56 protein-coding genes and 1 tRNA gene (2 of these 57 cut by a window edge) are annotated in these 55,624 nt (G+C 69.2%); 15 read left to right on the top strand and 42 right to left on the bottom strand.

What is annotated here, in order from left to right:
• Window positions 1–74: the 3' portion of a benzoate/H(+) symporter BenE family transporter gene (locus ABD893_RS10570; protein WP_345079464.1), read on the top strand. 1,093 nt of this gene lie to the left of the window's left edge; 74 of the gene's 1,167 nt are visible here — the last part of the coding sequence; its start codon lies beyond the left edge, outside the window; the stop codon is at window positions 72–74.
• A 12-nt stretch (window positions 75–86) separates the two neighbouring features.
• On the opposite strand, the gene ABD893_RS10565 is transcribed toward ABD893_RS10570, so the two are convergent.
• The 4 genes from ABD893_RS10565 to ABD893_RS10550 form a co-directional block, all read right to left on the bottom strand.
• Complete coding sequence (locus ABD893_RS10565; RefSeq protein WP_345079460.1) at window positions 87–461, bottom strand: DoxX family protein; 375 nt, start codon at window positions 459–461, stop codon at window positions 87–89.
• 80 nt (window positions 462–541) lie between these two features.
• A complete protein-coding gene (locus tag ABD893_RS10560; RefSeq protein WP_345079457.1) occupies window positions 542–1,579 on the bottom strand; it encodes an NYN domain-containing protein in 1,038 nt (345 codons plus the stop codon).
• 38 nt (window positions 1,580–1,617) lie between these two features.
• Window positions 1,618–1,968 carry a cupin domain-containing protein gene (locus tag ABD893_RS10555; RefSeq protein ID WP_345079454.1) on the bottom strand — a complete coding sequence of 117 codons (351 nt, stop codon included), beginning with the start codon at window positions 1,966–1,968 and terminating at the stop codon, window positions 1,618–1,620.
• A 9-nt stretch (window positions 1,969–1,977) separates the two neighbouring features.
• Window positions 1,978–2,886, bottom strand: coding sequence for a LysR substrate-binding domain-containing protein (locus tag ABD893_RS10550; RefSeq protein ID WP_345079451.1), 909 nt, complete (start codon window positions 2,884–2,886; stop codon window positions 1,978–1,980).
• Window positions 2,887–2,957: 71 nt separating this feature from the next.
• Here ABD893_RS10550 and ABD893_RS10545 point away from each other — a divergent pair, with 71 nt between their 5' ends.
• The 6 genes from ABD893_RS10545 to ABD893_RS10520 are packed head-to-tail and all read left to right on the top strand — an operon-like array spanning window position 2,958 to window position 7,592.
• Entirely contained in the window at window positions 2,958–3,971 is a 1,014-nt protein-coding gene (locus ABD893_RS10545) for a YeiH family protein (RefSeq protein ID WP_345079448.1), read from the top strand.
• A 40-nt stretch (window positions 3,972–4,011) separates the two neighbouring features.
• Window positions 4,012–4,404: a TOBE domain-containing protein gene (locus tag ABD893_RS10540; protein ID WP_345079445.1), complete on the top strand. Its 393-nt coding sequence runs from the start codon at window positions 4,012–4,014 to the stop codon at window positions 4,402–4,404.
• Window positions 4,401–5,174 (top strand): molybdate ABC transporter substrate-binding protein, encoded by a 774-nt coding sequence (modA, locus tag ABD893_RS10535; protein ID WP_345079442.1) that lies wholly within the window; start codon window positions 4,401–4,403, stop codon window positions 5,172–5,174. Before ABD893_RS10540 ends, modA begins: the two co-directional genes overlap by 4 nt.
• Window positions 5,171–5,941 carry an ABC transporter permease gene (locus ABD893_RS10530; RefSeq protein WP_345079440.1) on the top strand — a complete coding sequence of 257 codons (771 nt, stop codon included), beginning with the start codon at window positions 5,171–5,173 and terminating at the stop codon, window positions 5,939–5,941. Before modA ends, ABD893_RS10530 begins: the two co-directional genes overlap by 4 nt.
• Window positions 5,938–6,948, top strand: coding sequence for a sulfate/molybdate ABC transporter ATP-binding protein (locus ABD893_RS10525; RefSeq protein ID WP_345079438.1), 1,011 nt, complete (start codon window positions 5,938–5,940; stop codon window positions 6,946–6,948). Before ABD893_RS10530 ends, ABD893_RS10525 begins: the two co-directional genes overlap by 4 nt.
• Entirely contained in the window at window positions 6,945–7,592 is a 648-nt protein-coding gene (locus ABD893_RS10520; RefSeq protein ID WP_345079435.1) for an endonuclease III domain-containing protein, read from the top strand. The genes ABD893_RS10525 and ABD893_RS10520 overlap by 4 nt, the downstream gene beginning before the upstream one ends.
• Here the strand turns inward: ABD893_RS10520 and ABD893_RS10515 are convergent.
• The 16 genes from ABD893_RS10515 to ABD893_RS10440 all read right to left on the bottom strand — a co-directional run bounded on the left by ABD893_RS10515 (window position 7,544) and on the right by ABD893_RS10440 (window position 22,578).
• A complete protein-coding gene (locus tag ABD893_RS10515; protein WP_345079433.1) occupies window positions 7,544–8,554 on the bottom strand; it encodes a LacI family DNA-binding transcriptional regulator in 1,011 nt (336 codons plus the stop codon). The genes ABD893_RS10520 and ABD893_RS10515 overlap by 49 nt on opposite strands.
• 14 nt (window positions 8,555–8,568) lie before the next feature.
• A complete protein-coding gene (locus ABD893_RS10510) occupies window positions 8,569–9,477 on the bottom strand; it encodes a carbohydrate ABC transporter permease (RefSeq protein ID WP_345079431.1) in 909 nt (302 codons plus the stop codon).
• A gap of 12 nt (window positions 9,478–9,489) precedes the next feature.
• Window positions 9,490–10,512, bottom strand: coding sequence for a carbohydrate ABC transporter permease (locus tag ABD893_RS10505; protein WP_345079428.1), 1,023 nt, complete (start codon window positions 10,510–10,512; stop codon window positions 9,490–9,492).
• 91 nt (window positions 10,513–10,603) lie between these two features.
• Window positions 10,604–11,878, bottom strand: a complete 1,275-nt coding sequence (locus ABD893_RS10500; RefSeq protein WP_345079425.1) for an ABC transporter substrate-binding protein — start codon at window positions 11,876–11,878, stop codon at window positions 10,604–10,606.
• A gap of 243 nt (window positions 11,879–12,121) precedes the next feature.
• Window positions 12,122–12,194 (bottom strand) — tRNA-Ala (locus ABD893_RS10495).
• Window positions 12,195–12,245: 51 nt separating this feature from the next.
• A complete protein-coding gene (locus tag ABD893_RS10490) occupies window positions 12,246–12,878 on the bottom strand; it encodes a histidine phosphatase family protein (protein WP_345079422.1) in 633 nt (210 codons plus the stop codon).
• Window positions 12,875–13,252: a ribosome silencing factor gene (gene rsfS, locus ABD893_RS10485; protein WP_345079419.1), complete on the bottom strand. Its 378-nt coding sequence runs from the start codon at window positions 13,250–13,252 to the stop codon at window positions 12,875–12,877. Before rsfS ends, ABD893_RS10490 begins: the two co-directional genes overlap by 4 nt.
• Window positions 13,249–13,821, bottom strand: coding sequence for a hypothetical protein (locus ABD893_RS10480; RefSeq protein WP_345079416.1), 573 nt, complete (start codon window positions 13,819–13,821; stop codon window positions 13,249–13,251). The genes rsfS and ABD893_RS10480 overlap by 4 nt, the downstream gene beginning before the upstream one ends.
• Window positions 13,818–14,423: a nicotinate-nucleotide adenylyltransferase gene (gene nadD, locus ABD893_RS10475; RefSeq protein ID WP_345079413.1), complete on the bottom strand. Its 606-nt coding sequence runs from the start codon at window positions 14,421–14,423 to the stop codon at window positions 13,818–13,820. Before nadD ends, ABD893_RS10480 begins: the two co-directional genes overlap by 4 nt.
• Before the next feature lie 4 nt (window positions 14,424–14,427).
• A complete protein-coding gene (locus ABD893_RS10470; RefSeq protein WP_345079410.1) occupies window positions 14,428–14,610 on the bottom strand; it encodes a hypothetical protein in 183 nt (60 codons plus the stop codon).
• Window positions 14,611–14,698: 88 nt separating this feature from the next.
• On the bottom strand, window positions 14,699–15,979 hold the full coding sequence (locus ABD893_RS10465) for a glutamate-5-semialdehyde dehydrogenase (RefSeq protein ID WP_345079407.1): 1,281 nt from the start codon (window positions 15,977–15,979) through the stop codon (window positions 14,699–14,701).
• A gap of 89 nt (window positions 15,980–16,068) precedes the next feature.
• Complete coding sequence (gene proB / locus ABD893_RS10460) at window positions 16,069–17,214, bottom strand: glutamate 5-kinase (protein ID WP_345079405.1); 1,146 nt, start codon at window positions 17,212–17,214, stop codon at window positions 16,069–16,071.
• The gene (gene obgE, locus ABD893_RS10455) at window positions 17,211–18,743 is read right to left on the bottom strand and encodes a GTPase ObgE (RefSeq protein ID WP_345079403.1); all 1,533 of its coding nucleotides are present in this window, start codon (window positions 18,741–18,743) and stop codon (window positions 17,211–17,213) included. Before obgE ends, proB begins: the two co-directional genes overlap by 4 nt.
• A 100-nt stretch (window positions 18,744–18,843) precedes the next feature.
• The gene (gene rpmA / locus ABD893_RS10450; protein WP_299303813.1) at window positions 18,844–19,098 is read right to left on the bottom strand and encodes a 50S ribosomal protein L27; all 255 of its coding nucleotides are present in this window, start codon (window positions 19,096–19,098) and stop codon (window positions 18,844–18,846) included.
• 33 nt (window positions 19,099–19,131) lie between these two features.
• A complete protein-coding gene (rplU, locus tag ABD893_RS10445; protein WP_089063991.1) occupies window positions 19,132–19,440 on the bottom strand; it encodes a 50S ribosomal protein L21 in 309 nt (102 codons plus the stop codon).
• A 252-nt stretch (window positions 19,441–19,692) separates the two neighbouring features.
• Window positions 19,693–22,578, bottom strand: coding sequence for an Rne/Rng family ribonuclease (locus ABD893_RS10440; RefSeq protein WP_345079393.1), 2,886 nt, complete (start codon window positions 22,576–22,578; stop codon window positions 19,693–19,695).
• A gap of 372 nt (window positions 22,579–22,950) precedes the next feature.
• On the opposite strand from ABD893_RS10440, the gene ABD893_RS10435 reads away from it, so the two are divergent.
• The 5 genes from ABD893_RS10435 to ABD893_RS10415 are packed head-to-tail and all read left to right on the top strand — an operon-like array spanning window position 22,951 to window position 30,251.
• Window positions 22,951–24,507: a cytochrome ubiquinol oxidase subunit I gene (locus ABD893_RS10435; RefSeq protein WP_345079390.1), complete on the top strand. Its 1,557-nt coding sequence runs from the start codon at window positions 22,951–22,953 to the stop codon at window positions 24,505–24,507.
• Window positions 24,508–24,526: 19 nt separating this feature from the next.
• Window positions 24,527–25,609, top strand: a complete 1,083-nt coding sequence (gene cydB, locus ABD893_RS10430) for a cytochrome d ubiquinol oxidase subunit II (protein ID WP_425548370.1) — start codon at window positions 24,527–24,529, stop codon at window positions 25,607–25,609.
• A gap of 12 nt (window positions 25,610–25,621) precedes the next feature.
• Window positions 25,622–27,334, top strand: coding sequence for a thiol reductant ABC exporter subunit CydD (gene cydD, locus ABD893_RS10425; RefSeq protein ID WP_345079384.1), 1,713 nt, complete (start codon window positions 25,622–25,624; stop codon window positions 27,332–27,334).
• Window positions 27,331–29,073 (top strand): thiol reductant ABC exporter subunit CydC, encoded by a 1,743-nt coding sequence (cydC, locus tag ABD893_RS10420; RefSeq protein WP_345079381.1) that lies wholly within the window; start codon window positions 27,331–27,333, stop codon window positions 29,071–29,073. The genes cydD and cydC overlap by 4 nt, the downstream gene beginning before the upstream one ends.
• Entirely contained in the window at window positions 29,070–30,251 is a 1,182-nt protein-coding gene (locus ABD893_RS10415; RefSeq protein WP_345079378.1) for a sensor histidine kinase, read from the top strand. Before cydC ends, ABD893_RS10415 begins: the two co-directional genes overlap by 4 nt.
• Here ABD893_RS10415 and ABD893_RS10410 read toward each other — a convergent pair.
• The 12 genes from ABD893_RS10410 to ABD893_RS10355 form a co-directional block, all read right to left on the bottom strand.
• Window positions 30,190–33,903, bottom strand: a complete 3,714-nt coding sequence (locus tag ABD893_RS10410; RefSeq protein ID WP_345079376.1) for an NACHT domain-containing protein — start codon at window positions 33,901–33,903, stop codon at window positions 30,190–30,192. The genes ABD893_RS10415 and ABD893_RS10410 overlap by 62 nt on opposite strands.
• 63 nt (window positions 33,904–33,966) lie before the next feature.
• Window positions 33,967–34,614, bottom strand: a complete 648-nt coding sequence (locus ABD893_RS10405; protein ID WP_425548369.1) for a response regulator transcription factor — start codon at window positions 34,612–34,614, stop codon at window positions 33,967–33,969.
• A gap of 143 nt (window positions 34,615–34,757) precedes the next feature.
• Window positions 34,758–35,636: an alpha/beta hydrolase gene (locus tag ABD893_RS10400; protein ID WP_345079370.1), complete on the bottom strand. Its 879-nt coding sequence runs from the start codon at window positions 35,634–35,636 to the stop codon at window positions 34,758–34,760.
• A gap of 86 nt (window positions 35,637–35,722) precedes the next feature.
• Complete coding sequence (gene mutM, locus ABD893_RS10395) at window positions 35,723–36,676, bottom strand: bifunctional DNA-formamidopyrimidine glycosylase/DNA-(apurinic or apyrimidinic site) lyase (RefSeq protein WP_345079367.1); 954 nt, start codon at window positions 36,674–36,676, stop codon at window positions 35,723–35,725.
• Between the two features lie 4 nt (window positions 36,677–36,680).
• Window positions 36,681–37,433: a ribonuclease III gene (gene rnc, locus ABD893_RS10390; RefSeq protein ID WP_345079364.1), complete on the bottom strand. Its 753-nt coding sequence runs from the start codon at window positions 37,431–37,433 to the stop codon at window positions 36,681–36,683.
• On the bottom strand, window positions 37,433–38,005 hold the full coding sequence (locus ABD893_RS10385; protein ID WP_345079361.1) for a YceD family protein: 573 nt from the start codon (window positions 38,003–38,005) through the stop codon (window positions 37,433–37,435). The genes rnc and ABD893_RS10385 overlap by 1 nt, the downstream gene beginning before the upstream one ends.
• 33 nt (window positions 38,006–38,038) lie before the next feature.
• A complete protein-coding gene (coaD, locus tag ABD893_RS10380; RefSeq protein ID WP_345079358.1) occupies window positions 38,039–38,530 on the bottom strand; it encodes a pantetheine-phosphate adenylyltransferase in 492 nt (163 codons plus the stop codon).
• A 34-nt stretch (window positions 38,531–38,564) separates the two neighbouring features.
• Complete coding sequence (locus ABD893_RS10375; RefSeq protein WP_345079355.1) at window positions 38,565–38,945, bottom strand: DUF3224 domain-containing protein; 381 nt, start codon at window positions 38,943–38,945, stop codon at window positions 38,565–38,567.
• Between the two features lie 56 nt (window positions 38,946–39,001).
• Window positions 39,002–39,595, bottom strand: coding sequence for a GNAT family N-acetyltransferase (locus ABD893_RS10370; RefSeq protein ID WP_345079351.1), 594 nt, complete (start codon window positions 39,593–39,595; stop codon window positions 39,002–39,004).
• Between the two features lie 36 nt (window positions 39,596–39,631).
• Entirely contained in the window at window positions 39,632–41,197 is a 1,566-nt protein-coding gene (locus tag ABD893_RS10365) for an HNH endonuclease signature motif containing protein (RefSeq protein WP_345079348.1), read from the bottom strand.
• Window positions 41,198–41,765: 568 nt separating this feature from the next.
• Entirely contained in the window at window positions 41,766–42,332 is a 567-nt protein-coding gene (gene rsmD / locus ABD893_RS10360; RefSeq protein WP_345079345.1) for a 16S rRNA (guanine(966)-N(2))-methyltransferase RsmD, read from the bottom strand.
• A 1-nt stretch (window position 42,333) separates the two neighbouring features.
• Window positions 42,334–44,547 (bottom strand): ATP-dependent DNA helicase RecG, encoded by a 2,214-nt coding sequence (locus ABD893_RS10355; RefSeq protein WP_345079342.1) that lies wholly within the window; start codon window positions 44,545–44,547, stop codon window positions 42,334–42,336.
• Between the two features lie 273 nt (window positions 44,548–44,820).
• On the opposite strand from ABD893_RS10355, the gene rpmB reads away from it, so the two are divergent.
• Window positions 44,821–45,018: a 50S ribosomal protein L28 gene (gene rpmB, locus ABD893_RS10350; protein ID WP_345079339.1), complete on the top strand. Its 198-nt coding sequence runs from the start codon at window positions 44,821–44,823 to the stop codon at window positions 45,016–45,018.
• A 106-nt stretch (window positions 45,019–45,124) separates the two neighbouring features.
• Window positions 45,125–45,868 carry a Type 1 glutamine amidotransferase-like domain-containing protein gene (locus tag ABD893_RS10345; RefSeq protein WP_345079336.1) on the top strand — a complete coding sequence of 248 codons (744 nt, stop codon included), beginning with the start codon at window positions 45,125–45,127 and terminating at the stop codon, window positions 45,866–45,868.
• Between the two features lie 21 nt (window positions 45,869–45,889).
• On the opposite strand, the gene ABD893_RS10340 is transcribed toward ABD893_RS10345, so the two are convergent.
• From ABD893_RS10340 to thiL, 3 genes are all read right to left on the bottom strand, one after another.
• Window positions 45,890–46,873 carry a GNAT family N-acetyltransferase gene (locus tag ABD893_RS10340; RefSeq protein ID WP_345079333.1) on the bottom strand — a complete coding sequence of 328 codons (984 nt, stop codon included), beginning with the start codon at window positions 46,871–46,873 and terminating at the stop codon, window positions 45,890–45,892.
• Window positions 46,874–46,895: 22 nt separating this feature from the next.
• The gene (locus tag ABD893_RS10335; protein ID WP_345079330.1) at window positions 46,896–47,972 is read right to left on the bottom strand and encodes an NAD(P)-dependent alcohol dehydrogenase; all 1,077 of its coding nucleotides are present in this window, start codon (window positions 47,970–47,972) and stop codon (window positions 46,896–46,898) included.
• A gap of 63 nt (window positions 47,973–48,035) precedes the next feature.
• Window positions 48,036–49,094: a thiamine-phosphate kinase gene (gene thiL / locus ABD893_RS10330; RefSeq protein ID WP_345079327.1), complete on the bottom strand. Its 1,059-nt coding sequence runs from the start codon at window positions 49,092–49,094 to the stop codon at window positions 48,036–48,038.
• A gap of 39 nt (window positions 49,095–49,133) precedes the next feature.
• Between thiL and ABD893_RS10325 the strand changes: the two genes are divergently transcribed.
• The gene (locus tag ABD893_RS10325; protein ID WP_345079324.1) at window positions 49,134–49,631 is read left to right on the top strand and encodes a DUF3515 domain-containing protein; all 498 of its coding nucleotides are present in this window, start codon (window positions 49,134–49,136) and stop codon (window positions 49,629–49,631) included.
• Window positions 49,632–49,693: 62 nt separating this feature from the next.
• On the opposite strand, the gene ABD893_RS10320 is transcribed toward ABD893_RS10325, so the two are convergent.
• The 7 genes from ABD893_RS10320 to leuC all read right to left on the bottom strand — a co-directional run.
• On the bottom strand, window positions 49,694–50,809 hold the full coding sequence (locus ABD893_RS10320) for a D-alanine--D-alanine ligase family protein (protein ID WP_345079321.1): 1,116 nt from the start codon (window positions 50,807–50,809) through the stop codon (window positions 49,694–49,696).
• Between the two features lie 23 nt (window positions 50,810–50,832).
• Complete coding sequence (locus ABD893_RS10315) at window positions 50,833–51,831, bottom strand: NAD(P)H-dependent glycerol-3-phosphate dehydrogenase (RefSeq protein ID WP_345079319.1); 999 nt, start codon at window positions 51,829–51,831, stop codon at window positions 50,833–50,835.
• Complete coding sequence (locus tag ABD893_RS10310) at window positions 51,828–52,634, bottom strand: lysophospholipid acyltransferase family protein (protein WP_345079316.1); 807 nt, start codon at window positions 52,632–52,634, stop codon at window positions 51,828–51,830. Before ABD893_RS10310 ends, ABD893_RS10315 begins: the two co-directional genes overlap by 4 nt.
• The gene (locus ABD893_RS10305; protein ID WP_345079313.1) at window positions 52,631–53,236 is read right to left on the bottom strand and encodes a DUF2867 domain-containing protein; all 606 of its coding nucleotides are present in this window, start codon (window positions 53,234–53,236) and stop codon (window positions 52,631–52,633) included. The genes ABD893_RS10310 and ABD893_RS10305 overlap by 4 nt, the downstream gene beginning before the upstream one ends.
• Entirely contained in the window at window positions 53,236–54,555 is a 1,320-nt protein-coding gene (gene murA, locus ABD893_RS10300; RefSeq protein WP_345079310.1) for a UDP-N-acetylglucosamine 1-carboxyvinyltransferase, read from the bottom strand. Before murA ends, ABD893_RS10305 begins: the two co-directional genes overlap by 1 nt.
• Before the next feature lie 160 nt (window positions 54,556–54,715).
• The gene (gene leuD, locus ABD893_RS10295; RefSeq protein ID WP_345079307.1) at window positions 54,716–55,330 is read right to left on the bottom strand and encodes a 3-isopropylmalate dehydratase small subunit; all 615 of its coding nucleotides are present in this window, start codon (window positions 55,328–55,330) and stop codon (window positions 54,716–54,718) included.
• A gap of 14 nt (window positions 55,331–55,344) precedes the next feature.
• On the bottom strand, window positions 55,345–55,624 hold the 3' portion of the coding sequence (gene leuC / locus ABD893_RS10290) for a 3-isopropylmalate dehydratase large subunit (protein WP_345079304.1). The gene runs 1,160 nt beyond the window's last position; 280 of the gene's 1,440 nt are visible here — the last part of the coding sequence; its start codon lies off the right edge, out of view — the gene reads right to left on this strand; it ends in the stop codon at window positions 55,345–55,347.

Here is a 55,624-nt window from a genome sequence, read left to right as displayed (position 1 = left end):
CGTTCTGGGCACTGCTGGTCGGTCTCGCGCTGCGGGCCCTGCTGCGTCCGCGCAGTCGTCGACAGCACGGCTGAACGGTGCAGAGGTCATAGCGGGTAGGGGCCGAACCTCGACCAGGCCACGAACACCGAGCAGAGGGCGAGCACGATCGAGGGCAGTGCGGCGCGAGGACCGTCCCCACGCCGGATGTGCACGAGCGCGGCGAAGACCATCGTGATCGCCAGGCCCGCTGCCGCCAGCGGGACCAGAACCGTGGCGAACCCGGTCAGCGCCGGAATGATCAGACCCAGGGCTCCGAGGATCTCGAGCACGCCGATCCCACGGATCACGATCTGCGGGAAGTCCTCGACATAGGGCGTGCGGTTGATCTGCTGGTCACGCGTACCGATCAGCTTCGCGATGCCCGCCCCGAGGAACACCACGGCGAGCACGAAGGCGAGGATCCAGAGCAGCAGGTTCATGGGAGGTGCCTCCTTCGACGGGGACCTTCAGTATCCCCCTGCGACGTGGCGCGTGTCACGGTTTCGCTGCAGCAGACGGATCAGTCCTTCGCCCGGACCAGCCGCTCATGTCCGCTCTCCTCGAGCTCAGCGATGTCCGCATTGGCCTTGAGGAAGTCGTTGAAGGACTTGAAACCGATCGCCTTCTCGCTGAAGGAGGAGTCCATCCGGCGCATGTGGGACTTCACCGCGGAGGCGTGCAGCCAGTCGCTGTCCCCGCGGTCACCGAGCTGCAGAGCACGCTGCAGCAGCTGGGTCGCCGCCTCGCGAGGATCCTCGCCGGGATCCTCATCCTCCGCCTCCTCCGCGGCGTCGGCGGCCTCCTCCGCGGCGGCCTCGGCGGCGCGGGCCTTGGCATCGGCGTCGGCCGAGCGCCGGGAGCGGGTGCGCTGGCTGCCGCCCTCACCGCCGGCGGTGCCGGTGCCAGCGGCGGTGCTGGTGGTGTCACCAGAGCTCTGCGAGGCGGCGAGACTGCCTCCGCGTCGCGAGCGCGACCGCTGCGAGGCGACGGGTCGTTCCACACCCGGCAGGTTCTCGTAGGACTCGAACTCGTCGCAGGCCGCAGCCAGGGACTTCGCGGTGGAGCCCGCCACGCCCATCGCGATCACATAGCGGCCCAGGCGGCGGCAGCGCTGCGCGAGCGGGACGTAGTCGGAATCGCCGGCGACGATCACCACATGGGTGAGGTCGGGCATCAGGTAGAGGTCCTCGACCGTGTCCACGGCCAGGCGGATATCTGCGCCGTTCTTGGCATAGGCCGCGGCGGGGAAGAGCTGCACGAGGTCCACGGCGCGGGCCACCAGCTGGCTGCGGTAGATCGCATTGACCGGAGAGGACCAGTCCGCGTAGGCGCGGGTGAGCATGAGGGAGCCGAACGAAGCCGCATAGTCGATCACGGCGCCGACATCGACCGTCGCCTTCGCGAGCCGCTCGGCGATCTCGGGCTCGGTGGGGTCCTCGGCGATGCGCTGGCGGTCACGGCTGTACGCCTGCCTCCCATGCACTCGGTCGTACCAGGACATGACGATGTTGTCGAAGTCCAGATAGACGGCAACGCGGGAATCCTGTGAATCTGCCATGGGACCAGTCTGCCTGCTCTTTCAGGGTGCCTGCGACCTCAGGCGCCGCTCGGTCCACTCTGAATGCGCAGCGACTGCCGCCGACGATGGACGGTCAGGTACTCCAGACCGTCCTCACCGGCCTGGAAGCCGCGCAGGGTGCGGCGGGGCAGCAGCGCGACATCACCCGTGCGCAGCGGCTCCTCACCCGCCTCGGTGAGGAGGATGCCGTCACCTCGCACCACGTGGATGAGCGTGTCCACCTCCGCGCCGACATGGGCGGCGATGCTGTCGCCGGCGGGCAGACGGATCAGATTCGAGTCCAGCTCCCGCTCGGATTCGGCGATGGACCAGACGGCGCCGCGGCGGGGCTGGTCGGACTGCTCTGCGGTGTTGGTGAGGATCGGCATGGTCCGAACCTACCCGCTGCGCCGCGAGGCGACCTCGACCAGCTCCGCGGCCGGTCCGCTGAGACGGCGCGGGCCGCTCCACACCGCAGTCAGGAGCCGGTTCAGCCGCGTGCCCGCGACCGGCACCCGGTGCAGCAGGCCGGCCTCGAGGGAGGACCGGACCGCGAGCATGCTCAGCACTGCCGGCCCCGCCCCCGAGGCCACCGCGACCCGCACCGCCGCATTGCTGCCGAGCTCCAGGACCGGAGGGGTCAGCGCCGCGTTCGGCAGCAGCTCCTCGAAGGCGTCCCGGGTACCGGAGCCGCCCTCTCGCACCACCAGAGGGGTCCGGGCGAGTTCGGCCGGGTCCAGCGGCTCCATGCCCCGCGACCGCTCGGCCCAGGGGTGCTCGGGGGCGACGACCACCACCAGTTCGTCCTCCCGCAGCGTCTTCGCGTTCACCCCGCGCGGCAGATGAGGGGTCTCCACGAAGCCCAGCTGCAGGTGCCCGTCGTGGACGCCTGCAAGCACCTGGGTGGAGTTCAGCACCTCCAGATCCACGCGCACGCGCGGGCTCAGGCGACGCAGTTCGGTGAGCCAGGCCGGCATCAGGTGCTCGGCGATCGTCATGCTCACGCCCACCCGGAGCTCTCGGGCGTCCCCATCTCGGCTGTGGCGCAGCCAGGCGGAGAATTCCTCCGCTGCCTCGAGCAGCTCCCGGGCATGGGCCGCATAGAGCAGCCCGGCCGAGGTCGGCCGGGAGCCGCGAGCGCCGCGCTCCAGCAGCGCCGTCCCGGCCTGCGCCTCGAGCTGGGCGATCATGCGGCTGGCATTGGGCTGGTGCATCTTCAGACGACGCGCACCCGCTCCGAGCCCGCCCTCGTCGACGACGGCGAGGAACAGCGCGAGGGCCTGCAGGTTCGGAAGGGCATCAGGCATATCAGAATCATATGCCGGGATCGCGAACTGCTGTCTACCGGGCGTTCACCGGAGGTGGGACGGTGCATCTCATGTCCCTCAGCACCACATCCGCTCCCCCGCTCCAGCGTCACTCCCTCTGGCCCGGGATCGTGGTCTCCCTCGCGGTGGCGGCGGTGTCGATCCTGACGTCACAGGCGCTGCCGGGTGTGAGTGCGCTGATCATCGCGATCGTCGTCGGGATCCTGGTCGCAAATTTCACCACCCTGCCAGCCGCTCTCGCCCCGGGGATGTCCTTCGCCGCGAAGAGGCTGCTGCGGGTGGGGATCGTGCTGCTGGGTCTGCAGGTGGCGCTCGGCGATCTGCTCGCCCTCGGCGCCCCGATGCTGGCCGTGGTGGTGGTCGTGGTCACCGGCGGGACCCTCGGAACCGTGCTGATCGGCCGGGCGCTCGGGGTCGAGAAAGGGCTGACGATCCTGGTGGCCTGCGGCTTCTCGATCTGTGGGGCCGCAGCGGTGGCGGCCGCCGCGGGCGTCACGGACCCCGAGGAGAAGCACGAGCAGCGCACGATCACGGCGATCGCCCTGGTGGTGCTGTGCGGCACGCTGATGATCGCCGCGGTCCCCGCCGCCGCGGCGCTGCTGCAGCTGGAGCCCGAAACCGCCGGGCTCTGGGCGGGCGCGTCGATCCACGAGGTCGCACAGGTGGTCGCCGCCGGCGGCGCGCTCGGCGGCGCGGCGCTCACGGTCGCGGTGATCGTCAAGCTCGCCCGGGTGCTGATGCTCGCCCCCGTGATGGCCGTGCTCAGCCTGCAGCAGCGGCGCGAAGGGGCGGCCGACGGGAAGCGCCCGCCGCTGGTGCCCCTGTTCTTGCTCGGATTCCTGGCGATGGTGCTCCTGCGCTCCTTCGCCCCTCTGCCCGGCGGGTTCCTCGAGGTGGGCGCCCTGCTGCAGACCGCCCTGCTCGCCGCGGCGATGTTCGCTCTCGGCACCGGGGTGAAAGTGCGGAATCTGCTCCAGGTGGGGCCCCGCCCGCTCGCTCTCGCCGCACTGTCCACCCTGCTGGTCGCGACGCTCGCACTCGGAGGGGTGCTGCTGGCCGCTTAAGGCTCGAAAGTCCCGCATCTGCGCCTGTATCATCGACTTCATGACGCAGATGCGAGTTCGTGACGCCGCGACCTTCCTCGGGGTCAGCGAGGACACGGTCCGGCGCTGGATCGAGAAGGGGACACTCGCGGCAGGCTCCGATGACGCGGGCCGGAAGGTTCTCGAGGGCACCGAGGTGGCGCGCCTGGCACGGGAGCTGGCGGTGTCCCCGGAGCTGCATGGCGCGACGGCCTCCTCCGCCCGCAACCGCTTCGTGGGCCTGGTGACGAGCGTCGTGATGGACACCGTGATGGCGCAGGTGGAGCTGCAATGCGGTCCCTTCCGCGTGGTCTCCCTGATGAGCAGCGAAGCCGCCCGGGAGCTGGGCCTCGAACCCGGCACGGTGGCCACGGCCGTCGTGAAAGCGACCCAGGTCGTGGTCGAGACGCCATGAGGATCCGCGCCCGGCTGATCGCCACAGCGGCAGGGATCGCCCTCCTCGTCGCAGGCTGCGGGAGTGCCCTCGTCTCGACCGGCGGGGCCGATCAGCCCACCACCCTGCAGGTCTTCGCCGCCGCCTCCCTCCAGGGGCCCTTCGAAGAGCTCGGCGACCAGTTCGAGTCCGTGCACGAGGAGGTCGCGGTGGAGTTCAACTTCGCCGGCTCCTCCACCCTGGTCCAGCAGATCCAGGAGGGCGCCCCGGCGGACGTCTTCGCCTCCGCGAACTCCTCGAACATGGACAAGCTCGTGGCCTCCGGACTCTCGGGCACCAACCCGGCGGACTTCACGACCAACACGCTGGTGATCGCGGTCCCGGCGGGCAACCCGGCCGGCGTGGCCGGCCTGGATTCCCTCACCGGGGACGCGCTGAACCTCGTCGTCTGTGCGCCCGAAGTCCCCTGCGGTGCGGCGACCGAAGCCATCGAGGAGGCAGCCGGGCTGGAATTCGCGCCGGTCAGCGAGGAGCAGTCCGTCACCGATGTCCTGAACAAGGTCACCAGCGGTGAGGCGGATGCGGGCCTGGTCTACGTCACCGACGCGAAGAAGGCCGGAGCAGCTGTGGCGAGCATCGAGTTCCCCGAGGCTGCGAGCGCTGTGAACATCTACCCGATCACCACGGTCAAGGACGCCGGCAGCGCGGAGCTCGGCCGGGAGTTCGTGGACCTCGTCCGGAGTGAGACCGGCCAGGAGATCCTGGCCGGATACGGGTTCGCCGCGCCATGAGATCCCTCCCCCGCTGGATGCTGATCCCGGCCCTGCTCGGCGGGCTGTTCGTGCTGCTGCCGCTGGTGTCGATGGCGCTGCGTGTGCAGTGGGGCAGCTTCGGAGAGCTGATCAGCAGCGAGTCCTCGCTCGCAGCGCTGCGGCTGAGCCTGCAGACCTCGACGATCAGCGCCGCGCTCTGCGTGCTGCTGGGCGTGCCGATGTCACTGCTGCTGGCTCGCGCTGACTTTCGAGGGCTCTCGCTGCTGCGCTCGGTGGTGCTGATCCCGTTGGTGCTGCCGCCGGTGGTGGGCGGTATCGCGCTGCTCTACACCTTCGGCAGACAGGGCCTGCTGGGCCAGCAGCTCGAGGTGCTGGGGCTCCAGATCGCCTTCTCCACCACAGCGGTGGTGCTCGCACAGACCTTCGTGGCGCTGCCCTTCCTGGTGATCAGCCTCGAAGGTGCACTGCGCACCGCCGGCACCCGCTATGAGGTCGCGGCAGCCTCCCTCGGTGCCAGGCCCTCTCGGGTCCTGCTGCGGGTGACGCTGCCGCTCGTGGCACCGGCCCTGCTCTCCGGCACTGTGCTCTCCTTCGCGCGCGCGCTCGGCGAGTTCGGCGCCACGATCACCTTCGCAGGCTCCCTGCAGGGCACCACCCGCACGCTGCCGCTGGAGATCTATCTGCAGCGCGAGAGCGACCCCGAGGCCGCAGTGGCATTGTCCTTCGTGCTGATGATCATCGCGGTGCTGGTGATCGCGGCAGCCCGTCGGAGGGTGCCCGCATGAGCCTGTCCCTCCACGCCGTCGTCCCCGAGCGCGGGCTCGACCTCGAACTCACGGTCGCCGACGGCGAAACTCTCGCGGTGATCGGCCCGAACGGCGCCGGGAAGTCCACGGTGCTGTCCCTGATCTCCGGTGGCCTCCACCCCGCGAAGGGGCAGATCGTGCTGGACGGACGGGTGCTGACCGGCGAGGGCAGCTGGGTCCCACCCCACGCCCGCAAGGTCACCACCCTCTCCCAGGATCCGGTGCTGTTCCCCCACCTCACCGCGCTGGGGAACATCATCTTCGCGCTGCGCTCGCAGGGGGTGCCCCGGACCCGCGCCCGCCAGGGGGCCGAGCGCTGGCTCGCAGAGCTCGGTATCCCGGAGCTCGCGGACCATCGGCCCTCACAGCTCTCCGGCGGACAGGCGCAGCGGGTCGCGATCGCTCGCGCTCTGGCCGCAGATCCCCGGCTGCTGCTGCTGGACGAGCCGATGGCCGCACTCGACATCGACGTGGCCCCGGCGCTGCGGGAGCAGCTGCGTCGCTTCCTGGCCGGGCGCACGGCGATCATCGTCACCCATGATGTGCTCGATGCGCTGACCCTCGCGGATCGGATCGCGGTGCTCGAGGATGGTCGCCTGGTCGAGCAGGGACCGACGCAGGAGCTGCTGAGCCGTCCCCGCTCCGCCTTCACCGCCCGTTTCGCGGGACTGAACCTCGTCAGCGGACGCTGGGACGGCCGCGCCGTGGTCCTCGCGGACGGCGCCCGACTGCCGGCAGCTGCTGCGCACCACCCAGGCGACCAGGTCCATGCCGCCTTCCGTCCCGCCCAGGTGACGCTGGTGGAGACGGGCGGCCTCCCGCGCACTGTGCGCTCCCTCGCCCCCAGCGGAGACTTGGTGCGGGTGCGCACCGATGACCTCTCCGCAGATCTGCCCCCGCAGGAGATCGCCGCACAGCGGCTCGAGCCCGGGGTGTCCGTGCGCCTCGCGGTGCCGTCTGCGGCTGTGACAACCTATCGGGCATGATCGATCTGCGAGCCCTGCACCGCGAGCTCCGCGACCGGCACGGCCCACAGGGCTGGTGGTGGCCCGGCGAGGAGCCCTTCGAGATCGCCCTCGGCGCGGTGCTGGTCCAGCGCAGCCGCTGGGAGCAGGCCGCCTCCGCGATCGCGGCGCTGCGCGGGGCGGGGCTGCAGGACGCCCCGACGCTTGCAGCGGCCGATGAGGAGACGGTGCGGGAGCTGGTCCGGCCCGCTGGCTTCCCGCGCACGAAGCCACGTCGCGTCCAGTCGCTCGCCCGCTGGTGGGCGGGGCACGCCGCGACGGCCCGGACGCTGAGCGACGAGCAGTTGCGCAGCGAGTTGCTCGGCATCGAGGGTGTCGGGGAGGAGACCGCCGACGCGCTCTCGCTGTACTGCTTCGGGCGGCCCGCATTCCTCTGCGATGAATACGCCAGGCGCGTGCTGGGCGACCGCGGCGCGGAGGTGCCCGGCAGCTATCCTGCGTTCCGACGGGCCCTCGCCCCGGCGCTCTCCACCGCAGGCTTCGAGGTCTCCGAGCTCGCCGAGCTGCACGGACTGATCGTCGAGGAGGGCAAGGCCAGAGGACGGAAGGCCTCCGCTCAGGTGGTCGAGCGGACCGCGAGTTCGGGACGGAGCACCACGGACTGATCGGTCTCCCGCCCGGCGATGAGGTCCAGCAGCAGCGTGGCCCCGAGCTCGGCGAGGCGCCGGCCCGGGTTCACGACGGTGGTCAGCGAGATGGTGTCGTCCGCTGCGGAGGCGATGTCGTCGAAGCCGATCACGGCAACGTCCTCCGGGACCCGCACGCCCTGCCCCTCGAGCTTCTTCAAGGCACCGAGAGCCATCAGGTCGCTGCTGGCGAAGAGCGCGTCGAAAGGCGTCTCCGATGCCAGCAGCGCGGCTGTCTCCCGTTCCCCCGAGGCGAGGGTGAAGTCTCCGAAGGAGAGCCATGCAGGCTCGATGCCGGCGTCGGCCAGCTCCTTCTCGAAGCCCTCGCGTCGATCCACCGCCGCGGGCATGTCCTGCGGACCGCAGATCATCGCGATCCGGCGGCGTCCCCGCTCGATCAGGTGCCGCGCGGCCAGGCGGCCGCCCTCGACGTTGTCGAGGTCGACGAAGGGGGCGCGGAGCTGCTCGGGCGGGCGGCCGATGAACACCACCGGCACCGCCGCCTCCGTCAGCACCTCGACGGAGAGGTCTCCCTCGTGGTGGGAGACCACCAGCAGGCCGTCGGCATGCCCGCCGCGCAGGAATCGCCGGGTACGGGCGTGATCCTCCGGGCTGGAGAGCACCAGCAGCAGCTGCTTGTCGCTCGCCTCCAGCCCGGCCGTCACTCCGGAGATCGCGCTGACGAAGAACGGATCGGTGAACACGCGGGATTCGTGCTCGGGAACGATCAGGGCGACCGCTCCGGTCTGCCGGCTGGCGAGGCTGCGAGCGGCGTTGTTGGGTACATAGCCCAGCTCCCGCACTGCGTCCTCGACCTTGGCGACCTTGTCCCGGCGCACCTGGACGTCACCGCGCACCACCCGCGAGACGGTGGCGCGGGAGACCCCCGCGAGCAGGGCCACGTCCTCCAGGGTCGGGCCCCGATCTTCCAGGCTTCCCATGGCCCCTCCGCTTCTCATCCTTTGACTGCGCCAGCCATGATGCCACCGACCAGCTGCTTGCCGACGATCATGAACAGCAGCAGCAGCGGGACCACGGAGATCACCACACCGGACATGATCAGCGAGTAATCCTTGAAGTAGGAGGCCTGCAGCTGCTGCAGCGCCACCGGAAGGGTGAGGCTGTCGCCGCGCAGGATGATGAAGGGCCAGAAGAAGTTGGTCCACGAGCCCACGAAGGTGAACAGGAACAGCATCGCTCCGGCTCCGCGGGAGGCGGGCAGCGCGACGTGCCAGTAGGTGCGCATCAGGTTGCAGCCGTCCATGCGGGCCGCCTCGATGAGCTCGAACGGCAGGGCGTCCTCGAGGTACTGGGTCATCCAGAACACGCCGAACGCGGTGACCAGGCCGGGGATGATCACGGCTTTGAGGTCGCCCACCCAGCCGATCTTGGCCATGATGATGAACAGCGGGATCACGCCGAGCTGCACCGGCACGGCCATCGTGGCGATGACGAAGACCAGCAGGCCCCGCCGCCCCCGGAAGCGCAGCTTGGAGAACGCGAAGCCGGCCAGAGTCGCGAAGAACACGACCGACAGCGAGGTCACCGTCGCGACGAAGATCGAGTTGAGCATCGCCGACCAGAAGTTGATGTCGGAGGTGATCACCTTGCCCAGGTTCGACAGCAGGTTCCCCTGGGGCAGCAGGGAGGGCAGCGGATTACGGGCGATGGCGCCGGCGTCCGAGGAGGCCAGCAGCAGCGCGTAGTAGAGGGGGAAGAAGGAGATCACCAGGACGATGCCCAGCAGGACGTAGTTCCACCAGTGCGGGCGGGCGTCGGCCCCTCCTCCGCCCTTGAGGCGACGGCGTGCGGCCCGGGCCGCGCCCTTTCCGGCGAACTGTTCGATGGCAGCGGTCGATTGCATGGTCATTGCTCCTTACCGCGAGCTCTTGGCGGGGCCGCCGGCATTGGCGATCCGGCGGGTGATGAGGAAGTTGAGGACACCGAAGACGAGGATGATGAGGAAGAGCAGCCAGGCGACCGCCGAGGCACGTCCGAAGGCGAGCTGTGGACCCCAGCCGAGCTCGTAGAGATACATCGTCAGAGTCATCCATTGGCGGGAGGCGCCGCCCTGGCCGCCGGTGTCGAACATGCGGGGTTCGTCGAAGATCTGCAGACCGCCGATCGTGGCGGTGATCACGACGAAGACGATGGTGGGACGGAGCATCGGCACAGTCACGTACCAGAAGCGCTTCATCCGTCCGGTGCCGTCGATGATCGCGGCCTCGTAGATCTCGCGCGGGACCGCCTGCATCGCGGCCAGGAAGATCAGGGCGTTGTATCCGGTCCAGCGGAAGTTGACCATGGTCGCGATCGCGACGTGCGAGGCGAGAGCGTCCGAGTGCCAGCCGACGGCGGGCAGGTTGATCGCGGTCAGCGCACCGTTCACGATCCCTGAGCCGTCGGCGAAGATCTTCGCGAAGATCAGCGAGACGGCGACGGGGGCGACCACGAACGGCACCAGCACACCCATGCGCCAGAAGGTCTTCGCACGCAGGTTCGCATCGAGCACATAGGCGATGAAGATCGCGGCGACGACCTGCGGCACCGAGGACAGGATGAAGATCGAGAAGGTGTTGCGCAGTGCCTTGTAGAAGCTGTCGGTGCCCAGCACGAACTCGAAGTTCGCCAGGCCCACGAAGTCGCCCTGGCCGCGGATGAGGTCCCAGTCGTGCAGGGACACCCAGGCGGTGTAGAGGATGGGGAACAGCCCCGTGATGATGAACAGCACGAAGAACGGGCTGATGAACAGGAACGGCGTGAACCGCACGTCCAGTCGCGTCAGGGCGGAGCGCCAGGCGGGTCGCTGGCGGTGCGGGGCAGGGCTCCCGCCCGAGGCGGGCGCGGCCGGGCCGGAGCGCTGCTCGGGCCGAGGGGTCGGGCGGGTCGAAGTGGTCACCGGGTTCCTTTCGGCAGGACTGCAGGCGATGGCGGCGGCTCCCTCGGGAGCGAGCCGCCGTCATCGCCTGCGGTCAGCGGGGTGGTCTGAGTCAGAGACCCAGCTCGTCGTAGGCCGCCAGTGCCAGATCCCAGGACTCCGCGGGGTCCATGCCGTCCACGTCCCAACGGGTGATCGCATCGGCGAGGACCGTGTTGATGACGAAGAAGTTCGGGCCCATGAAGGGCTGCACGTCGATCGCGGTCGCGCGCTCGGAGTAGATCTCACCGACGGGCGCGCTGTTGAAGAAGTCGTTGACCGCGCCGGTCACGCCCTCGTCCGCGAGGGCGTCGACCTGGCTGGGGAAGGCGCCGACGGCCTGGAACGCGAGCACCTGCTGCTCGGGAGCGGTCAGCCAGATCGCGAGCTTCTTGGCTTCCTCGACGTTCTTGCCCTGCGACGGGACCGCGAGATAGGAGCCGCCCCAGTTGCCGCCACCGCCGGGGAAGACATCAGTGATGTCCCAGCCCTCGACACCGTCGGCGTTGCCGGCCAGCGGACCCATCATCCACGGCGGGCAGAGCATGGTGGCGAAGCCGTCGGACTGGAACGCAGCGGTCCAGTCCTCCTCCCACTGCTTGAATCCGGCGGAGATGTCCTTGTACTCGACGAGGAGGTCGTAGATCGCCTTGACGTCGGTGTTCTCCGCGAGCGGGACGGGCGTGCCGTCGGCCGTCTCGTAGGGGTGGGTGAGCTGCTGGACCATGCCGTTGAAGGTGCCGCCGGCGCCGTCGAACCACGGGATGCCGGTCTCCTCGACGAACTGCCGACCGGCGTCGAAGTAGGTGCGCCAATCGCCGGTGAGCGTCTCTGCGAGCTCGGTGCGGTCAGCGGGCAGCTCGCTCTTGCCGATGAGGTCGCCGCGATAGGCGATCGCCTCGGGGCCGATGTCGGTGCCGTAGCCGATCAGCTTGCCGTCGATGGTCGCGGCTTCGGTCTTCCATTCCAGCCAGCGGCCCTCGACCGCCGGATCAGCGAGGTCCTCGAAGATGTCTGCGTACTCAGCGAGCTCGGTCCACCAACCGACCTCGACGCCTTCGACGTCCGCCAGGCCGGAGCCGGCAGCGAGCCCGGTCATCAGGTTCGCGCGAGCATCTTCGCTGGTGGCGGCTTTCTTGTGGGTGATCTTGACGCCGGGGTTGGCCTCTTCGTACTTCGCGAAGAGGTCCTCGTATCCGAATTCGTTGAAGGTCGCGACGGACAGCGAGATCTCGCCGCCTTCGCCGCCGCCCCCACCTCCGCCTGAGTTGTTGCTGCAGCCGACGACTGCTGCGGTGGCGGCGGTGGCCGCGGAGGCTGCCAATGCAGTTCTGCGCGTGATCTTCATGATGAACTCCTTCGTCCGGTTCCAGCTGTCACAGTCTGAGAGCGCTCTCACAGTCCAGCCTTCTGAGAGCGCTCTCAGTGGGGATGTGAGCCACAGTACAGGAGGTTCACAGGGAGGGAAGTACGAGAAGGTCTCAATCAGGTCTCGCCGGTCAGCGCGTCGTTGCACAGTCCCGGAAATGCAGCAGGACCCCGCCTCTCGGCGGGGCCCTGCTGACGAGTCACTGTCTCACGGTTTCTCGAGTGGAGCTATGGGGATTCGAACCCCAGACCTCTTCCATGCCATGGAAGCGCGCTACCAACTGCGCCATAGCCCCTCATCGGGTGCCGCCCGCAGGCGACTCGTCGATATTACCCCGCCCTGGACCTCAGGTGAAATCGGGAGGCAGGTTGTGTGATGCCAACCTCATCAGGCCGTTCGCCGGATCCCCGAGCAGTGGTTCGAGCACAGAGCGGTGGCAGTTCTCCAGCCCCGAGAGGCCCCGGAAACCGTTCGTGTCCAGGCCCAGCAGGGCGGTGATCCCCAGCGTGATCGCTGCGCCGTGGGCGACGACCATCACGGTGCCACCGGCATGCCGCGCCACCAGGTCACGGCAGGCTGACGCCACCCGCTCCCCCACCACGGGCCGGTCCTCGACCTCGAGCCCGAGCACTGGCCGGTGCGCACGCCAGTCCGCGTGCTCCTCGGGCCACCGCCGCTTGATGTCCTCCCCCCGCAGGCCCTCCCAGCGGCCGAAGCTTCGTTCGAGGAAAGCGTCGTCGGTGACGACATCGAGCCCGGTGCCGCGGGAGATGATGCGGGCTGTCTCCAACGCTCGCTCGAGCGGAGAGGCGATGATGACGTCCGGAGGACTCTTCGCGACCGACACGGCAAGCGATTCCGCCTGGCGCACACCGGTGGCGTTCAACGGGATGTCGACCTGGCCCTGCAGCCGGCCCTCGCGGTTGTAGTCCGTCTGTCCGTGGCGCACCAGGATCAGACGCGTACGAGCGGACCTCACTCCGGGCGGCCCTCGGCGATCTGCAGGTCCAGCACGGGGGCGTCGCGCCACAGTCGCTCGAGCGCATAGAAAGCACGGTCCTCGGCATGCTGGACATGCACCACGATGTCGCCGTAGTCCAGCAGCACCCAGCGTGCATCACGTTCGCCCTCGCGGCGCAGCGGCTTGCGGCGGCGCTCCGTCAGCAGCGCCTCCTCGATCCCGTTGACGATGCCGGACACCTGGCGCTCGGAATCCCCGCTGCAGACGAGGAAGACGTCGGTGATCACGACCAGCTCGGAGACATCGAGTCCGATGACCTCCTCGGCAAGCTTGTCGGCGGCAGCCTGGCCGGCTACTCGGGCGAGGTCGAGAGATTCTTCAGGGGCGCTCACGCGGGGATGTCCTCCGGGACGAAATGGGCAGGGATCTGGTCGAGCAGTGCAGTCTCCGAGGCGGAGGCCGCGCCGGGGCCGATGACCCCGGTCAGCATCAGGGCGAGCAGCAGGACGAACGCGATGGCGATGAGTGCCCAGACGAGCCAGACCAGGGCACGCCCGCCAGAGCGCTCCGGACGATGGAGCACCTTGCCGTCGAAGCGCGGCGCGGGGCGCGGCTCCGGAGCATCGGTGACAGAGAGCTCGCCGAGCTCCACCCCGTCGTGGTCATGGGTGAGGGTGCTCGCGGAGCCCCTCTCCGCCGAGGTGCTGGCGGCAGGATTCGCGGCAAAGGCCGGGCTGGGATCCTCGCTGAGCTCGATGATGCGGGCACGGCGGCCGAACTTGCGCAGTGCAGGGACAGCGGCTCCGGCGGACGGCGCTGCGACGGCGCCGCGGAGTCCGGGCGCCGCACTCTGCTGCTGCGCGGGCTCCATCGCGGCACGGGCCTCTCGCGCGGCACTCTCCTCGGGGCTCAGCTCTCGGGCGCGGCGTCCTCGCCGTGGAGTGGTCTCCGGCTCGGTCATCGACCGTCACCTCCTGTGTAGAGGGCGTACTTGTTGATGTATTGGACGACGCCGTCAGGCACCAGGTACCAGACCGGTGCTCCGGCTGCGACCCGGGTGCGGCAGTCGGTGGAGCTGATCGCCATCGCGGGGACCTCGATCAGGGTGACGCCATCCTCCGGCAGCCCGGAGGTGTCGAGCTCATGACCGGGCCTGGTCACGCCGACGAAGTGAGCGAGCTCGAAGATCTCCTCGGTGTCCTTCCAGGTCAAGATGTTCTGGAGGGCATCCGCTCCGGTGATGAAGAACAGATCGGCGGTGGGCTGCTCACGATGCAGATCCCGCAGGGTGTCGATCGTGTACGTGGCTCCGGGCCGATCGATGTCGACGCGGGAGACGGTGAACACCGGGTTCGCCGCCGTCGCCACCACCGTCATCAGGTACCGGTCCTCAGGGTCGGAGATCTCACGATCTTCCTTCTGCCACGGCCGACCGGTGGGCACGAAGATGACCTCGTCGAGCGCGAAGACGCTCTGGACCTCGCTGGCTGCGACGAGGTGGCCGTGGTGGATGGGATCGAAGGTTCCACCCATCACGCCGATCCGTCGTCGCTGCAGCTCCACGGGATCAGTCGTCAGAACCGGGGGTGTTCTTCTTGTCCAGGCTGCGGTGATGCGCGCCGCCGACGAGCCAGGTCAAGCCCAGCAGCGTCATCAGGATGAGGAACATCCCGATGCCGACGGCGGGGGCGGGAATCCCCTCGCTGGCGAGGATGCCGGACTCGGCGAGGATCATGAGCTGATCAGACATGTTCTTGAAGACCTTTCCACGGGTGACCGGGCCATCATCCCACAGCACAGTGCCAGCTCATGCCCTGGCGCGCTTGATGGGAGTGGGGTCACGGCCGTACGTGCCCCTGCCCCACCACCAGCCATTTGGTCGCAGTGATCTCCCGCAGCCCCATCGGTCCGCGCGCGTGGAGCTTCTGGGTCGAGATGCCGATCTCGGCACCGAAGCCGAACTCCCCGCCGTCGGAGAAGCGGGTGGAGGCATTGGCCATCACCACGGCGGAGTCCACTTCGTCCAGGAAGCGCTGCTGAGAGAGCAGGTCGCGGGTGAGGATGGATTCGGTATGGCCGGTGGAGTGCGCCCGGATATGGGCGAGGGCATGGTCGAGATCGTCGACCACCTTCACCGCGAGCTCGAGCGCCAGGTACTCCGCATCCCAGTCCTCAGCGATGGCCGGGATCACCTCGGGCTCAGCGCCCGCTGCGGCAAGGATCGCTGACGCCCGCTCCTCGGCGTGCAGACGCACCCCGGCGGCGGCCAGAGGCGCCGCGAGGCGGGGCAGTGCCTCCTCGGCGATGTCCTGGTGGACCAGCAGGGTCTCGAGCGCATTGCACACCCCGATCCGCTGCGTCTTGGCGTTGACGACGATCTCCACGGCCTGGTCGAGGTCTGCAGAGGCATCGACCAGCACGTGGGTCTTCCCGGTACCGGTCTCGATCACCGGGACCAGCGAGTTCTCCACCACCCTGCGGATCAGGCCGGCACCGCCGCGCGGGATCAGCACGTCCACCAGCCCGCGGGCGCGCATCAGCACATCCACGCCCTCGCGGCCATGCTCATCGATCCCCACGATCAGATCCTCCGGGAGATCGTGGGCGGCCAGCACCGAGCGCAGCACCGCGATCAGCGCGGTGTTGGAGTGGAGAGCCGCCGAGCCACCCCGCAGCACCACCGCGCTGCCCGCCTTGAGCGCAAGACCCGCGGCGTCGACGGTGACGTTCGGGCGCGCCTCGTAGACCATGGCGATCACGCCCATCGGCACCCGCACTTCGCGCAGCTCGAGCCCGTTCTGAAGCACGGAGCCGCGCACCACCTCACCGATCGGGTCAGGCAGCGCCGCCGCGTCTCGCAGCTGCTGGGCGATCGCCGCGACCCGCGGGGGGTCCAGAGCGAGCCGGTCGCGAAGCCCGGGGTCGATCCCGGAGGCGTCGGCCGCGGCGAGATCCCGCGCGTTCGCATCGACGATCTCCGCAGCCCGCTCCCTCAGCGCCTCGGCCATGGCCAGCAGCACCCGATCCTTGGCCCCGCGGTGCAGGCGGGCCAGCGCCGGCTGAGCGTCCTTCGCGGCGCGGGCGGCGGCAAGAACTGCGGTGGTCACAGGAGATTCCATGAGTCGAGTCTACGAGCGCCGCATCCCTGCCGTCAGGTGCCGTCCGACCAGCAGACGCTGCGTTTCACTCCCACCCTTCACCACATCGTTCAGAGCATCACCAATTGGTCGCGATGGATCGCGGGGCGGCGGAACCTCTCCCCCAGCTGCTCCCGCGCCTCGTCCGTGCCGCGGCCAGCCATCACCCGCAGCTCGTCACTGCTGAAGGAGGAGATCCCGCGGGCGATCACCGCCCCGTCCGGGGCGATGACGTCCACCGGGACCCCGGCGGGGAAGGTGCCTTCGACCCGCGAGATGCCGACCGCCAGCAGCGAGCGCCGACGGGTGCGCACCGCTTCCGCCGCGCCCTCGTCCAGATGCAGCGTTCCCGCCCCTCGGGTCGCGAAGCGCAGCCAGACCAGCCGGGAGCGGCGACGGCCATGGTGGGCAGGGAAGAAAGTGCCTACGTCCTGGCCCTCGAGCGCTGCGGAGAACTGCTCGGCGGAAGTCATCAGAGCAGCGGTTCCAGTGGTCGCGGCGAGCTGGGCTGCCGAGAGCTTCGTGACCATCCCCCCGGTGCCCACCTTCGAGCCCACCGCGCCGATGCTCACGCCCGCCAGCCGTGCCACATCGTCCACCTGACCGATGCGTTCAGCGCCGGGCTCCCGCGGCGGCGCCGTGTAGAGGGCATCCACGTCGGTGAGCAGGATCAGCGCGTCGGCGCCGAGCAGCTGCGCGACCAATGCTGCGAGGCGATCGTTGTCCCCGAAGCGGATCTCGTGGGTGGCGGTGGTGTCGTTCTCGTTGACGATCGGCACCGCGCCCAGGTCCAGCAGTGATTCGAGGGCGCTGCGCACATTGCGGTAGGTCTGCGGGCGGATCACGTCGGATTCGGTGAGCAGCACCTGCCCGGTGATCAGGTGATGGGCACCGAAGGCGCTGGACCAGGCGCTCGCCAGCAGTGCCTGGCCCACGCTCGCGGCGGCCTGCTGCAGCTCGACCGCGGCCGGGCGCTCGGACATCCCCAGCGGGCCCAGCGCAGCGGCGATGGCGCCGGAGGAGACGATCACCAGCTCGGTACCACGGCCAGCCAGGGCTGCGGCGGTGTCCGCGATCTGCTGGATGCGACCGTGGTCGAGACGACCGCGTTCATCAGTCAGGCTCGAGGAACCGATCTTGACGACGATGCGGCGGGCCGTCACGAGTGTCTCTCGGGACGTGAGCCGCTCCGGTTGGCGCAGCTCGGCGGTGCTCACCGTGCCTCGTCCTCCGTGGCGGGATCGGTCCAGTGACCGGCTCGTCGCTCGTCCTCCATCGCGGAGATCCGCTGCATGCGCTCCGCGGTGCGGGTGCGCTGCTGCTCCCGCTTCGTTTCGCGCGTGGGGCGGGAGTTGTCCTCGAAGCGGTCGTCGGTGCCACGGCGGCCCAGCATCTCGGCGCCGCCGACCATCGTCGGCTCCCAATCGAAGACGACCGCGTCATCGCCCGGACCGATCAGCACCGTCGAGCCCGCCACGGCGCCCGCGGCGTACAGCTGATCCTCTGCACCGAGCTTCGCGAGCCGGTCGGCGAGGAAGCCGACGGCCTCGTCATTGGTGAAGTCCGTCTGGCGCACCCAACGTTCGGGCTTGTCGCCCTTGATACGGAAGGCGGTGTGCCCGTCGTACTGCTCGGTGATCACCCGGAAGCCCCTGTCGTCCACCGCCTTGGGGGTCAGCACGATCGGTGCGGCCTCCGGCTCCGGCAGCTTCGCCCGGGCCTGCTCGACCAGTTCGCCGAGCACGAAGGAGAGCTCGCGGAGCCCCTTGTGGGAGACGGCGGAGATATCCAGGATCGGTACCTCACGCTCGCCGAGCTGCGTGCGGACCATGTCGGCCATATCCGCCCCATCGGGCAGATCCGTCTTGTTCAGCACCACCACGGTGGGCCGCTCCATGAGGGGCACCCGGCTGCCGGCTTCTTCATCGAGACCCGCCGCGTAGGTGGCCAGCTCGTCCTCGATGGTCGCAAGGTCCCCGACCGGGTCACGATCTGATTCGAGCGCGGCCGCATCCAGCACGTGCACGATGACATGACAGCGCTCGATATGGCGCAGGAACTCCAGGCCCAGGCCCTTGCCCTGGCTCGCTCCGGGAATGAGGCCCGGGACGTCGGCGATCGTGTAGCGGTACTCCCCCGCCTCGACCACACCGAGGTTCGGCACCAGGGTGGTGAAGGGGTAGTCGGCGATCTTCGGCCGGGCGGCGCTCATCGCAGCGATCAACGAGGACTTGCCCGCACTGGGGAACCCCACCAGCGCCACATCAGCGACGGTCTTCAGCTCGAGCGTCAGCGTGCGTTCCTGCCCGTCCTCGCCGAGCAGGGCGAAGCCGGGCGCCACGCGCTGAGCGGTGGCCAGCGCCGCATTGCCGAGGCCGCCGCTGCCACCACGGGCGGCGACGAAACGGGTGCCGATACCCACCATGTCGATCAGGACGGTGCCGTCCTCGGCGGTGACCACGGTGCCGTCGGGGACCGGGAGGACGAGGTCCTCACCTGCGGCACCATGGCGCATGTCGCCCTTGCCGAAACCGCCGCTGGTCGCCTTCTGATGCGGCTTGTGGTGGTACTCCAGGAGGGTGGTGGTCGAACCGTCGACCTCGAGGATCACATCACCGCCGCGCCCGCCGTTGGCGCCATCGGGGCCGGCCAGGGGCTTGAACTTCTCGCGACGGATCGAGGCGGTACCGTTTCCGCCCGATCCCCCGGCGACCTGAAGCTGGACGCGGTCGACGAATGTGGCCATGGGAGCTCTCCGATGATGATGAGAAAAAAGCAACGAGGGGCGGAGCGTTCGGCTCCGCCCCTCGAAGGACGCTATGTGCCCCGGGATCCGGGGCGAGCGGTCAGACCGTCTCGACGATGCTGACCACGCGACGGTCGCGCTTGCGACCGAACTCGACGGTGCCCGCGGTGAGCGCGAACAGGGTGTCGTCATTGCCACGACCCACACCGTCACCGGGGTGGATCTTGGTGCCGCGCTGGCGCACGATGATCTCGCCTGCGCCGACGTTCTGGCCGCCGAAACGCTTGACGCCGAGGCGCTGGGAGTTGGAATCGCGCCCGTTCTTGGAGGAGCTGACGCCCTTCTTAGATGCCATCTGGGATCAATCCTTGTCTGGTCGGGGGATCGCTCAGGCGATTCCGGTGATCTTCAGGCGGGTCAGCTCCTGGCGGTGGCCCTGGCGCTTCTTGTAGCCCGTCTTGTTCTTGTAGCGAAGGATCCGGATCTTCTCGCCGCGGAGGTCTTCGACCTTCTCGGCGGTGACCTTCACCTTGGCAAGCTCGTTCTGTGCGGAGGTGACCTTGTCACCGTCAACCAGCAGCACGGGAGCGAGATCGACGCTGTCGCCCGCCTCGCCTGCCACACGGTTGATCACGATGGTGTCACCGACCGACACCTTCTCCTGACGACCGCCTGCGCGGACGATTGCGTACACCACGTCAATGCTCCATCTTGTGAATCGAATTCGAGACATGCTTCCTGCCGGGTGTCATCGCGGACCTGCGACCGTCAACCGGCCCTGAGCCCTGTACGAACAGGGTCAGGCGGGAGATGCGGTCGCGCGATGCCCACCGGAAGCACGACTGTGGCACGTTTTGCACCAGGGATCAGCTTACGATCCCGACACCCGCCGGTCAACCACCGGACACGGTCCGACCTGCGAGAACGCGGTCACATCCTGTGGAACGCATCACCCCTGACCGGGTGCGTCCTGTTCCCAGGTCGATGTCGAGGGCTCTGCCGAGCCCCGAGCCGGGTTCTCAGCCGCTTCCACGACCTGACCATCGACGGTCACCTCGGGCTGCGCATGCGCCCCGGAGGCAGCCGCGATGGAGGCGATGGTGGCACGGGCCAGAGCGCGGCTGTCGGCATCGTCCTCGAGACGATGCACGTCGGCCTGCGACTCCTCGGTCCCGTTGTCGCCGTTCTCGCTCTCCTCCTTGGCACCGCCGCGGGTCCGGCGACCACGGCGTCGCGAGGACTTCGAGGAGTCGTCTCCGCCGTTCTCTCCGTGGTGGGCGCTGCCACCGCTGCTGCTGCCGCCATTGCCCCCGCTGCCGCCGCCGTGGCTGTGAGTGCCGTCGACGTCGATCACCAGGCCGCGTCCGTTGCAGTGCTCGCAGTTGCTGGAGAACGTCTCCACCAGGCCCTGGCCCACGCGCTTGCGGGTCATCTGCACCAGGCCCAGCGAGGTGACCTCGGCGACCTGGTGCTTGGTGCGATCGCGGCCCAGGCATTCGACCAGTCGTCGCAGCACCAGATCCCGGTTGGACTCGAGCACCATGTCGATGAAGTCGATGACGATGATCCCGCCGATATCGCGCAGCCGCAGCTGACGCACGATCTCCTCGGCGGATTCGAGGTTGTTCTTGGTGACGGTCTCCTCGAGCGAGCCGCCGGTGCCGGTGAACTTCCCGGTGTTCACATCGACCACGGTCATCGCCTCGGTGCGATCGATCACCAGCGAGCCGCCGGAGGGCAGGTAGACCTTGCGGTCCATCGCCTTGAGCAGCTGCTCGTCGATGCGGTGCTTCGCGAAGACGTCCTTCTCGCCGACGTGGCGGGTGAGGCGCTCCAACAGATCCGGGGCGACGTCGTTGATGTAGGCGTGCACGGCGTCGTGGGTCTTGTCCCCCTCAACGATCAGGGAGGTGAAGTCCTCGTTGAAGACGTCACGCACCACCTTGATGGCGATGTCGGGCTCCTGGGAGAGCGCGACCGGCGCCGCCTTGCTCTTCTGCGACTTCTCGATCTTCTCCCACTGGGCGCGCAGACGCTCGACGTCGTGCGTCAGCTCCTGCTCGCTCGCGCCCTCCGCCGCGGTGCGCACGATGACGCCCGCATCCTCAGGGATGATCTCGCGCATGATCTTCTTCAGCCGCGCCCGCTCGGTATCGGGCAGCTTGCGGGAGATGCCGGTCATCGAACCACCGGGCACGAACACCACATAGCGGCCGGGCAGGGAGATCTGGCTGGTCAGGCGTGCACCCTTGTGGCCGATCGGGTCCTTGGTGACCTGCACCAGCACCGGGTCGCCGCTCTTCAGAGCGAGCTCGATGCGGCGCGGCTGGCCCTCGAGGCCCACCGCGTCCCAGTTGACCTCGCCGGCGTAGAGCACCGCATTGCGGCCCTTGCCGATGTCCACGAACGCGGCCTCCATCGAGGGCAGCACGTTCTGGACCTTGCCCATGTAGACGTTGCCGACCATCGAGGTCTGCGTCTTCTGGGCGACGTAGTGCTCGACCAGCACATCGTCCTCGAGCACGGCGATCTGAGTACGGCCGGCGCGCTCGCGCACCACCATCGAACGCTTGACGGACTCGCGGCGCGCGAGGAACTCCGACTCGGTGATGACGTTGCGACGGCGGCCGGCGTCACGGCCCTCGCGTCGGCGCTGGCGCTTGGCTTCGAGCCGGGTCGAGCCCTTGACAGCCTTGACCTCGTCACGCGCGTCACGCGAATCACGGGCGTCACGGGCATCGCGCACCTTGACCACGGTGTTCGGCGGATCGTCCGGCGAGGTCGACTCGTCCCCGCTGGTGCCGGAGCGACGACGGCGACGGCGACGGCGCGAGCTGGAGGAGCTCCCGACACCGGACTCGTTCCCTTCGCTGCTGTGGTCCTCGTCCTCGGAGTCGTCCTGCGAGGAGTCCTCCGCGCTGTCGTCGTCGCTGCCCTCGGTGCCCGAGCCGTCGTCGTCACCGCGGCCGCGGCCACGTCGGCCCCGACCACCACGACGACGCCGCCGGCGGGAGTTCGAGCTCGAGCTGTCCGACGAGGAATCGTCGTCGTTCTCGTTGTCGCTGTCGTCGTCCTCGTCGGGAGCGGAATCCTCTGAGGACTCCGATCCCGCTGCACCTGCGGTGCGCTGCGAGGAGCGACGTGACCGGCTGCGCCGGGAACGGAAGGGCTGTTCGTCGTCGGTCTCGGATGCCTGCTCGTCGGACTCCTCGTCCGAATCGGCGGCGAAGGAGAGATCGGCGCTGCCGACAGCAGCGTCCTGGGAGCCCACGGTGGTGCGGGGCTGCGCGGTGGGGGCCTGGAACAGCAGCGACGCGAAGTCCATCTGGACCTGTTCACGGCGGCGGGCACGGTCATCATCTGCCGTGGCGGCGGACTCTTCGTCGCCGGCACCACGGGCCGACGCGAGCGCGCGAAGATCGCCGAGGACCGGATTGCCGTCCGTCGCCGCTTCCGGCTCGACCGTCTCGCGCGGCTCTTCGACAGCCTGCGACTTCTTGGCCTGTGGCTTTTCGACAGCCTGAGGCTTCTCGGTCTGAGACTTCTGGGCCTGAGGCTCCACGACGGGTTCTGCCGCCGGGATCACCGGGGCTCCGGCAGGGGCACCGGCGCGGCGGCGCTGCCGCTTCACGACGGTGGGTGCGGGCTCCGCCGCCGCGGGCTCCTGCGCGGCCACCACGGTGCGCGGGGCGGAGGCCTCCGGCTGCGGGACCGCAGGAGGGGTGAAAGCGGGAGCGCCGGCAGGGGCTCCGGCGCGTCGCCGACGACGAGCGGGAGCAGCGGGCTGCGTCTCGTCCGACGAATCGTTCTCGGGAATATGGGTGCTGTCAGCCATGCGGCCGTCTCCTTCTGGAGGACCAGCGCACCCTGGCCCCTTCTGGTCATCGTCGCAGTGGACGGAAGTCTCAGGCCCTCGCCGTCGCGCAGCTCCCCGATGGAAGCGCTGCGATGCCGACCGAGGGAACACGACGGTCGCGGTCGTCCGCGTAGCCGGTGCTCCGACGTCACGACGCCGGGAGGTTCCCCCACCCGGTACGGAGCAGGAGAGTGCCGCGATCAGTATGGCACAGGGGGTGCTCCGGCCGGGGGCAACATGCTCAGACCTGTCGCGCAGGTTTACCCTCGGAAGCGGGACCATCGTCCTCCGCCGCGTCGGTGACCGCCCCGTAGCTTTTATGACGGCGTGTCGTTCACTCGGGAGGATCCCATGGAAGCCCTCGACCTGGCACGGTGGCAGTTCGGCATCACCACCGTGTACCACTTCATCTTCGTCCCACTCACGATCGGGCTCTCGCTTCTGGTCGCGATCATGCAGACCAGAGCGGTGTTCTCGAAGGACCCCGTGCGCAAGGATGCCTGGACGCGGATGACGAAGTTCTTCGGCTCGATGCTGATCGTGAACTTCGGCATCGGTATCGCCACCGGCATCGTCCAGGAGTTCCAGTTCGGCATGAACTGGTCCGAGTACGCACGCTATGTGGGCGACGTCTTCGGCGCACCGCTGGCGCTCGAGGGCCTGGCGGCCTTCTTCCTCGAATCCGTGTTCCTGGGACTGTGGATCTTCGGCTGGGGCAAGATGCCCGAGAAGATCCACCTGCTGACGATCTGGGCCGTGGCACTGGGCACCACCCTCTCGGCGTATTTCATCATCGCCGCGAACTCCTTCATGCAGCATCCTGTCGGCGCGATGCTGAACCCTGAGACCGGGCGTGCGGAGCTCGACCCCTCGCAGGGCTCGATCCTCGCGGTGCTCACGAACGTCACCGCGATGGCGGCCTTCCCGCATGTGGTCTCCGGGGCCTGGCTGGTGGCTGGAGCGTTCCTCACCGGGGTCGCCGTCTGGCACATGGTGCGCCACCACAACCGGGCGCGAGCATTCGGCCTGGACACCGAGGAGGGGCAGGAGCACCATCTCGCCGCCCGCGATCTGTTCCGGCCCACCGTGCGCTTCGGGGTGATCGCCATGGTGGTCTCCGCCGTGGTGCTCGTCATCTCCGGGGACTTCCAGGCCAAGCTCATGTTCGAGCAGCAGCCGATGAAGATGGCCTCGGCCGAGGCACTGTGCGAGACGCAGTCGGACGTACCGTTCTCGATCCTCACCGTCGGAGGGCCGGATGCCTTCAGCGAGGACTGCTCGGGGGTCACCCACATCATCGAGATCCCTTATGTGACGGGGATCCTCGCCACCAACGACCCGCACGCCACCCTGCAGGGCGTGGACGATCTCAACGCCCAGTACAAGGAGCAGTTCGGCGAGACCGCCCTGGACATCCGCGGCAACGAGGTCGCCGTCGACTACCGGCCGAACCTCTTCGTCACCTACTGGTCCTTCCGGCTGATGATGGGGCTCGCCGCCTTCAGCGGAATTCTGGCCCTCTGGGCCCTGTGGGTCACCCGCGGCAAGGGGGAGAACGCCCGCACCTCCGGATCGAAGCTCCTCCAGTGGTTCGCCGTGCTCGCGATCCCGATGCCCTTCTTCGCGAACTCCGCGGGCTGGGTCTTCACCGAGATCGGACGGCAGCCCTGGGTGGTCCACCCCAACCCTCTGGATCCGACGATCCGGCTGATGACCATGCAGGGCGTCTCCGCGAACCCCGGCTGGATGGTGCTCACCTCGCTGGTCGCCTTCACCCTCGTCTACGGAGTCCTCGCCGTGCTCTGGTTCCAGATGATGCGCAAGGCAGCGCTCAAGGGCGTGCCGCTGGCCAGGCGCGACCCCGAGACCGACGAGCTCGACACCCCCACCCTGTCTTTCGACTACTGAGAAGGGACCAGATCAGATCATGGATGCCATGCTCGACCCCACGGTCCTCCAGACCCTGTGGTTCGCCCTCATCGCCTTCTTCTTCCTGGGCTACTTCGTGCTCGAGGGCTTCGACTTCGGGGTGCAGATGAACGTCGCCACCTTCTGGCGACGAGGCGTGCAGACTCGCGGCACGGTGCTGAAGACCATCGGGCCCGTCTGGGACGGCAACGAGGTCTGGCTGATCACCGGCGGCGCGCTGCTGTTCGCGGCCTTCCCGGAGTGGTATGCCACGCTGTTCTCCGGCTTCTATCTCGCCCTGCTGCTCCTGCTGCTGGTGCTGATCGTGCGGGTGTGCGCCTTCAAATGGCGTGACAAGGTGGACAGCGACCGCTGGAAGAACTCCTGGGACGTGGTCCATGTGATCGGCGGCTTCGCGCCCGCCCTCCTGTGGGGTGTGGCCTTCGGGAATATCGTCTCCGGAGTCTCCATTGATGAGAACCACTGGGTGACCACCTCCCTGCTGGGACTGCTGAACCCCTTCGCGCTGCTGGCCGGGGTGGTGTTCGTGCTGCTGTTCTGGCTGCACGGCACCCACTACCTCGCGCTCAAGGTCCAGGGCAGGCTGCGGGAGGACGCGAACCGGCTGGCCGGGATCCTGATGTGGCCGACGATCGTGTCCGGTGCCGCCTTCCTGCTCTGGTTCCAGTTCTCCCACTCGAACACCTGGCTCACCCTGATCCCGGTGGCCGTGGCCGCGGTGGCCCTGCTCGCGGCGGTCCCGCTGAACCGGAAGCGCCGGGAGGGCCTCGCCTTCGGTGCGACCTCGACCGCCATCGCCGCGGCTGCGATCACCCTGTTCGGGGGCCTGTTCCCCTATGTCATGCCGGCCAGCAACGATCCGGCGAACTCGCTGACGGTCGCGAACGCCTCCTCGACCGAGCACACGCTCACGGTGATGCTGGTGGCACTCGGCGTGCTGATGCCCATCGTGATCGCCTACACCGTCTGGACCTATCGGGTGTTCCGCCACCGGGTGGCCGATGAGGACTCCCCCGCCCCCGGCGCCGAGCTGCTCGAGAAGGCGAAGAAGGGCTACCGGGAAGCCTTCGAGCAGGGCTGACAGACTGATCCGATGACCACCGCGACCGCAGAGCCCACCAAGGCCGACCCCGCCGCCGAGCCGGCGCCGAGGCGGAGCCGGGCCCCGCTGGACCCCCGCCTGGTGCGGGAGGTCAGGGCCGCCCGGCACCACCTCGTCAGGAGCGTGGTGCTGGGGCTCGTGCAGTCCGCCTGCATCATCGTCACCGCCCTGGTCATCGCACGCCTCGGCGCGCATCTCCTGGTCCAGCGTGAGATCCCCCAGGAGGCACCGACCCTGCTGCTGGTGCTTGTCACGGCGCTCGCGGTGCGTGCCGGCGCCGTGCTCGTCGAGGAGGCCACCGCCCACCGTGCGGCGACCGCCGCGATCAGCGAGCTGCGCGGCCGGATCGTCGGCCATGCGGCGGCGCTCGGCCCGCGTGCCGGTGCCGGTCGCGGCGCGGACCTGACGGCGCTGGCCACCACCGGCATCGAGAACCTGCGCCCCTATCTGGTGGGATACGTCCCGCAGCTGCTGCTCTCGCTCACGGTGACCCCGCTGTGCCTGCTGACCATCGGTGTGCTGGATCCGCTCAGCGCGGTGATCGCCCTCATCACTCTGCCGCTGATTCCAATCTTCATGGTGCTGGTCGGCAAGCTGACCGTGGGACGGTCCGAGAAGCTGGTCGCCGATATGCGCTCCCTGTGGGCCCAGCTGCTGGACCTGGTGGACGGGCTGCCCACGCTGCGGGCGCTGGGCCGCGAGCGCGGTCCGGAGAGGACGGTGCGGGAGCTCGGTGACCGTCACCGCGCCTCGGCGATGGGCTCGCTGAAGTTCGCCTTCCTCTCCTCGATGGTGCTCGAGCTGCTGGCGACGCTGTGCGTGGCGCTGATCGCGGTGAGCATCGGGATGCGGCTGGTCTACGGGGACATGGAGCTGGCCCCCGCGCTCGCGGTGCTGGTGCTCGCCCCGGAGATCTACCAGCCGCTGCGCAACGTGGGCTCGCAGTATCACGCCTCCACCGACGGCCTGGCGGCGGTCTCCGCGGCCTTCGAGGTGCTCGATGAGCAGCCGCCGGCCGACGGCACGCGCCCCGCTCCGGACCTGCGCACCTCCGCCCTCTCCCTGCGCGGGGTCTCGGTGCGCTCCCGCGAGGGCTGGGCACCGCATGCCGCCGAGCTCACGGTGCGCCCCGGGCGGGTGCTCGCCCTGACCGGCGCCTCGGGCGCCGGCAAGACCACGGCGGTCCAGGTGCTGCTGGGACTGGTGGACCCGGAGCAGGGCAAAGCGGAGATCATCACTGCCGACGGCACGGCGACCGACGTCCGCGAGCTCTCGCGACGCAGTCTGTGGGACCAGATGGCCTGGCTGCCGCAGCGTCCCGTGCTGCCGCCGGGGACGATCCGTTCCGTGCTCGTCAGCTCCCGTCCCGGCGTCGGCCAGGCCGAGCTGGAGGCGGCGGCCGCGGCGACCGGTCTCGATGCGGTCATCGCCGAGCGCGGCTGGGACGCGGACCTCGGTCGCGGCGGGCACGGGATCTCCCTCGGTGAGCGGCAGCGTCTTGCTCTGACCCGGGCGGTGCTCTCCCCTGCGCCGCTGGTGATCCTGGACGAGCCCACCGCGCATCTCGACGGCGCCGCCGAGCAGGTGGTGCTCGACCTGATCGGGGAACTGCGCGGCCAGGGACGGACCGTCGTGGTGATCGCCCACCGCTCCCGGCTGGTGGATGTCGCCGATGACGTCGCGAGCGTGGAGGCCGGCTCATGACCCCCGCCGCGACGACCCGCACGCCAGCAACTCACGCGACGCCCGCTCGCTCCGACCTGCGCCAGGCGACGGCGGCGCTCGAGATCCCCCGCGCACGGCTGCTGGCCGCAGTGCTCGCCGCCTGCGCGACCCTCGGCTCCGCCTTCGCCCTCGCCGCCGTCTCCGCGTACCTGGTCACCCGTGCCTGGACCATGCCCCCTGTGCTGGACCTCACCGTCGCCGTGGTGATGGTCCGGGCGCTCGGCGTCTCCCGCGGGGTGTTCCGCTGGCTCGAGCGGATGCTCACCCACGATGTCGCGCTGCGCGGCGTGGTCTCCCTGCGCACGAACTTGTTCACAGCGCTCGCCGCTCGCACCGATGACGCCCTCACCCGGCTCCGGCGCGGGGACCTGCTGAGCCGGCTGGGCGACGATGCCCAGGAGCTCGGCGACCACGTCATCACCGCGGTCGTGCCCGGGCTGGTCGCCGTCGTGATGGGGGTGGTCGTGCTTGCGACCTTCACCCCTCTGTCGTTGGCCGCGACCGCCGCGATGCTCGCGTCACTGCTGCTCGCGAGCCTGCTCGCACCGATGGCCGCCTATCGCGCCGCTCGTCTCTCCGAGCAGGCGGTGCTCACCACCCGGGCCGAGGTCAGCGCCCAGTCGCTCGAGATCCTCGATGACGCGACCTCGCTCCGGGTCGACGGTCGGCTCGAGGCGGCGCTGACGCAGCTGCATGCCCGGCAGGCCGCCCATGACGCCGCGATCGACCGCGCCGCCCTGCCTGCGGCGGTCGCTGCGGCAGCGGTGCCGTTGACGCTCATCCTCGCCGTGACCGGCTCGCTGCTCGCAGCCGGTGCGGTCTGGCTGGACGGCAGCGCGTCGGCCGGACAGGTCGGCATCCTGCTGCTGCTGCCGCTGTCCTCCTTCGAGGCCGCGACCGCGCTGCCTGCCGCCGCCGCCCAGCACGCGCGCTCCCAGGCCGCTGCGCAGCGCCTGGGACAGCTGGTGGGCCGGGCGCCCACCAGTCCGGCGCCCACCGACCCGGCACCCGTCGGCCCCACCCGCCCCGACCCGGTACCGCAGCGCCCGCTGACCGCCGCCCTCCGCGTGGTGGGGCTCACGGCCGGGTGGACCGCTGAGGCGCCGCGGGTGCGGTCGCTGGACCTCGAGCTGCCTCCCGGTGCTCGGCTCGCGGTGGTCGGCCCCTCAGGCAGCGGGAAGTCCACGCTGCTGGCGACGCTCGCCGGGCTGCTCGACCCGCTCGCCGGCACGGTCGAGCTAGATGCCCAGGACGTCGCCGCCCTCGCCCCGCAGGACGTGCGCTCCCGGGTGACGATGTTCGCGGAGGACGGTCATGTCTTCGCCACCACGCTGCGGGAGAACCTGCGGGTGGTGCGGGGGGATCTCGAGGACTCCGAGGCGGAGGATGCGCTGCGGGCCGTCGGCCTCGACGACTGGATCGCGACCCTCCCCCACGGGCTCGACACGATGCTCGGTCCGGATGGGACCACCATCTCCGGCGGTGAACGGCGGCGGCTGCTGCTGGCGCGCGCGGTGGTGCGCCGCGGACCGGTGCTGCTGCTGGACGAGCCCACCGAGCATCTCGACACCGGACGGGGCGATGCGCTGCTGCGCGCGCTGCTCGATCCTCGCGAGAGCACCCTCGTCCCTGCGACCACCACCGTCGTGGTGGTCACCCACCGTGTCGAGGCGATTCCCTCCGGCACCCCGATCCTCCGTCTCGAGGAGCACCGATGAGCTCACACACCCCATCACCCACGCGCCCGCCATCGACCGCTCCCGCCCGTCCGGATCGTCCGCGCATCCAGGATCTCGCCGGCGCCATCCTCGCCGGGGGCGAGACCGAGGACCTGCTGGACCTGCTGCTCCACTCCGCCCGCACCGACCTCGCCGCCCGCAGCGCCGCCCTCGTGATGCCGCTGGGCCCCTCCCGCTGGGGGATAGAGATGGTGGACGGCCCGGATGCCGCCTCGCTGCATGGTGCGGAGATCCCCGCGGACTCAGCCATCGGCGAGGCCCTGCTGTGCGCGGATCCCGATGTGCTCGAGGCCATCGGCAGCCTCAACGTGGACACCGCCGGCACCGGGCAGGAGGACTGCCGGGCGCTGCTGGGCGTGATCGACGCGGCAGAGCACGGAACGGGGCTGCTCGCGGTGCTGCGCGCCGCGGATGCCGAGCCGTTCACGGCCGCGGATCGCGAGCGGCTGGACTCGCTCGCGGGTCTGATCGCCCTCACCCTGCGCTCCCCGTTCCTGCACTCGGACAGCGGGATCGACGACGAGCGCGGTCGCATCGCCCGCGACCTCCACGATCTCGCGATCCAGGAGCTCTTCGCCGTCGGGATGGAGCTCGAGAGCCTGGTGCAGTCCCTCGAGGCGCCGGGCATGACCCCGTCGAACGCCCGGATCCGCAGCTCCGTGGCCACCTCCGTGCAGGGAGTCGAGAACGCCGTCGCCCAGATCCGGCAGATCGTGCAGTCGCTGCGACGCGAGCGCGCCGTGGCCAGCCTCTCCGAGCAGCTTCGTCACGAGGTGGGGCTGGCCACCGCCGGGCTGGGCTTCGTCCCGTCGATGCGGCTGCCCCCGCACCCCGCGGAGATGGATGCCGAGCTGCCACCGGAGATCGCCGAGGACGTGGTGGCGGTGGTGCGGGAGTGCCTGGCCAATGCGGCCCGGCATGCGCACGCGAGCGCGGTCGCGGTCTCGGTGAGCGTGTTCTCCGAGGGGGTCGACCGGGTGGTGCAGGTCAATGTCTCCGACAACGGCCGCGGGATCGATCCCTCGGTGCGCCGTCGCAGCGGGTTGGCGAACATGTCGGCCCGGGCACGGCGTCATTCCGGCTGGGTGGACGCGATCAACCTCGAGCCGGGGACGATGATCTCCTGGCGGGTGACGCTGCCGCCCGTCGGTGAGTAGAAGCTTCCAGCCCTGCTCCTGAAGCCTCTCCCCCGTGGATCATGCTCAGCCACTGCTGGGTAGTCGCGAGCTGACGGAGGAGACGAGCGGGGCTCTTGAGGTCCCATGACCTGGTGGGGCTGTCGAGATGGGCGAGAAGCTGCTTCGTGATCTCCCCACGTTCTTCGTCAGTGGGCCCCAACTCCAGGAGCCCTGCGGTCAGTCGAGTAGCGACCTTCAGGGTGGCGCCCGGGATGGCGCCGCGGACCTTCTCCGCTGCGACGCAACGCTCACGATCCGTCGGGCCCAACCTCCCGAGCGTCGCGATCAGGTTCCCTGCAGAGCCGGGATCAGCTCTGTCCAGAACGTCGATGAGACGCGTCGCGGCGTCCCGCAGGTCCTCTGCCTTCGGCTCCAAACCTACGAGGGAGACCACGAGATAGTCGAACATCTCCGGATCCGCGGTCGATGCAATCGCGGAAAGGACCATCCTGAGAGCCTTGCTGCGCTCCCACTCAGTGGGACCAATTCGCAAGAGTGCACTGAGTAGCTTTGCGACAGATTTCGCTCTTGCGCCGGAGGCAGAGGCGAGAAGCTTAGTCGCTGCAACACGTCGCTCCTCGTATGTCGGCTCCACCCTGAGGAGCGCGTCGATGAGACGGCCGATAGACTGGGGTGCGGTGTTCGACAGACGTTCAAGGAGCTTCGCCGCAGCGGTGCGACGGTCGGTCTCCGTCGTGTCAAACACCATGAGCGCTCCCACGAGCCCTGCAAGCTTCTTCACACCCGCCCGAGGCAGGAGATCGAGGATCGTCTCCACGGCATCGCGGGAGTTGCGCGCTGCGAAGCCAGTCCTTACGACTGCGCCGACGAGACGTTCGGCAATCGGCAACTCGGCTTGGGAGAGCGCGGTCATGAGCACTTCGACGCACCCTCGTCGTTCCTTCTCAGCGGGAGCCAGACGCAGAACAGCATCGACCAGCTGATACACCAAGGCGGGGTCACTCACCTGGGAGGCGAGCTCCAGTAGTGTGCGCGCCGTTTCGTGGCGCTCGTCGGCGGTCAACCCCAGCGCCTCCAGGGCTTCCACCAGCCGATCGGCTTCGCGTGCAGTGACGCGGAGCAGGGCGATGGACAGGTCTCTGACGGTACCGGGGCTTCGGTCCGACAGTGAATCTCTCATGCACAGCTTCTCGACCAGGAGCCGTGAGGACGTTCGGACGACACCCGATCTAGAGCGGAGTATCTGCTGCATCGCAGGTCGCCGATCCTCCAGCGGCGGGTTCAGCCGTACCAGTGCTGCGGCCAGCATGCCCTCCTCCGTCGGGAGGCGGTCACCGGCGACCGCAGCGAGGATCCTCTGAGCGGCGTCTCGACGATCCTGCTCCGCTGGCCGCAAGCTCATAAGAGCCTCGACGACCTTGAAGATCTCGTCTGCGGAGAGGTCATCATGGATCCGCTCAAGGATCTTCTGCACAGCGTCACGGTGCTCGGGGTCCGTCGGTGCCAATCTCGCGATGGCACCGGTGAGCTCCGCGAGCGCCCCGACGTCGGCACGAGTGATGGCGGAGAGCAGCGACTCGACCGCGCCCGCATTCGACTTTCGCCAGTGAGCAGAACGCACAACGCGCGAAGGTTCTCGTACGGCGTGAGAGATGCGCAGCGCATGGAAGTACTCCCGATGAGCCTTCGACCACTCTGTCGGCTGGGATTCCGCCATCACGTCGAGCCATCTGAGCACGAGTTGCTCGTCGGCTTCTCTGGACAGCGGCGCCGCGCTCTCCACGTGCGCCGCATCGAGAAGTCTGCTCACCACGTCGTCGTGCTCCGGATGAAGTGCGAGCGCCCGCGGAACTGCGACTTCCCAGTCCGGATCGAACCAAAGATGCGGCAGCAGGACCGTCGCGGCCCTCTCCGCGCTGAACCCGGAGATATGCACGGCCACGAGATGTTCCAGCAACGTCCGATGTCTGAAGGCTCGAGAACTCCTGCCACTCCGGTCGAGCCGTCGCGGTGCCACGTTGTCCAGTGCGCGAACGAGCTCCGGGGAGACAGGCCGCGTCCCTGGTGACGAGAACTCCTCGCTCCAGTTGCCGAGTCCGGAGAGGTCGTCGGCCTCCCTGACCGCATCCCATGCCCAGCCGGAGAGAATCTGCTTCGCCCTCTCCGCGCCATCGTCCTCTGGCCTTTCTACAGCGCTCCAGTCGTCGCCCACAAGGCTCTCGATCACAGCGTCATAGAGTTCATGGCTGGTCTGCGGCAAAGGGGCATCCACCGGCGCCTCTTCGGCGTAGATGCAGTAGAAGCTGAGCAACAGGGGGACGCCGGCACTGTCTCGCAGTCGGGCATCCCGCTCGAGATGGCTGATCAGTGTTCGGGCTCGCTCAGGGGCACCGGAGAACCATGAGGTGATGAATGGTCTGATGCCGTCTTCCCAGGTGATCGGCTGCAGCGTCGCGACCCCCCGGGTGCGCTTGCGCATCATCGGTTTGGCCCCCCAGGCCGACGGGCGACTCGTGAGGACCGTGCGCCAGCCCATGATGCCCTCAAGATCGCGCAGCAGACCGTCGACGTCGCTCAGGTTCTCTGCCTCATCAAGCGAGTCCACGACGGCCAGCACTCGCCGGGACTCACCGACCAGGCCCACAATGCGCTTCTCGAGCTCGACGCTTCCAAGGTCGCCGTTCCCTGGAGCAGCAAAGGATGCCGAGATGACTCGTGAACGGAGTCCGCCTGCCGGCGGTTGTCTGCGCAACGTTTCCCACGTCGTCAAGAGCGGGATCTCGATCTCGTCCAGGCTGGCGCCCGACCTCAGAGCGTCGAGTGCCGCATACGCGGCATCGCGTGCGATCCGACGCGCGAGCCAGGACTTGCCGGCACCCGGTTCGCCGAGGATCACGAGGTGGGAGCTATCCCGGAGGGCTTCCCGAAAGGTGATGGCGGTGGACCGGCTCTCCGCGCCAGTCATGCGCAGGTCTCGCTCGATCTGCGAAGGATGTCGGATGTGTCCTTCGCGGGGCATGATCCCGGACTCGGTATCCCACGCCTCGAGGCGTTGCTCCAGATAGGTCTCCAGATCTTCCATGTCCGCTGTCGCCGACATTGCGGCAGCAAGCTCCCGGAGGAGCTTCAGGATGTCCCCGTCTCTCTCGACCTGCCGCTCATAACGCTCAGCCTGCTCAGAGAACTCTCGGGCGATGAGCGGAACTATCTCCCCCTCGATGCGATGTTCCTCCGTGATCAGCGTCGCGACAGTGGCGTGGATCGCTCGCCGAGCCACCGCGTGCTCAGCATCGAGTTCCGTCCCTTCGCCGTCGCCCCACGCAGGGTCCCCGAACCGCACTCCCTTGACGATGCTCGACGTGATTCTGTCGACGTCGTAGGAGAGGCGCCGGAGGTCGTGCTCCATCAGACCGTGCCTGCTGATCGCCTCAGTCGCGATCGCAAAACCAGGTTCGAGATGCTCGTGGAGCTTCTCCGCAGTGGCCCACCTGGTGATCCCCTCCACCACGGCGGCCTGCAGCCTGTGCGTCTCTGCATGACGGTCAAGAGCGCTGCTCAGAAGCGAGAGCAGCGGAGGCACTGCCGCCACAGGCAGGGCCACGCCGCTGGACGCGGCGATCGCCACGGCTGCCAGTGCCTCCGCCAGCCGAAGAATCTCGCGTGGTGTCATGCCCGCTGTCCACCTCTCCGTGGCACTACTTGGCAATGAATGGCGGCTATCGCTCGACGCGGATCACTTCCAGCCGGCGCGACGGCGGGCGGCGACCAGCGCCGCCACCTGGGTGCGACGCTGCATCCCGAGCGCCTGCAGGATCACCGTGACCCGGTTCTTGACGGTCTTCTCGGCGATGCCGAGCGCTTCGGCGATCTCACGGTTGGAGTGTCCGTCGCCGATCAGCTCCACGATCCGCTGATCGGACTGCGAGAGGTCCGGTCCTTCATCCCCGTGGTCGGCGGGCCAGATCGACTTCCCTGCATGCACCGCGATGATCGCCTCGACGATCTCCTGCGAGCGCGCGGACTTCAGCATCAGGCCGGCCGCCCCCACGGCTTTCGATTCACGCAGCGCGGCGTCGTCGTCGAAGCTGGTGAGCACCAGCATCAGCTGCTCGGGGTTCAGCTCCCGGGCCTTCTTCATGACGTCGATGCCGGTGCCGTCCGGAAGCTGGAGGTCCACGACCAGCACCTCGGGACGGATCGCGGGCAGGCGACGATTCGCCTCGAGCACGGAGGAGGCCTCTCCGATCACGCTCAGCTGCTCGCTCGCATCGATCACGGTGACGATGCCGCGACGGACCACCTCATGGTCATCGACCAGCATCACGCGGATCGGTGTGGGGGAAGAGCTCGACGTCACAGGAATTCTCACCTCGCGGATCATCTGCTCGCTGTGCTGTCCTCGAAAGTCGGCACAGTCACCCGGAGCAGGCTTCGGTTCCTCCGCCCTTCGTGACGGAGCCGGGCTCAATCTATCGCATCGGGCAGTCCCTGCCCTGGTCGGAAACGACGTCACCGAATGCGGGATCACTCTCGCGCAGCGCTCCGAGCCAGCAGGCCATGCATGGTCATCCAGCTGATGAAAGCCTCGAACCAGCCGGTGCTCGTCGTCTCCTTCGGATACATGCCGAAGCCGTGGCCGCCGCGTTCGTAGTAGTGGAACTCGACGGGGCGTCCGGCAGCGTGCCAGCTCTCGACGAGTCCGAATCCGCTGGAGGCGAACAGGGGGTCATCGGCGGCGAGCGCGATGAACAGCGGCGGCGCGTCCGGCGGGACGTCGAACGAGCTCATCGGGCCATAGACGCTACCGATGAAGGCGGGCTCGGCGTCCTCGCCCGCGAGGGCGGTGGCGAGTGTGAGCATAGCGCCGGCGGAGAAGCCGACCATGCCGACCCGGGCCGGATCCAGGCCCCACTGGGTCGCGTGGCTGCGCACCCATGCAAAGGCGGCGCGGGCGTCGGTGATCTGCGCATCAAGACCCGCGAACGATCCGACCGGGTCCTTCCGGTGGGCCGGGGGCGGTCCGGAGAGCATCTCGCGGATCTCCGTCGCGAAATCCTCGAGTTCAGGGGCGGTCTGTCGGAGGCGATACTTCACCACGAATGCGGCGACGCCGCGGTCGGCGAGCGCCCGCGCGACGTCCCAGCCCTCGTTCTGCATGGAGAGTGACCGGAAGCCACCGCCGGGAGCCACGATCACGGCGGTGCCCGTGGCATCGGCCGGATCGGGTAGCACGGGCGTGAGTGTGGCGACGGTGACGTTCCGGGCGAACACGCTCCCGTATTCGCGGTGCCAGGATTCCGGGGTCGTCGCCCCGGGCAGCACGCCGGTGCCGAGCTCCACGGCGCCCGGCTGCTCGGGCGTGACGATCGGCGTCATCCCCTCATCCACTGTGCTCGGGGCCATGTGTGTCTCCGTTCGGGAGGTCAGCGGGAGAGCATGGCCTCAGTGCCACGCCCCGCACAGAGTCTATGCCCGGCCATACCTCCTGCCTATGACGTGAGGGGCGCCCGCGTCCGCTGGCAGCGCGGACAGAAGTGCGAGGAACGGTTCTGGAACATCTCGCGACGGATCGTGGCGCCGCAGCGGGGACAGGCCCGCCCCTCCTGCCCATAGACAGTCAGTGAGCGGGCGAAGTAGCCGCTGCGTCCCTCCACGTTCACGTACAGCGCGTCGAAGCTGGTGCCGCCGACGGCCAGTGCCCGCTCCATCACCTCGCGGGCGGCGCGCAGGATCTCGAGCGCCTTCCGCTGGCTGAGCGCGATGCCTGGGGTGTCGAAGCGGGTGCGGGCCGCCCACAGCGCCTCATCGGCGTAGATGTTCCCGATCCCGGAGACGATCTCCTGGTTCAGCAGGAGGGTTTTCACGGCGCTGCGACGCGTGCGCAGGGCACGGGCGGCGACCGCGAGGTCGAGTGCCGGGTCGAGCAGATCACGGGCGATATGCGAAGCCCCCTCCGGCAGGAGCGCATCCGGGCTGCCCGTCCCTGCGAGGGCCCCGTCGGCGGCCACGACGAGGGGGCTGGTCCACAGCCCGCCGAACAGCCGCTGATCGATGAGGTCCACGCGGGAGGCGTCGTCGAGGTGCAGCGAGAGGCGCCGGTGGCGGAGCGGATCGGAGGCAGGCCCTTCCGAGGATGCCGAGCCGGCTGCCGGGACAGCCCCCTCGGTGCCGATTCGCAGCTGGCCGCTCATGCCGAGGTGGCCCATCAGCGCCTCGCCGGTGTCAGTGCCGTCCTCATCGGCGAGCCGCCACCATAGGAACTTCCCACGCCGCACCACTGCGGTGAGCGTGGTGCCGAGGAGGGCGGCGCGCAGCCGGTCAGCTCCCCCTGTCTGGCGGCGGATGATCCGGGCGTCGAGCAGCTCGACGTCGGTGACGGTGCGACCGATGGTGAGCGGTGCGAGACCTCGCCGGACGACCTCGACCTCGGGCAGCTCGGGCATCGGCTCAGCCTCGCGGGATCAGGGACTCGCCGCGCTCGGCGAGAATCCCCCGCACCGCGTTCTGGGCGGCCGCGAGCTCGGCATCCTTCTTCGAGGCGCCGTCGCCGCTGGCGGTGACCAGGCCGGGGACGGTGACAGTGGCGGTGAAGGTCTTCTGGTGCTCGAGACCGGAATCGGTGATCTCGTAGGAGACGCTCTCCCCCTCCGCAGCGGCGATCTCCTGCAGCCGGGACTTGAAGTCATATCCCGTCTCGAGGAACTCGTCGGAGTCGAGCAGCGGGCGCAGCAGCTCGAGCACGAAGTGGCGGGAGACGTTCTGACCGAGTGCCAGATGGGTGGCACCGATCACGGCCTCGGTGGTGTCGGCGAGGATCGATGCTTTGGCGCGACCGCCGGTGAGGTCCTCCCCGCGCCCCAGCCGCACATAGGCGCCCAGGTCGAGCTGGGAGGCGATCACGGCGAGCGCACGGGTGCTCACGGTCGCCGCACGGCGACGAGCAAGATCGCCTTCGGGGAGCGTGGGATGAGTGGCGTAGAGATGCTCGGTGACCGCGAGCTGCAGCACCGCGTCACCGAGGAATTCAAGCCGCTCGTTGTGCGGCATTCCGTCGTTCTCGTACGAATAGGAGCGATGGGTCAGCGCTAGCTCGAGGAGCCCTGACTCGCGGAGATCAGCAGCCTGTCCGGCATCCAGGGGCAGGCGGTTCAGCAGGCCCTGCGGGGCGGCGGCCTCGGTGGCGCGGCGCCTGCGCGCCATCAGGCCTCCTCGTTCTTCGACTCGTCCTGGAACAGGCCCTGCAGCGCAGCGAAGCGATCGTCGATCACGTCATGGTGGTGGTCCGGATCGTCCTCCATGCGGAAACCGCACTGACCGCACAGGCCGGGGCAGTCCTCACGGCACAGTGGCCGCTCGTCGGCTGCCATCGCGAGCGCGTCACGCACCAGCGGGCCGAGGTTGACTCCTTCGTCCTCGAGCAGGGTCGTGTCCTCCCGCTCGTCAGCCTTCACCTTCTCGGGGAACATGAACAGCTCGTTGAGGCGGGCAGTGACGTCCTGCTCGACCGGATCGAGGCAGCGGGAGCACTCCCCGTCGAGGTGGGCGATCACGGTGCCGTGGACGTAGATCCCTTCGACCACGGACTCGAGCTCGGCTTCGACGGCGATGTCCTGGCCTTCGGGGACCTGCATCGCGATACCGCCGGCCTCGCGGGCCGGGGCGGGGACGGTGCGGTCCACGTGCCGGTGCGTTCCGGTGCGGCTGATGAGGTCGACCGCGTCGAAGATCAGGGCGGTGTCCAGCGATGAGGTGGAGGCAGGGTCGGAAGACATCGGTGAGGGTCCTGTTCGAGTCGAGGGGGTCATTCAGGATACGGCGGAGGCGGTGCGAAGAGCGTCCATGGAGGGGGTGGGGAGCATGTCGGAGACATCACCTCCGAGGGCGTGCACCTCCCGCACCAGGGACGAGGAGATGTGCGAGAGGCTCGCATCGGTGAGCAGGAAGAGCGTGTCGACGCCCGCGAGATGATGGTTCATCCGCGCCATCGGCTCCTCATAGGCGAGGTCGAGCTGGGAGCGCAGGCCGCGCACCACGGCACCCGCGCCGAGCTCTCGGCAGAAATCGACCAGCAGTCCTCGGGGAAGCGTGCGCACCTCGACGTTCTGGGAGAGGTCCGTCTCCTCGAGCGTCCGGGTGATCGCTCCCTTGCGGGTCTCGAGGTCGAGCGTCCCCTTCTTCGAGGGGTTGTGGGAGACGGCGATGATCACCTGATGACCGAGGGCGGCGGCCCGACGGGTGAGATCCAGGTGTCCCAGGGTGAAGGGATCGAACGAGCCGGGCAGGACGACAGTGCTCATATCGCCACTCTAATGCTGTTCAGCTCGGGGCCGATCAGTCGAGCTCGATGCTGACCTGGTGGACGCCCTCGTCATCGATCGCGCCGATGGTGAGCGCGCCGGTGAGACCGGCGAGATCACCGGTCCCGGAGCCGGGGGCGATGAGATAGCGGAGGTCCGGGGCACCGTCGGACATGGTGCCGAGCTGCTGGAAGGTGAGGGTGCCGCGGCGGCCGTCGAGGGTGCCCTCGAAGAGCTCGGTGGCGATGTACGAGGCGCTGCCGCTAGCGGGGTTCCCCGCGGTGAGCATGACCCCACGGGAGGCGCCCTCGAGGTCGCCCGTCCAGGTCTTGGCGAGGTCGAAACGATCAGCGGCGCCGGGGAGGATCGCGGCGGGGGTCAGGTCGACGGTGAAGGTGGCGCTGAAAGTGGTCATGGCTCAAGTATCGCCGCTGCGGGCTCCTCCGCTCTGCTACTCAGTCGTTCTGCTGCTCAGTCGTTCTGCCGCGCGCGGTGCTCGCTCGCCAGCAGTGCGTAGGACATCCCGTCCAGCCAACGACCGCTACGGTGCAGCGACTCCTCGACGAAGATGCCCTCGCAACGCATGCCGATCTTCTCCATCACACGGCGGGAGGCGAGGTTCTCGGCGAAGCAGGAGGCCTCGACCCGGCGCACGCCGAGGCCGTCGACCGCGAGGTCGAGCAGGGCCGCGGCGAACTCGGTGCCGAATCCTCGGCCGTGGATCGAGGGGTCCAGAACCCACCCGATCTCGGCCTGCTGCCCGGCGGCCTGGTCTTTCATGTCGGCCTGGGACCACGCGTCCTGGCGCTCGAGCTTGCCGGAGGCGATGATCTCACCGTCGAGCAGGCCTACCAGGCCGCTCTCGAGGGTGCCGTCCCACCACTGCTGATGTTCTTCAAGGGTGCTGCTCAGAGTGGTGGTCCATTCCTGCACCGCGGGAAGGCGGAACCACGGCCACACCGCCGCGGCATCTTCAGGGAGTCCTGGACGCAGGACGAGGCGGTCCGTGCGCAGAGGCCAGCCGAGATCGGTGAGGTCGACGAGGTGGGCGGGTGAGCGCGTCATCGGGTCAGGATAGCGGCGCATCGAGAACGGCGAGACTCAGTACGGCGGCGGGCGGTGTTCCGGCAGTGCCGCCAACGGTGGCGGCCCGGGATCACTGAGCTCGTCGTACCCGGGGCGGGAGTAGTACTCGGTGAGGTGGAGGCCCCACCGGTGAGCCTCCTCGCGATCCACCTTCTCAGCAGGACTCTCGTCGAAGACTCCGAGGCGGGTCAGCTCTTCGACTTCGATATCGCTGCTGTACTGCTCCCATGCACGGTGCAGTTTGTCGGAGAGTTCTCTGGTGACCAGATCGGAGTTCATGGCGACGTCACAGACAGCGGCGCCGCCGATCCTCCACCGGGTGGTGCCGGTGGCCTCATCCCGATCGGGATCGAGATCTCCCGCGGTCTTCATCCGGTGGTGGATCCTGCACAGGCGGTGGAGGTTCTCGATGGTGGTGGGCCCACCGCGAGCGGGATTCTCGAGATCGAACTCCTCGATGTGGTCCATCTCGCCGACGGTCATCACGGAGCGGGTGCAGCCCGGGACCGCACAGACGGGATCGATCAGGCGGAGATGCTCGGCCATCGCTGCCGTAGGGCGGTAGGTCTGGGAAGCGCAGGGTGGGAAGTCCCCCGAGATCGGGTCGGTGAGCACCCGCTCGAAGGCGGGTGCCTTGGCGACCAGCTCCCTTGCCATGCGCGGTGGGATCGGGATCCTGCCGTCAAGCGTCGCGGGGGCGTTCGAGAGGCCGAGCATCGTGAGCACGGGCACGACGATGGAGATCCGGAAAGCCGGAGCGGGGACCTCGACTTCCCCGGTCTCGAGCATCGAGCGGACCGCCACCGCGTACTGCAGCGCAGCGAGCGACAGGTGCTTCCCCTCGCGGGCGGCGTCACCATCGAGGTCGAAGGGGATCGGCGCGCCGGTCTCGAGCGCGCGACGCTGGGCGTCCTGGACAGCGCGCGCGGCACCATCGAGCCGCTGCCCGAAGGCGAGGATCTCCGGGATCGGGCCGCGGATCATGATGCAGGCGGTGCCGTCACCGTCGGGCGAGGGCTGGATGAACACGCTGCGCTGCTCCTGCGGAGTCTCCTGGACAGCTGCGCGACAGAACCATCCGATGAGCGTGCGCAGCTCCCGGTAGTAGCGCTCGACGTCGATCGCCTCGACCTGCCAGGCCGCGACCCGCTCATCGACCTGGCGGCGCTGAAGGTGCGTCAGGCGCAGCACGCTGCGGATCAGCCACTCGAACCAGTCCACAGGCAGAGCACCAGCCTCCACCTGAGCGAAGCACGCCGGCAGATCAGTGACGGCGACATGCGCGTCTCGGAGGCGGTCCTCGCCGCGGGGCAGCTTCATGCGCAGACCTGCTGCAGCCGCCACTGCATGGAGGGCCTTCTCGTCTCCCTCGTCGGCGTCGGACCAGAGTGAGGCAAGGTCGCGCGTCTCGGCGATATAGAGAGCGGCATGCTCCTGCCGACGGCGGTGGAAGATCCGCAGCACGGTCTCCGCCTCAGGGGTGCTGGGCACGACATCGGCACGCTCCACGAGCGATGTCGGAGTGAGGGGGCTGCGTGCCCGCACCGGGGTGCGGGGAGGCTCAACGCCCTTCTGCTCCATCGTGATCTCTCCCTCCGCGTCCTTGCTCGCAATCTTCGCTTGCTCGTGGCCTCCGGCCTCGACAGCCCATCCCCCAAGGGACGTTCGACCATTCGCCGACACCTCTGATTTTAGAACATACGCTCGACATCCGCCAGGATAATGTGTACAGCGCGCGAATTTGTGGATAACCCACGTCGGTGGAGGAACGGTCCAGATATCCACATCCTGTGCACCAATGGGGGATACCACCAGGTCACCTCCGTGCACCCACGGCACGACAGCCCCTTCCCCGGTGCCGCCCAATATTGCACGCACGACATATCTGCAGATCACAGAGTCCACACCCGATAATGCATATTCAATCCCGCACTGCAAGCCCACCGCGAAAATGTGGATAGAGCAGCGGAGGACGCCGGATCACGGGCCCGCACATGGCGGAAGGATGCGGCAGAGTCACGCGGCGCCGGCAGGCTCAGCTCGGGCCGGCAGGCTCAGCTCGGGCCGGCAGGCTCAGCTCGGGCCGGCAGGCTCAGCTCGCGCCGGCTGGCTCAGGCCGGGCCGGCAGGCTCAGCTCGCGCCGGCTGGCTCAGGCCGGGCCACCGAACTGCAGCGCGGTCTCGCCGTATTCCTTGCTGCCATCGTCGGCCCACCCCTCCGGCCAGTCGACGGGGCGGGTGCGCGAGGACCTCTCGATGACGACGACCGCATCGTCGCTCAGAGCGGGGCGCAGGGTGAGCAGGAGCTGCTCGAGCGCCTCGGTGGTCACGTCATACGGCGGGTCGAGGAAGACCAGGGTGGCGTCATGGCTCTCGGACTGGGCAGCGAGCTGCGCCGCGACGGTCGCGGCCCTGCCGATTCGGATGTCCGTCCGCTCGGTGAGGCCGAGATCGGCGGTGGTGCGACGCAGCTGCTTCGCCGTCGGGCCGTGCAGCTCGACCAGCAGCGCGTGCGCGGCGCCCCGGGACAGGGCCTCGAAGGCGAGGCCTCCGGTGCCCGCGTAGAGGTCGAGCACACGGGCTCCGTCCAGGACGTTCCAGCCCTCGAGCCGGTTGAACAGCGCTTCACGCACCTTGTCGGTGGTGGGGCGGGTGCCCTTGCCGGGCGGGCCGGGGATGGTGCGGCCGCCGAGGGTGCCGGAGACGATGCGCGGCATATCAGCTCCTCTCCACGTCGGGGTCGGCATCCCGCAGCCGGTCCTCGATGGCGCCGGCGAGCACGGGATGGGTGGTCAGTTCGGGATCGGCGGCGACCACGGCGAAGGCGTCCTCGCGGGCCTGTTCGATGGCGCGCGCGTCACGGATGACGTCGAGATGCTTGAGGGTGCGCTGCAGGCCGGACTGCTCCTCCCCGACCAGGTCGCCCGCGCCGCGGCGACGCAGGTCCAGCTCGGCGAGCTCGAAGCCGTCGGTCGTCTCCGCGATGGCCTGCAGGTGCGCCGAGTGCTCCTTCCCGGGCACACCGGAGGTATCGAAGAAGGCGATGCCGGCATGCTCGCCGCGACCCACGCGCCCGCGCAGCTGGTGGAGCTGGGAGACGCCGAAGCGTTCGGCGTCCAGGATGATCATCACCGATGCATTGGGGACGTCGACCCCCACCTCGATGACGGTGGTGGAGACGAGCACGTCGATCTCGCCTCGCACCATCTGGCCCATCACCTCCTGCTTCTCCTCGCCGGTCAGGCGTCCGTGGAGGATGCCGAGGCGGGCCCCGGCGAGCTCGGGACGCTCCGCGAGCCGCAGCGCGGTCTGGAGGACGCCGCGGGCGGGATCCAGCGGCGGCGGACCTTCCTTGCCGTTCTCGTCGAGAGTCGGCGGGGCGGGGGCGTCGGCTTCCTCCTCATCGATGCGAGCGCAGACCACGAAGACCTGACGGCCAGCGGTGATCTCCTCGGCGGCGCGCTGCCACATCCTCTGTTCCCACTTCGGGAGCTTCTCGTGGACCACGAAGCTGGTGACTCCGGCGCGCTGTCCCGGGCTCTCGTGGAGGGTGAGCACGTCGAGGTCGCCGACGGTCGCGAGCGCTGCGGTGCGCGGGATCGGGGTCGCGGTCATCACGATCACGTGGGGGCTCTGCCCGGCGGGGCCCTTGGCGCGCAGCCGCCGGCGGTGGTCGACCCCGAAGCGGTGCTGCTCGTCGATCACCACCAGGCCCAACGAGGCGAACTCGACCTTCTCGGCGAGCAGCGCGTGGGTGCCCACCACGATCCCGGCCTGTCCGGAGGTGACGTCGAGCAGGGTCTCGCGGCGACCGGCGGTGCGCTGGGAGCCGGTGAGCAGGCGCACCCGGGTGGCGGCGGCATGCCCGTCGAGCTGGCCGGCGCGGGCGAGGTCGCCGAGCAGGGTGATCAGGGTGCGGTGGTGCTGTTCGGCGAGCACCTCGGTGGGGGCGAGCAGTGCGGCCTGGTGGCCGGAGTCCACGGCGCGCAGCATGGCGCGCAGAGCGACGACGGTCTTGCCGGAGCCGACGTCTCCCTGCAGCAGCACGCTGGTGGGGTGGCCCCGGCCGATGCGCTCCTCGAGCATCGCGCCGATCTCGCGCTGCCCGTCCGTGAGGGTGAAGGGCAGGCGCTGGTCGAGCAGGGGCTGCAGCGGTCCCTCCGCGGACAGGACCGGGGCAGGCGTGCGCTCATCCTGGGCGCGGCGCTGGGCGAAGATCGCCTGCAGGATGAACGCCTCCTCGTAGCGGAGGTGGGCCATCCCGCGGCGGGTGTCCTGGACGGTCAGCGGGATATGCACCAGGCGGGTCGCCTCGGCGAGCGGGGGCAGGCCGCGGCGAGCGATCACCTCGTCCGGCACCGGACGGGCGAGGGAGCCCGCGAACTCGAGGCCCTTCTCGACCGCTGAGCGCATCGTGGCCAGGGCGATGTTCTGGCGCAGCGGGTAGATGGGGCGAGGCCGCTGGGCCCAGGCGCGCCCCTCGTCGGTGTCCTCGATCGTCTCGTAGTTCGGGTGGGTGATCTGGAGCGCATTGCGGAAGTCGTCGTAGCCGACGGTGCCGTGCACGATGATGAGCGAGTCGATGGGAAGCCGGCCGCGATGCCACTCGACCTGATGCTTCTTGGTGAGGAAGAAGGTCAGCGGGATCGTCTCGATGCCATCGGAGACGACGACCTCGAGAATGAAACCTGGCCGGCTGCGCATCGCCCGGTCGTGCACCGAGACCACCGAGACCACCGCGCTGACCGCCTCACCCTCGGTGACCTCATGCAGGGAGCGCAGCGGGGCGGGAACCACATAGCGGCGCGGGGCGAAACGCATCATCGTGTCCAGGTCATACACCCCGAAGGAGGCCATGGCCTTGGATTCCTTGGAGATCAGCAGCTCTTTGAGCGGCATCGAGCCTCGAGCGGACTCGTGCCTCCTGGCCATGCTGAGTTCTCCTCATGCTCGATGTGCGCCGCCGGATGGAGTGCGACGTGAGAGCCCTATCGTGCCACCCTCGAGGGCGGCCGTGATGGAGTCCACATGAGGAGGAAGCGTCCTCCGCTTCAGGCATACGCGCATCTGGGCTATGATTCCGTGGTTGCCCTGACCTCCGGGGGGTCGCACCTCCGTGCTCACCCAGGTCACCGACCCCGCCGTTCCGGCGCGGGGGTGGACGCGGGCACCGAGATCAGAACATCGACGTACCAGGAGACGACAGTGGCTGCTTCCACGTGTGACATCTGCGCCAAGGCCCCGAGCTTCGGCAAGTCCGTGTCTCACTCGCACCGCCGCACTTCGCGTCGCTGGAACCCGAACATCCAGTCCGTCCGCACTGTGATCAACGGCACCAGCAAGCGCGTGAACGTGTGCACCTCCTGCCTCAAGGCAGGCAAGGTCAGCACGATCGGTGCCTGAGCGAGACCGCACAGCTTTCATCCACGAGAGCCCCCACCTTCGGGTGGGGGCTCTCGTGCTTCCTCGGGTAGCGTGCGGTCCTTCCGACATCTTCTGAGGAGCCCCGATGCCCGCCTCGACGCCCACCATCTTGGCCACCAGCGCTGGCTACCGTCCTCACCGACGGCTGCGGTTCGGCTTCGGGCCCATGCTCGCATTCGCGCTCGAGCTCGGACAGGAGTGCGGCCCCCGCGCCGAAGGTCGGCCACGGATCTGCAGCATCGGCACCGCGAGCGGTGATGACAAGAGCTTCCAGCGGGATATGGAGGAGGCGGCCCGGGAGGCCGGGTACGAGCTGCACCATCTGAGCCTGTTCCCGGCCCCCAACGTCGAGGACATCGAGGACTACCTGCGAGGGTTCGACGTGCTCTGGGTGAACGGCGGATCGGTCGTGAACCTGCTCGCGGTGTGGCGCGCCCACGGCCTGCCCGAGATCCTCCACCGCCTCTGGCAGGACGGCGTGGTGCTGGCCGGGATCTCGGCGGGGTCGATCTGCTGGTTCGAGGGCGGGGTCACCGACTCTTTCGGACCCGACCTGCAGCCGGTCACGAACGGCCTCGGTTTTCTGCCCGGGGCCAATGGCGTGCACATGGACTCCGAGGATCGACGGCGACCGCTGCTGCACGCGCTGGTGGCCGACGGGACTCTGGGCACCGCACTCTGCACCGATGACGGCACCGGACTGCTCTTCCGCGGCACCGAGCTGGTCGAGGCGGTTGCCGAGACCGACGGCGTCCGAGTCACCCGGATCGAGCGCGGGGCCGACGGGGTCGCGGTGGAGACCGATCTGCCGGTGCGACGCCTGCGCTGAGGCGCAGGGCTGCACTGACCCTCAGGGCACGTCGCGCAGCACCGCGGTGAGGCCGTTCGGAATCTCGACCAGGTGCACGGGATCCACCTCGGTGCGCCGCAGGGTGGCCAGCAGCGGCGCAGCATGCGGGTCGGTGGGGTGGTTGTCGAAGTCCATCGTCTCCACGCCCATCCCCCGCAGGTCCTCGAGCAGCGCGGCGAGACAGAGGGCGGCATCGGCCCTGGCCCCCGGGGCAGCGGCGTCGACGGCCTCGAAGGCGCCTTCGCAGTGAGGTCCGACGGAGGTGCTGGCCTCGCCCGCCTCACCCACCTCGCCGTCCTCGGTGCTGTAGACGTCGGCCAATGCCGTGATCTCGCCGTTCCGGAGCACCGCCCAGGAGTGCTCGTGCACTGACTCCTCATTGAACGCCCCCCCCACCTCGGGGCGGACCACCTCGCGGGGAGCCGTGGGCGACCAGCTGGCATGCTGCCAGAGGTAGCGCGTGGTGAGAGCGTCGATCAGCTGCTCGCGCGGCAGCTCGGTCCAGCGGACCGCGCGGGCGGTGCCGCCGCCCGCTCCACGTGCTGCCGCTCCCCGGACCGCTGCGCACCAGCGGGCGGTGCGGTCCACGGCGACGTCGACGCGGAGCAGCGGAACCTCGAGGTAGGTCACTGCTCCCTGAGCACGGAGGAACCCATCGCGCGCGGAGCCGGGCTGCACCTTGCTCGACAATGGATTATTGCTGTATTTACCAAGTTCGCGAAAAAGAGCTGTTCCGTGGCCGCGGCGGCGGTGCCCCTCCTCGATCTCGAGCTCGACCAGGTCCCGGCCCGGATGGACGGTGTTCGGGCCGATGCGGCCGACGCCGACCACGCGCGGCTCGTCGGACTCCGGGTCTTCGACTTCGAGCACCAGGGCGCGGAAGCCCTCCCGCCAGCCGTCGGGCTTGAGCCACTCGAAGCGGTGGCCATCGCGTGCGACGTCTGCCGCCGTGGTGGGGCGGAACCGGCGGGAGGGGGCGCTCATCCTGTCTCGCTCGCTGTTTCGCTCACTCCGCCGTGGCGTCGGCGAAGGTCGAGGTGTCGATCACGGCACGGAAGTGGACGTCACCGGCGACCACCCGCTCATAGGCGGCATCCGCGTCACCCACCCCGATGACCTCGATCTTCGCGGCGAGGCCGTGCTCGGCGCAGAAGTCGAGCATCTCCTGGGTCTCGGCGATGCCGCCGATGTTCGAGCCGGCGAGCACCTTGTTGCCGCCGATCAGGGAGCCGAAGCTGAGGGGCTGCTTCGTGGGCGGCAGGCCCACGACCGCCATCACGCCGCGGGGCGTGAGCAGGCGCAGGTAGCGATCCACGGGGATGTCGGCGCTGATGGTGTTCAGGATCAGATCGAACTCGCCGCGGTGATCCGAGAAGAAGTTCTCCTCGGTGGTGGCGAGGACCCGCTGCGCGCCGAGCGCGAGGGCATCCTGCTCCTTCTTCAGCGACCGGGAGAGCACGGTGACCTCAGCTCCCATCGCCGCAGCGATCTGCACGCCCATGTGGCCGAGTCCGCCGAGGCCCAGCACCGCGACGCGCTTGGCACGGCCGTCGATCTGCTCTCCGGCGCCCCAGCGGCGCAGCGGGGCGTAGGTGGTGATGCCTGCGCAGAGCAGCGGGGCGGCGGCGTCGAAGGCGAGCTCATCGGGAATGCGGCACACGAAGCGCTCGTTCACCACGACCTTCTCGGCGTAGCCGCCCTGGGTGATGGTGCCGTCGACGTCCTTCGCGTTGTAGGTGCCGACGTTGCCCTCGAGGCAGTTCTGCTCCTGGTTCGCGCGGCACTCCTCGCACTGCCCACAGGAGTTGACCATGCAGCCCACACCCACGCGGTCCCCGACCTTCCAGTCGGTGACGCTCTCGCCGACGGCCGAGACGAGACCCGCGATCTCATGGCCGACGGTGAGCGGGAAGCTCGCCTCGCCCCATTCGTTGCGGATCGTGTGGATATCGCTGTGGCAGATCCCGGCAGCCGCGATGTCGATGACCACATCGTCCGCGCGCGGATCCCGACGCTCGATGGTGGTGACCCGGAACGGCTGATCCGGACCGGTCTTCTGCAGGGCCTTGACGGTGATCGGCATGAAAATTCCTCCGGCAGGTGGTGATCGTGGCGCAGAGAGCGCCGCCGACCAGACTAGTCCGGCTCAGGCGAAGTGGTCGAACCCCTCCCCCATGATCGGGGCTCCGTCCAGCAGCACTTCGGGACCCTGCGGCCCGGCGGGCAGGATCCGGCCGATCGGGCGGAATCCCTCCGGTGCCTCTCCCGGGGAGAAGGTGGCGAGCATCGCGTGCTCCTCACCCCCGTGGAGCACCCAGGTCCAGGGGTCTGCGCTGAGTTCGGTGGCAAGGCCGGCGAGCTGCGCAACATCGGGGGCCAGCGCGCTGCGGTCGAGGTCGAGCGTGACGTCGGAGGCCCGGGCCAGTCGCCCGCCGTCGCGGACCAGCCCGTCGGACAGATCCATCATGGCGTGCGCCGACCGGCCCCCGGTCCAGCCCAGCGAGAGGTCAGGGTCTGGAGCGTCATGCCATCGCACCAGCTCCGCCGCCGAGGGGTCGGCGATGTCGCGGAGCATGATCGTGGGGTGGGTGCCGTCCGGGGCGCGGACCAGGACCCGCTGGCCCAGCACCAGGGCGAGCCCGGCCGCGGAGCGGCCGAGCCGCGGAGAACCGATCGCGAGGACGTCTCCGGCGCGGGCCCCGGTGCGGGTGATGGCCGATTGTCCATCGGGCAGGGATCCCATCGCCGTGACCGTGAGGACCAGCTGGTCGGCGCGGCCCAGGTCTCCGCCGACAATGCTCGCTCCCTCGGTTTCGGCGCGCGTGGCCAGACCGATCGTGAGGTCCTCGAACAGCGCGGCCGGGGTGTGGGCCGGGGCGGAGATCGCGACCACCAGGGCCAGCGGCTCGGCGCCCATCGCGGCGATGTCGGCGAGATTCTGGACCGCAGCCTTGTGGCCGACCCACCGGGCGGTGGTGGCGTGGAGCAGGAAGTCATGGCCCTCGACCAACGAGTCGGTGGTGACCACCAGGCGCGCGGAAGGCAGGTGCACCACCGCGGCATCGTCCCCCGGCCCCACTTCGACCTCGCGGCCGTGGCTCAGGTGGGGGAGCATGCGGGCGAGGAGCGCGGCCTCACCGCTCGGAGTGCTGGCGTGCTGGGTGCTGCCGTGCGGGATGCTGTCGTGGGAAGTGTCGCCTGCCATGTCCCCAGTGTGCCCGACCCCGACCGATAGGCTCGCGGCGTGCTTCACTCTCGTCTGCTCGCCCTCCCCGCCGCCGGCCTGATGGCCCTGGGTCTGGTCTCCTGCGGCACCGTCCAGGTGCCTGCGGGGGTCGATGCCGCGAACCCAGCCTGCGCGGATATCGTGCTGGGCGTTCCACCCGAGGTGCTGGGCATGGAGCGGTCGGAGACCTCGAGCCAGGGCACGGCCGCCTGGGGCAGCGGGGAGGACACGATCGTGATGCGTTGCGGCGTGACCCCGCCCGGCCCCACCACCGAGCTCTGCACCACCCTGGCCGACGGCAGCGGAGTGGAGGTGGACTGGATCGTGCAGGAGCTCGAGGGCGAAGTATTCCTGTACACCACCTATGGCCGCGAGCCCGCGATCGACGTCACGGTGCCGAGATCGGCCGCGCCGGATCAACCGTCAGGTGCGGCGCTGTCCCTCTCCCAGGTGATCAGCCGGAACATCGAGGCGACAGACTTCTGCATCGGCCCGGGCGACCAGCCCGCCCCGTAGCGGAGTGCGCTGCGCAGTGCTCACTGTGCAGGGCTCCACCGGGAGCACTCACGATGCAGGGCTCAGCGCGGGCCCAGCCGGCGCCTCCGCGCCTGCTCGATCAGCTCGGCGATGAGATCCGCGTAGCTCAGCCCCATATGTTCCCAGAGCACCGGGAACATCGAGTACGGGGTGAAGCCCGGCATCGTGTTGACCTCGTTGATCAGCACACGACGGTCGCGGGTGACGAACATGTCGACCCTCGCCAGCCCCTCCAGGCCCAGCGCCGTGAAGGCGCGGGAGGCGATCTCCCGAGCCTCCTCGAGCATGTCATCGGGCAGGCCGGCGGGCACGTCGATGCTCACGGTGCCCTTGCCGAAGTACTTCGCCTCGTAGTCGTAGAACTCGAGGTCGTCGCCGACTTTCACCTCGCCGGGCAGGGTGGTGCTGGGTTCCCCGCCGTCGCGGCCCTGCAGCACACCGCACTCGACCTCGCGGCCGTCGAGCCCCTCCTCGATCAGAACCTTCGGGTCCTCGGCGAAGGCGCTCTTGAGCGCGGTCTCGAGCTCGGCGGGATCGGTCACCTTGGTGACGCCGAGGCTCGAGCCCGCCCGGGCGGGCTTGACGAACCAGGGCAACGGGTGCGTCGTGCGCAGGTACGTGGCCACGCGGTGGGCATCGCTCGCCCAGCCGTCCTCGTGGACCACGATGCCGGGGGCGCACTCGAGGCCCACAGCACGCAGCACGAGCTTCGTCGCCGCCTTGTCCATCGCGGCGGCTGAGGCGAGCACACCGCTGCCCACGTACGGGAGGTCGAGCATCTCGAGCATGCCCTGGACGGTGCCATCCTCACCGTAGGCGCCGTGCAGGAGCGGCCAGACCACGTCGATGTCGGCGAGGTCGTGGACCATGCTGTCGCGGACGATGCGCAGGGTGATCCGCTCGCCGGGGCGGTGGCGGGTGCTGGGCAGCAGCACCTCATTCCCGGAGGGGTCCACCTCGGGGGCGCGGCCGTCGACGAGAGTCCAGTCGCTCGGGTCGTCCGAGACGTGTATCCAACGGCCCTCGCGAGTGATGCCGATGGCGATCACGTCGAAGCGTGTGCGATCGATCGCGGCCAGGATGCCGCCGGCGGTCACGCACGAGATGCCGTGCTCTCCGCTGCGGCCGCCGAACAGAAGGGCGACGGTAGTTCTCATGGGACCAGGATATTCACTGATGCTCACTCCGGGCGCACTGAGCGAGCCAACAGGGCCGTGGTGACCTCTTCGATGCGGGCGCCATGGTCCACGACCGCGACGACCGCGCGGGCGATCGGCATGTCCACGCCGAGCCGGGCGGCGAGCTCTGCGACGGCGCGGGCGGTGGCGACCCCCTCGGCGGTCTGTCCCACCTCGGCGGCGGCCGCATCGACGTCCAGACCTCGGCCGAGGGCGAGGCCCAGGCGGTGGTTGCGGCTCAGCGGTGAGGAGCAGGTGGCCACCAGGTCCCCCAACCCGGCGAGGCCGGAGAAGGTCTCCTTCTGGCCCCCGAGCGCGACCCCGAGCCGAGTGATCTCTGCGAGACCGCGGGTGATCAGGGAGGCGGTGGTGTTGTGGCCGTGACCGAGACCCACCGCGGCACCGACCGCGATCGCGATCACGTTCTTCACCGCCCCGGCGACCTCCACCCCGATCACGTCGGTCGAGGTGTACGCGCGCAGGTACGGCGCCTCGCTCCAGCTGGCCATCGTCTCCGCGAGCGCTTGCGAGGAAGCGGCGACCACGCTCGCGCAGGGCCTGCGTTCGAGGATCTCCGCCGAGAGGTTCGGGCCGGAGAGCACGCCGACGAGCTCGGGGTCGGCTCCCCCGGCCTCGGCCAGGATCTGGCTGATGCGGGCATCGGTGCCGCGCTCGATGCCCTTGGTCAGGGACAGCATCGGTACCTCGGGCAGCGCGGGCCAGGGAGCGAGGGTCGCCCGCATCGACTGCGCGGGGATCGCGACCACCAGCCCGTCGGCGCCCTCGAGCGCCTCCTCGAGCCGGGAGGTGCCGTGGATCGAGGCAGGAAGCTGATGCTCGCCGAGGTAGGTGCTGTTGCGATGCCGCTCGCGGATCTCGCGGGCGACCTCCTCGCGCCGGGCCCACAGGGTCACCTCGGCGCCGCCGTCGGCGAGCACCTGGGCGAAGGTCGTGCCCCAGCTTCCGGCACCGAGCACGGCGAGGCGAGGGGTCGATGTCATGAGATCTGCTTCCAGGCTCGATATCCGGGCTGAGGTCTGCCGACCTCGGGTCGATGAGCGTCTGTGCTGCCATCGTGGAGCTCCCGCGGGGGCTGCTCATCGCGCAGCTGACCAAGCAGCTCCGCGATCTTCGCCATCAGCTCCTCGGTGACGCGCCGGGCCGCCTGATGAACGCTCTCGTCGTCGCGGCGGGCGACGGAGTACGGCTCGCCCACCAGCATCTGCACGTGCCTGCCGGGTCGGGGTCGCGGAACCGGGGAGCCGACGGGCCACAGCGCCCGCCCGCCCCAGGCTGCGATCGGCAGCAACGGGGCACCGGTCTCCAGGGCGAGCCGGGCGGCGCCGAGACGGGCCTGCATCGGCCAGAGCGCACGATCCCGGGTGTAGGTACCCTCGGGGAAGAGCATGATCAGCTCCCCACGCTCAAGGGCAGCACGGGCGTTCGCCAGGGCGTCACCACTGCGAGAAGTGCCGCGCCGCACCGGGATCTGGCGCGCCGCACGCAGCAGCGCGCCGAGCACCGGCACCCGGAACATCGCGTCCTTGGCCAGGAAGCGCGGGGCGATGCCGTGGGCCTGGAGGAGATGGCCGTATCCGAAGGCGTCGAAGGCACTCAGGTGGTTCCCGCAGGCGATCATCGCGCCCGTCTCCTGGGGCAGATGCTCGACGCCCTCCCAGCGAGGGCGGGACAGCAGCGTGAGCAGGGGGCGCAGCGGGAGCTGGACGAGGCCGACCACGAGCCCAGCCCGCCGCGCAGGGTTCCGGGCGGCGCCGATGTCCCAGCTGCGCAGCAGGGATGTCATCGCGCGGCCGAGGAGCCTCGGCCCAGAGCCTTTCGCGAGACCTGTCCCGTCAGCGAGGCGGCGGCGGGGTTGCCCGCCAGCGCGCGTCGGCGCAGGGTCGTGGGGGCGCGTCGGGCCAGGGTGTTGACTGCGGCGGCGTGCATCAGCCGGCGCGGGGCGAAGGCCAGGCGACCCCGCACCGAGCGGAACTTCACTGCGGTGGTGACCTGCAGCAGCTTCCCGCCGGGGAGCAGCGCCACACCGATCCGCACCGTGAGCTTGTCGTCGTCGTCGATGATCAGCGCCTCGGAGCCGAGCACCTCATCCGCGATGAACTCCTTCTGCGGCGGCGGCACCATGTCGAACAGCCGGATGGCCTCATCGCGCAGGGCTCGCAGGCCCCGGGAGGAGAGCGGGGTGTTCTCGTGGGAGAAGATCGCATCGGCCCAGACCCGTGGATCCGGTTCGTCGACCCCGGCGGTGGGCACGATCACCACATCGCAATAGTCGGGGATCGGGATGTCCCGCAGCGCGAGGGACCCTGCCGCACCGGCCACCGGTCCGGAGATCCGGCCGAGGTCCTGGCTGTCGCCCGGGCCGACAGGCAGCTCGTCGGCCGCCATCAGTTCTCTTCCCAGAACTCGCCGCCGAGGGCCTCGAGCTTGGCGCGGAAGGACTCGTACCCGCGGTCGATGAGATCGATGCCGCGGATGGTCGAGACTCCGTCGGCGCCCAACGCAGCGATCAGGTAGGAGAAGCCGCCCCGCAGATCGGGGACGGTGATGTCTGCGCCGTGCAGCGAGTTGGGGCCGGAGACCACGGCGGAATGGTTGTAGTTGGAGCGGCCGAAGCGGCAGCTCGAACCGCCCAGGCATTCGCGATACACCTGGATGTGGGCACCCATGTCGTTCAGCGCGGAGGTGAACCCCAACCGGTTCTCGTACACGGTCTCGTGGAGGATCGAGATGCCGTCGGCCTGGGTGAGGGCGACGACCAGCGGCTGCTGCCAGTCGGTCATGAACCCGGGATGGACATCGGTCTCCAGAGCGATCGCCTTCAGCGGAGTGCCGGGGTGGAAGAAGCGGATGCCGTCCTCGCGGATCTCCATCCCACCGCCGATCTTGCGGAAGATGTTCAGGAAGGTCGCCATCGGCTTCTGCTGGGCGCCGCGCACGAAGACGGAGCCCTTGGTGACCAGCGCCGCGCAGGCCCAGGAACCCGCTTCGATGCGGTCGGACAGGGCCGTGTGCTCGTAGCCGCCCAGGCGGTCGACACCTTCGATGGTGATGGTGCGGTCGGTCTGCAGGGAGATGATCGCTCCCATCTTCTGCAGCACCGCGATGAGGTCCTCGATCTCGGGCTCGACCGCGGCGTTGGTGAGCTCGGTGATCCCCTGGGCGCGGACCGCTGTGAGCAGCACCTGCTCCGTCGCGCCCACGCTCGGGTACTCGAGGTGGATCTTGGTGCCCTTCAGGCCGTTCGGCGCGGTGATGTAGATGCCCATCTCGCGCTTGTCCACGACCGCGCCGAAGTTACGGAGCACATCGAGGTGGTAGTTGATGGGGCGGTCACCGATCCGGCAACCGCCGAGATCAGGGATGATCGCCTCGCCGAGACGGTGCAGCAGAGGGCCGCAGAGGAGAATCGGGATGCGCGAGCTGCCGGCATGCGCGTCGATGTCCGCCACATGGGCGCGCTCGACGTTCGAGGGATCCAGCCGCAGCGTGCCCTCGGCGACATCGTGGTCGACCTTGACCCCATGGATCGACAGCAGCTTCGACACGATCCGCACATCGGAGATGTCCGGGACCGAGCGCAGGACGCTCGGGCCCTCCCCGAGCAGCGCTGCGACCATCGCCTTCGAGACCAGGTTCTTCGCGCCGCGCACGGTGATTTCACCGTCGAGGGGCCGTCCTCCGCGCACATGGAATGTCGAACTCATGGTGTCCTTGCCTCGACGGTCGGGCGCCCGCGGACGCCACTCTCTGACCGAGTCACCATACCGGAGGGACCTCGACGGGAGCCTGAATCAGGCTCCCGCCGAAGGAGTGGTCAGCCTCCGAGCGATGCTCAGTCCGTGCTGTCGCCAGTTCGTGTCGTCGTCAGTTCGTGTCGGCGGTGCGGGCCGGCAGGGTCTTCGGCATCCAGGACGGACGCTTCGCCTCGAAGTCGGTGATGTCCTGCTCGTGACGCATGGTCAGACCGATGTCGTCCAGACCCTCCAGGAGGCGCCAGCGGGTGTAGTCGTCGACGTCGAAGCGGAAGGTGGCTTCCCCTGCGTGGGCCTGGCGGTTCTCGAGGTCGACGGTCACCTCGGTGCCCGGCGCCTCCTCGAGGATCTTCCACAGCTGCTCGAGGTCGTCCTCGGACAGCACGCCGGCGACGAGGCCCTGCTTGCCGGCGTTGCCGCGGAAGATGTCCGCGAAGCGGCTCGAGAGCACGGCTTTGAAACCGTAGTCGCGCAGCGCCCACACGGCATGCTCACGGGAGGAGCCGGTGCCGAAATCGGGGCCCGCGACCAGCACGGAGCCGTTCTTGTAAGCGGGGCGGTTGAGCACGAACTCGGGGTCGTTGGTGCGCCAGGCGTTGAACAGCCCGTCGTCGAACCCGGTCTTGGTGACCCGCTTGAGATAGACCGCGGGGATGATCTGGTCGGTGTCGACATTGCTGCGACGCAGCGGCACGCCGATGCCGGTATGGGTGGTGAAGGCTTCCATGGCGATGCTCCTGATCAGGCGACGGGCTGGAGATCGGACGGGGCGGTCGGGGCGCCCAGATCCGACGGGGAGGACAGCGTGCCGCGCACTGCGGTGGCGGCGGCGACGACCGGGGACACCAGGTGGGTGCGCCCGCCCTTGCCCTGGCGACCCTCGAAGTTGCGGTTGGAGGTCGAGGCGGCGCGCTCGCCCGGTGCGAGCTGATCCGGGTTCATGCCCAGGCACATCGAGCAGCCGGCCTGACGCCATTCGGCGCCGAAGCCGAGGAAGATGCTGTCCAGGCCCTCCTGCTCG

The organism is Brachybacterium paraconglomeratum (assembly GCF_039541415.1).
GTDB classification, from domain to species: Bacteria; Actinomycetota; Actinomycetes; order Actinomycetales; family Dermabacteraceae; genus Brachybacterium; species Brachybacterium paraconglomeratum_A.
Note: the sequence above shows the minus strand (reverse complement) of the source record. Positions and strands in the feature narration are given on the sequence as shown.

Coding starts and splice junctions, on each gene's coding strand:
- ABD893_RS10565 (WP_345079460.1), bottom strand. CDS start 461: ATGAACCTGCTGCTCTGGATCCTCGCCTTCGTGCTCGCCGTGGTGTTC.
- ABD893_RS10560 (WP_345079457.1), bottom strand. CDS start 1,579: ATGGCAGATTCACAGGATTCCCGCGTTGCCGTCTATCTGGACTTCGAC.
- ABD893_RS10555 (WP_345079454.1), bottom strand. CDS start 1,968: ATGCCGATCCTCACCAACACCGCAGAGCAGTCCGACCAGCCCCGCCGC.
- ABD893_RS10550 (WP_345079451.1), bottom strand. CDS start 2,886: ATGCCTGATGCCCTTCCGAACCTGCAGGCCCTCGCGCTGTTCCTCGCC.
- ABD893_RS10545 (WP_345079448.1), top strand. CDS start 2,958: ATGTCCCTCAGCACCACATCCGCTCCCCCGCTCCAGCGTCACTCCCTC.
- ABD893_RS10540 (WP_345079445.1), top strand. CDS start 4,012: ATGACGCAGATGCGAGTTCGTGACGCCGCGACCTTCCTCGGGGTCAGC.
- modA (WP_345079442.1), top strand. CDS start 4,401: ATGAGGATCCGCGCCCGGCTGATCGCCACAGCGGCAGGGATCGCCCTC.
- ABD893_RS10530 (WP_345079440.1), top strand. CDS start 5,171: ATGAGATCCCTCCCCCGCTGGATGCTGATCCCGGCCCTGCTCGGCGGG.
- ABD893_RS10525 (WP_345079438.1), top strand. CDS start 5,938: ATGAGCCTGTCCCTCCACGCCGTCGTCCCCGAGCGCGGGCTCGACCTC.
- ABD893_RS10520 (WP_345079435.1), top strand. CDS start 6,945: ATGATCGATCTGCGAGCCCTGCACCGCGAGCTCCGCGACCGGCACGGC.
- ABD893_RS10515 (WP_345079433.1), bottom strand. CDS start 8,554: ATGGGAAGCCTGGAAGATCGGGGCCCGACCCTGGAGGACGTGGCCCTG.
- ABD893_RS10510 (WP_345079431.1), bottom strand. CDS start 9,477: ATGCAATCGACCGCTGCCATCGAACAGTTCGCCGGAAAGGGCGCGGCC.
- ABD893_RS10500 (WP_345079425.1), bottom strand. CDS start 11,878: ATGAAGATCACGCGCAGAACTGCATTGGCAGCCTCCGCGGCCACCGCC.
- ABD893_RS10480 (WP_345079416.1), bottom strand. CDS start 13,821: ATGACCGAGCCGGAGACCACTCCACGGCGAGGACGCCGCGCCCGAGAG.
- ABD893_RS10470 (WP_345079410.1), bottom strand. CDS start 14,610: ATGTCTGATCAGCTCATGATCCTCGCCGAGTCCGGCATCCTCGCCAGC.
- ABD893_RS10465 (WP_345079407.1), bottom strand. CDS start 15,979: ATGGAATCTCCTGTGACCACCGCAGTTCTTGCCGCCGCCCGCGCCGCG.
- obgE (WP_345079403.1), bottom strand. CDS start 18,743: ATGGCCACATTCGTCGACCGCGTCCAGCTTCAGGTCGCCGGGGGATCG.
- rpmA (WP_299303813.1), bottom strand. CDS start 19,098: ATGGCATCTAAGAAGGGCGTCAGCTCCTCCAAGAACGGGCGCGATTCC.
- ABD893_RS10440 (WP_345079393.1), bottom strand. CDS start 22,578: ATGGCTGACAGCACCCATATTCCCGAGAACGATTCGTCGGACGAGACG.
- ABD893_RS10435 (WP_345079390.1), top strand. CDS start 22,951: ATGGAAGCCCTCGACCTGGCACGGTGGCAGTTCGGCATCACCACCGTG.
- cydB (WP_425548370.1), top strand. CDS start 24,527: ATGGATGCCATGCTCGACCCCACGGTCCTCCAGACCCTGTGGTTCGCC.
- cydD (WP_345079384.1), top strand. CDS start 25,622: ATGACCACCGCGACCGCAGAGCCCACCAAGGCCGACCCCGCCGCCGAG.
- cydC (WP_345079381.1), top strand. CDS start 27,331: ATGACCCCCGCCGCGACGACCCGCACGCCAGCAACTCACGCGACGCCC.
- ABD893_RS10415 (WP_345079378.1), top strand. CDS start 29,070: ATGAGCTCACACACCCCATCACCCACGCGCCCGCCATCGACCGCTCCC.
- ABD893_RS10410 (WP_345079376.1), bottom strand. CDS start 33,903: ATGACACCACGCGAGATTCTTCGGCTGGCGGAGGCACTGGCAGCCGTG.
- ABD893_RS10405 (WP_425548369.1), bottom strand. CDS start 34,614: ATGATCCGCGAGGTGAGAATTCCTGTGACGTCGAGCTCTTCCCCCACA.
- ABD893_RS10400 (WP_345079370.1), bottom strand. CDS start 35,636: ATGGCCCCGAGCACAGTGGATGAGGGGATGACGCCGATCGTCACGCCC.
- mutM (WP_345079367.1), bottom strand. CDS start 36,676: ATGCCCGAGCTGCCCGAGGTCGAGGTCGTCCGGCGAGGTCTCGCACCG.
- rnc (WP_345079364.1), bottom strand. CDS start 37,433: ATGGCGCGCAGGCGCCGCGCCACCGAGGCCGCCGCCCCGCAGGGCCTG.
- ABD893_RS10385 (WP_345079361.1), bottom strand. CDS start 38,005: ATGTCTTCCGACCCTGCCTCCACCTCATCGCTGGACACCGCCCTGATC.
- coaD (WP_345079358.1), bottom strand. CDS start 38,530: ATGAGCACTGTCGTCCTGCCCGGCTCGTTCGATCCCTTCACCCTGGGA.
- ABD893_RS10375 (WP_345079355.1), bottom strand. CDS start 38,945: ATGACCACTTTCAGCGCCACCTTCACCGTCGACCTGACCCCCGCCGCG.
- ABD893_RS10370 (WP_345079351.1), bottom strand. CDS start 39,595: ATGACGCGCTCACCCGCCCACCTCGTCGACCTCACCGATCTCGGCTGG.
- ABD893_RS10365 (WP_345079348.1), bottom strand. CDS start 41,197: ATGGAGCAGAAGGGCGTTGAGCCTCCCCGCACCCCGGTGCGGGCACGC.
- rsmD (WP_345079345.1), bottom strand. CDS start 42,332: ATGCCGCGCATCGTCTCCGGCACCCTCGGCGGCCGCACCATCCCCGGC.
- ABD893_RS10355 (WP_345079342.1), bottom strand. CDS start 44,547: ATGGCCAGGAGGCACGAGTCCGCTCGAGGCTCGATGCCGCTCAAAGAG.
- ABD893_RS10345 (WP_345079336.1), top strand. CDS start 45,125: ATGCCCGCCTCGACGCCCACCATCTTGGCCACCAGCGCTGGCTACCGT.
- ABD893_RS10340 (WP_345079333.1), bottom strand. CDS start 46,873: ATGAGCGCCCCCTCCCGCCGGTTCCGCCCCACCACGGCGGCAGACGTC.
- ABD893_RS10335 (WP_345079330.1), bottom strand. CDS start 47,972: ATGCCGATCACCGTCAAGGCCCTGCAGAAGACCGGTCCGGATCAGCCG.
- thiL (WP_345079327.1), bottom strand. CDS start 49,094: ATGGCAGGCGACACTTCCCACGACAGCATCCCGCACGGCAGCACCCAG.
- ABD893_RS10320 (WP_345079321.1), bottom strand. CDS start 50,809: ATGAGAACTACCGTCGCCCTTCTGTTCGGCGGCCGCAGCGGAGAGCAC.
- ABD893_RS10315 (WP_345079319.1), bottom strand. CDS start 51,831: ATGACATCGACCCCTCGCCTCGCCGTGCTCGGTGCCGGAAGCTGGGGC.
- ABD893_RS10310 (WP_345079316.1), bottom strand. CDS start 52,634: ATGACATCCCTGCTGCGCAGCTGGGACATCGGCGCCGCCCGGAACCCT.
- ABD893_RS10305 (WP_345079313.1), bottom strand. CDS start 53,236: ATGGCGGCCGACGAGCTGCCTGTCGGCCCGGGCGACAGCCAGGACCTC.
- murA (WP_345079310.1), bottom strand. CDS start 54,555: ATGAGTTCGACATTCCATGTGCGCGGAGGACGGCCCCTCGACGGTGAA.
- leuD (WP_345079307.1), bottom strand. CDS start 55,330: ATGGAAGCCTTCACCACCCATACCGGCATCGGCGTGCCGCTGCGTCGC.